The organism is Ruegeria sp. YKSE079, from assembly GCF_059612845.1.
In genome coordinates, this window is the sequence record NZ_JBXWRJ010000027.1 from 1 (window position 1) to 54,051 (window position 54,051).

At 61.4% G+C, this 54,051-nt stretch carries 61 protein-coding genes (1 of these 61 only partly in view); 32 read left to right on the forward strand and 29 right to left on the reverse strand.

Features of this window, described 5'->3' with window-relative positions; translation table 11 throughout:
- The coding region (locus AC2FMY_RS19500) for a DUF2161 domain-containing phosphodiesterase (RefSeq protein WP_496807919.1) at positions 1-640 on the forward strand (640 nt) is incomplete at its 5' end.
- A 229-nt stretch (positions 641-869) separates the two neighbouring features.
- Here the strand turns inward: AC2FMY_RS19500 and AC2FMY_RS19505 are convergent.
- Positions 870-1,259, reverse strand: coding sequence for an antibiotic biosynthesis monooxygenase (locus tag AC2FMY_RS19505; protein WP_496743738.1), 390 nt, complete (start codon positions 1,257-1,259; stop codon positions 870-872).
- Positions 1,260-1,372: 113 nt separating this feature from the next.
- Here AC2FMY_RS19505 and AC2FMY_RS19510 point away from each other — a divergent pair, with 113 nt between their 5' ends.
- The gene (locus AC2FMY_RS19510) at positions 1,373-2,374 is read left to right on the forward strand and encodes an AraC family transcriptional regulator (RefSeq protein WP_496807920.1); all 1,002 of its coding nucleotides are present in this window, start codon (positions 1,373-1,375) and stop codon (positions 2,372-2,374) included.
- Between the two features lie 140 nt (positions 2,375-2,514).
- Here the strand turns inward: AC2FMY_RS19510 and AC2FMY_RS19515 are convergent, their stop codons facing one another.
- Positions 2,515-3,534, reverse strand: a complete 1,020-nt coding sequence (locus AC2FMY_RS19515; RefSeq protein WP_496807921.1) for an alpha/beta fold hydrolase — start codon at positions 3,532-3,534, stop codon at positions 2,515-2,517.
- Positions 3,535-3,682: 148 nt separating this feature from the next.
- Here AC2FMY_RS19515 and AC2FMY_RS19520 point away from each other — a divergent pair, with 148 nt between their 5' ends.
- The 5 genes from AC2FMY_RS19520 to AC2FMY_RS19540 all read left to right on the forward strand — a co-directional run bounded on the left by AC2FMY_RS19520 (position 3,683) and on the right by AC2FMY_RS19540 (position 8,840).
- Complete coding sequence (locus AC2FMY_RS19520; protein WP_170614752.1) at positions 3,683-3,970, forward strand: co-chaperone GroES; 288 nt, start codon at positions 3,683-3,685, stop codon at positions 3,968-3,970.
- A 62-nt stretch (positions 3,971-4,032) separates the two neighbouring features.
- On the forward strand, positions 4,033-5,673 hold the full coding sequence (groL, locus tag AC2FMY_RS19525) for a chaperonin GroEL (protein ID WP_496743744.1): 1,641 nt from the start codon (positions 4,033-4,035) through the stop codon (positions 5,671-5,673).
- Positions 5,674-6,034: 361 nt separating this feature from the next.
- Complete coding sequence (locus AC2FMY_RS19530; RefSeq protein WP_496807922.1) at positions 6,035-6,877, forward strand: DMT family transporter; 843 nt, start codon at positions 6,035-6,037, stop codon at positions 6,875-6,877.
- 38 nt (positions 6,878-6,915) lie between these two features.
- Positions 6,916-7,692: an alpha/beta fold hydrolase gene (locus tag AC2FMY_RS19535; protein ID WP_496807923.1), complete on the forward strand. Its 777-nt coding sequence runs from the start codon at positions 6,916-6,918 to the stop codon at positions 7,690-7,692.
- Complete coding sequence (locus AC2FMY_RS19540) at positions 7,689-8,840, forward strand: alpha-D-ribose 1-methylphosphonate 5-triphosphate diphosphatase (RefSeq protein ID WP_496743750.1); 1,152 nt, start codon at positions 7,689-7,691, stop codon at positions 8,838-8,840. Before AC2FMY_RS19535 ends, AC2FMY_RS19540 begins: the two co-directional genes overlap by 4 nt.
- Positions 8,841-8,883: 43 nt before the next feature.
- Here AC2FMY_RS19540 and AC2FMY_RS19545 read toward each other — a convergent pair whose 3' ends face one another.
- The 4 genes from AC2FMY_RS19545 to AC2FMY_RS19560 all read right to left on the reverse strand — a co-directional run bounded on the left by AC2FMY_RS19545 (position 8,884) and on the right by AC2FMY_RS19560 (position 11,616).
- Positions 8,884-9,951 (reverse strand): 5-(carboxyamino)imidazole ribonucleotide synthase, encoded by a 1,068-nt coding sequence (locus AC2FMY_RS19545; protein ID WP_496743752.1) that lies wholly within the window; start codon positions 9,949-9,951, stop codon positions 8,884-8,886.
- Between the two features lie 2 nt (positions 9,952-9,953).
- Positions 9,954-10,709 carry an NAD(P)-binding domain-containing protein gene (locus tag AC2FMY_RS19550; RefSeq protein WP_496807924.1) on the reverse strand — a complete coding sequence of 252 codons (756 nt, stop codon included), beginning with the start codon at positions 10,707-10,709 and terminating at the stop codon, positions 9,954-9,956.
- Entirely contained in the window at positions 10,706-11,191 is a 486-nt protein-coding gene (gene purE, locus AC2FMY_RS19555) for a 5-(carboxyamino)imidazole ribonucleotide mutase (protein WP_496807925.1), read from the reverse strand. The genes AC2FMY_RS19550 and purE overlap by 4 nt, the downstream gene beginning before the upstream one ends.
- Positions 11,192-11,391: 200 nt before the next feature.
- Positions 11,392-11,616 carry a YdcH family protein gene (locus AC2FMY_RS19560; protein WP_480749514.1) on the reverse strand — a complete coding sequence of 75 codons (225 nt, stop codon included), beginning with the start codon at positions 11,614-11,616 and terminating at the stop codon, positions 11,392-11,394.
- A gap of 165 nt (positions 11,617-11,781) precedes the next feature.
- On the opposite strand from AC2FMY_RS19560, the gene AC2FMY_RS19565 reads away from it, so the two are divergent.
- The 4 genes from AC2FMY_RS19565 to AC2FMY_RS19580 all read left to right on the forward strand — a co-directional run bounded on the left by AC2FMY_RS19565 (position 11,782) and on the right by AC2FMY_RS19580 (position 14,282).
- Positions 11,782-12,195, forward strand: a complete 414-nt coding sequence (locus AC2FMY_RS19565; protein WP_480749513.1) for an Hsp20 family protein — start codon at positions 11,782-11,784, stop codon at positions 12,193-12,195.
- 3 nt (positions 12,196-12,198) lie between these two features.
- Positions 12,199-12,423, forward strand: a complete 225-nt coding sequence (locus AC2FMY_RS19570; protein WP_480749512.1) for a DUF1150 family protein — start codon at positions 12,199-12,201, stop codon at positions 12,421-12,423.
- Positions 12,424-12,534: 111 nt separating this feature from the next.
- A complete protein-coding gene (locus AC2FMY_RS19575) occupies positions 12,535-13,422 on the forward strand; it encodes a PhzF family phenazine biosynthesis protein (RefSeq protein ID WP_496807926.1) in 888 nt (295 codons plus the stop codon).
- Positions 13,422-14,282, forward strand: coding sequence for a glycosyltransferase family 10 domain-containing protein (locus tag AC2FMY_RS19580; RefSeq protein ID WP_496807927.1), 861 nt, complete (start codon positions 13,422-13,424; stop codon positions 14,280-14,282). The genes AC2FMY_RS19575 and AC2FMY_RS19580 overlap by 1 nt, the downstream gene beginning before the upstream one ends.
- Before the next feature lie 177 nt (positions 14,283-14,459).
- Here AC2FMY_RS19580 and AC2FMY_RS19585 read toward each other — a convergent pair whose 3' ends face one another.
- The 3 genes from AC2FMY_RS19585 to trxB all read right to left on the reverse strand — a co-directional run bounded on the left by AC2FMY_RS19585 (position 14,460) and on the right by trxB (position 19,251).
- On the reverse strand, positions 14,460-16,178 hold the full coding sequence (locus AC2FMY_RS19585) for a bifunctional sulfate adenylyltransferase/adenylylsulfate kinase (RefSeq protein WP_480749509.1): 1,719 nt from the start codon (positions 16,176-16,178) through the stop codon (positions 14,460-14,462).
- A 208-nt stretch (positions 16,179-16,386) separates the two neighbouring features.
- Positions 16,387-18,066, reverse strand: coding sequence for an adenylate/guanylate cyclase domain-containing protein (locus AC2FMY_RS19590; RefSeq protein WP_496807928.1), 1,680 nt, complete (start codon positions 18,064-18,066; stop codon positions 16,387-16,389).
- Between the two features lie 243 nt (positions 18,067-18,309).
- Entirely contained in the window at positions 18,310-19,251 is a 942-nt protein-coding gene (gene trxB, locus AC2FMY_RS19595) for a thioredoxin-disulfide reductase (RefSeq protein ID WP_480749507.1), read from the reverse strand.
- Positions 19,252-19,474: 223 nt separating this feature from the next.
- Here trxB and AC2FMY_RS19600 point away from each other — a divergent pair, with 223 nt between their 5' ends.
- Complete coding sequence (locus tag AC2FMY_RS19600; protein ID WP_496743759.1) at positions 19,475-19,975, forward strand: Lrp/AsnC family transcriptional regulator; 501 nt, start codon at positions 19,475-19,477, stop codon at positions 19,973-19,975.
- A 96-nt stretch (positions 19,976-20,071) separates the two neighbouring features.
- Here AC2FMY_RS19600 and AC2FMY_RS19605 read toward each other — a convergent pair whose 3' ends face one another.
- The 4 genes from AC2FMY_RS19605 to lgt form a co-directional block, all read right to left on the reverse strand.
- On the reverse strand, positions 20,072-20,851 hold the full coding sequence (locus AC2FMY_RS19605; RefSeq protein ID WP_480749506.1) for a Hint domain-containing protein: 780 nt from the start codon (positions 20,849-20,851) through the stop codon (positions 20,072-20,074).
- Between the two features lie 727 nt (positions 20,852-21,578).
- The gene (gene pgeF / locus AC2FMY_RS19610) at positions 21,579-22,334 is read right to left on the reverse strand and encodes a peptidoglycan editing factor PgeF (protein WP_480749505.1); all 756 of its coding nucleotides are present in this window, start codon (positions 22,332-22,334) and stop codon (positions 21,579-21,581) included.
- The gene (locus tag AC2FMY_RS19615; RefSeq protein ID WP_496807929.1) at positions 22,331-23,398 is read right to left on the reverse strand and encodes a class I SAM-dependent methyltransferase; all 1,068 of its coding nucleotides are present in this window, start codon (positions 23,396-23,398) and stop codon (positions 22,331-22,333) included. Before AC2FMY_RS19615 ends, pgeF begins: the two co-directional genes overlap by 4 nt.
- Complete coding sequence (gene lgt / locus AC2FMY_RS19620) at positions 23,395-24,282, reverse strand: prolipoprotein diacylglyceryl transferase (RefSeq protein ID WP_496807930.1); 888 nt, start codon at positions 24,280-24,282, stop codon at positions 23,395-23,397. Before lgt ends, AC2FMY_RS19615 begins: the two co-directional genes overlap by 4 nt.
- Before the next feature lie 97 nt (positions 24,283-24,379).
- On the opposite strand from lgt, the gene AC2FMY_RS19625 reads away from it, so the two are divergent.
- From AC2FMY_RS19625 to AC2FMY_RS19645, 5 genes are all read left to right on the forward strand, one after another.
- Positions 24,380-24,628, forward strand: a complete 249-nt coding sequence (locus AC2FMY_RS19625; RefSeq protein WP_480749502.1) for an accessory factor UbiK family protein — start codon at positions 24,380-24,382, stop codon at positions 24,626-24,628.
- A 312-nt stretch (positions 24,629-24,940) separates the two neighbouring features.
- Positions 24,941-25,441 (forward strand): type III secretion system chaperone family protein, encoded by a 501-nt coding sequence (locus AC2FMY_RS19630; RefSeq protein WP_496743764.1) that lies wholly within the window; start codon positions 24,941-24,943, stop codon positions 25,439-25,441.
- Positions 25,442-25,480: 39 nt separating this feature from the next.
- A complete protein-coding gene (gene proC / locus AC2FMY_RS19635) occupies positions 25,481-26,296 on the forward strand; it encodes a pyrroline-5-carboxylate reductase (RefSeq protein WP_496807931.1) in 816 nt (271 codons plus the stop codon).
- A complete protein-coding gene (locus AC2FMY_RS19640) occupies positions 26,289-26,627 on the forward strand; it encodes a tRNA-binding protein (protein WP_496743768.1) in 339 nt (112 codons plus the stop codon). Before proC ends, AC2FMY_RS19640 begins: the two co-directional genes overlap by 8 nt.
- Positions 26,627-27,580, forward strand: a complete 954-nt coding sequence (locus AC2FMY_RS19645) for a 2-hydroxyacid dehydrogenase (protein WP_496807932.1) — start codon at positions 26,627-26,629, stop codon at positions 27,578-27,580. Before AC2FMY_RS19640 ends, AC2FMY_RS19645 begins: the two co-directional genes overlap by 1 nt.
- 98 nt (positions 27,581-27,678) lie before the next feature.
- On the opposite strand, the gene AC2FMY_RS19650 is transcribed toward AC2FMY_RS19645, so the two are convergent.
- Positions 27,679-28,269 carry a thymidine kinase gene (locus AC2FMY_RS19650; protein WP_480749497.1) on the reverse strand — a complete coding sequence of 197 codons (591 nt, stop codon included), beginning with the start codon at positions 28,267-28,269 and terminating at the stop codon, positions 27,679-27,681.
- Positions 28,270-28,647: 378 nt separating this feature from the next.
- Between AC2FMY_RS19650 and AC2FMY_RS19655 the strand changes: the two genes are divergently transcribed.
- Positions 28,648-29,106 (forward strand): hypothetical protein, encoded by a 459-nt coding sequence (locus tag AC2FMY_RS19655; RefSeq protein WP_480749496.1) that lies wholly within the window; start codon positions 28,648-28,650, stop codon positions 29,104-29,106.
- Between the two features lie 128 nt (positions 29,107-29,234).
- Here the strand turns inward: AC2FMY_RS19655 and AC2FMY_RS19660 are convergent, their stop codons facing one another.
- From AC2FMY_RS19660 to carB, 3 genes are all read right to left on the reverse strand, one after another.
- Positions 29,235-29,939 (reverse strand): hypothetical protein, encoded by a 705-nt coding sequence (locus AC2FMY_RS19660; protein ID WP_496807933.1) that lies wholly within the window; start codon positions 29,937-29,939, stop codon positions 29,235-29,237.
- Between the two features lie 116 nt (positions 29,940-30,055).
- A complete protein-coding gene (locus AC2FMY_RS19665) occupies positions 30,056-31,180 on the reverse strand; it encodes a beta-ketoacyl-ACP synthase III (RefSeq protein ID WP_496743784.1) in 1,125 nt (374 codons plus the stop codon).
- A 492-nt stretch (positions 31,181-31,672) separates the two neighbouring features.
- On the reverse strand, positions 31,673-35,017 hold the full coding sequence (gene carB, locus AC2FMY_RS19670; protein WP_480749483.1) for a carbamoyl-phosphate synthase large subunit: 3,345 nt from the start codon (positions 35,015-35,017) through the stop codon (positions 31,673-31,675).
- A 179-nt stretch (positions 35,018-35,196) separates the two neighbouring features.
- Here carB and AC2FMY_RS19675 point away from each other — a divergent pair, with 179 nt between their 5' ends.
- Together AC2FMY_RS19675 and AC2FMY_RS19680 are read left to right on the forward strand one after the other, a co-directional pair.
- A complete protein-coding gene (locus AC2FMY_RS19675) occupies positions 35,197-36,324 on the forward strand; it encodes an aminodeoxychorismate synthase component I (protein WP_496743786.1) in 1,128 nt (375 codons plus the stop codon).
- The gene (locus AC2FMY_RS19680; RefSeq protein ID WP_496743788.1) at positions 36,279-36,926 is read left to right on the forward strand and encodes an aminotransferase class IV family protein; all 648 of its coding nucleotides are present in this window, start codon (positions 36,279-36,281) and stop codon (positions 36,924-36,926) included. Before AC2FMY_RS19675 ends, AC2FMY_RS19680 begins: the two co-directional genes overlap by 46 nt.
- On the opposite strand, the gene AC2FMY_RS19685 is transcribed toward AC2FMY_RS19680, so the two are convergent.
- Entirely contained in the window at positions 36,927-38,129 is a 1,203-nt protein-coding gene (locus AC2FMY_RS19685; RefSeq protein WP_496743795.1) for a class I SAM-dependent methyltransferase, read from the reverse strand.
- 229 nt (positions 38,130-38,358) lie between these two features.
- Here AC2FMY_RS19685 and aspS point away from each other — a divergent pair, with 229 nt between their 5' ends.
- Positions 38,359-40,140: an aspartate--tRNA ligase gene (gene aspS / locus AC2FMY_RS19690; RefSeq protein WP_496807934.1), complete on the forward strand. Its 1,782-nt coding sequence runs from the start codon at positions 38,359-38,361 to the stop codon at positions 40,138-40,140.
- 96 nt (positions 40,141-40,236) lie between these two features.
- On the opposite strand, the gene AC2FMY_RS19695 is transcribed toward aspS, so the two are convergent.
- On the reverse strand, positions 40,237-40,368 hold the full coding sequence (locus AC2FMY_RS19695) for a hypothetical protein (RefSeq protein WP_480749479.1): 132 nt from the start codon (positions 40,366-40,368) through the stop codon (positions 40,237-40,239).
- A gap of 1 nt (position 40,369) precedes the next feature.
- A complete protein-coding gene (locus tag AC2FMY_RS19700) occupies positions 40,370-41,089 on the reverse strand; it encodes a response regulator (RefSeq protein ID WP_496807935.1) in 720 nt (239 codons plus the stop codon).
- 139 nt (positions 41,090-41,228) lie between these two features.
- Between AC2FMY_RS19700 and mce the strand changes: the two genes are divergently transcribed.
- Complete coding sequence (gene mce, locus AC2FMY_RS19705) at positions 41,229-41,633, forward strand: methylmalonyl-CoA epimerase (RefSeq protein ID WP_496748657.1); 405 nt, start codon at positions 41,229-41,231, stop codon at positions 41,631-41,633.
- Positions 41,634-41,657: 24 nt separating this feature from the next.
- Entirely contained in the window at positions 41,658-41,933 is a 276-nt protein-coding gene (locus AC2FMY_RS19710) for a DUF1467 family protein (protein WP_480749476.1), read from the forward strand.
- A gap of 13 nt (positions 41,934-41,946) precedes the next feature.
- Here the strand turns inward: AC2FMY_RS19710 and AC2FMY_RS19715 are convergent, their stop codons facing one another.
- Together AC2FMY_RS19715 and AC2FMY_RS19720 are read right to left on the reverse strand one after the other, a co-directional pair.
- A complete protein-coding gene (locus tag AC2FMY_RS19715) occupies positions 41,947-42,645 on the reverse strand; it encodes an EI24 domain-containing protein (protein ID WP_496748658.1) in 699 nt (232 codons plus the stop codon).
- A complete protein-coding gene (locus AC2FMY_RS19720; RefSeq protein ID WP_496748659.1) occupies positions 42,642-43,220 on the reverse strand; it encodes a nitroreductase family protein in 579 nt (192 codons plus the stop codon). The genes AC2FMY_RS19715 and AC2FMY_RS19720 overlap by 4 nt, the downstream gene beginning before the upstream one ends.
- Positions 43,221-43,438: 218 nt before the next feature.
- Between AC2FMY_RS19720 and AC2FMY_RS19725 the strand changes: the two genes are divergently transcribed.
- The gene (locus tag AC2FMY_RS19725) at positions 43,439-43,714 is read left to right on the forward strand and encodes a DUF167 domain-containing protein (RefSeq protein WP_480749583.1); all 276 of its coding nucleotides are present in this window, start codon (positions 43,439-43,441) and stop codon (positions 43,712-43,714) included.
- Here the strand turns inward: AC2FMY_RS19725 and AC2FMY_RS19730 are convergent.
- Complete coding sequence (locus tag AC2FMY_RS19730) at positions 43,702-43,950, reverse strand: DUF8831 family protein (RefSeq protein ID WP_480749473.1); 249 nt, start codon at positions 43,948-43,950, stop codon at positions 43,702-43,704. The two genes, AC2FMY_RS19725 and AC2FMY_RS19730, sit on opposite strands and share 13 nt — an antisense overlap.
- Positions 43,951-44,072: 122 nt before the next feature.
- Between AC2FMY_RS19730 and AC2FMY_RS19735 the strand changes: the two genes are divergently transcribed.
- The 5 genes from AC2FMY_RS19735 to AC2FMY_RS19755 all read left to right on the forward strand — a co-directional run bounded on the left by AC2FMY_RS19735 (position 44,073) and on the right by AC2FMY_RS19755 (position 46,001).
- On the forward strand, positions 44,073-44,777 hold the full coding sequence (locus AC2FMY_RS19735) for a M48 family metalloprotease (RefSeq protein WP_480749472.1): 705 nt from the start codon (positions 44,073-44,075) through the stop codon (positions 44,775-44,777).
- The gene (locus tag AC2FMY_RS19740; protein WP_496744153.1) at positions 44,774-45,142 is read left to right on the forward strand and encodes a YigZ family protein; all 369 of its coding nucleotides are present in this window, start codon (positions 44,774-44,776) and stop codon (positions 45,140-45,142) included. Before AC2FMY_RS19735 ends, AC2FMY_RS19740 begins: the two co-directional genes overlap by 4 nt.
- 68 nt (positions 45,143-45,210) lie before the next feature.
- Entirely contained in the window at positions 45,211-45,462 is a 252-nt protein-coding gene (locus AC2FMY_RS19745; RefSeq protein WP_480749470.1) for a DUF6455 family protein, read from the forward strand.
- Positions 45,463-45,474: 12 nt separating this feature from the next.
- Positions 45,475-45,744 (forward strand): DUF6455 family protein, encoded by a 270-nt coding sequence (locus AC2FMY_RS19750; protein ID WP_496744155.1) that lies wholly within the window; start codon positions 45,475-45,477, stop codon positions 45,742-45,744.
- Positions 45,744-46,001: a DUF6455 family protein gene (locus AC2FMY_RS19755; RefSeq protein WP_480749468.1), complete on the forward strand. Its 258-nt coding sequence runs from the start codon at positions 45,744-45,746 to the stop codon at positions 45,999-46,001. Before AC2FMY_RS19750 ends, AC2FMY_RS19755 begins: the two co-directional genes overlap by 1 nt.
- Here the strand turns inward: AC2FMY_RS19755 and AC2FMY_RS19760 are convergent, their stop codons facing one another.
- Positions 46,002-46,244, reverse strand: coding sequence for a CDGSH iron-sulfur domain-containing protein (locus AC2FMY_RS19760; protein WP_480749467.1), 243 nt, complete (start codon positions 46,242-46,244; stop codon positions 46,002-46,004).
- Between the two features lie 204 nt (positions 46,245-46,448).
- Here AC2FMY_RS19760 and AC2FMY_RS19765 point away from each other — a divergent pair, with 204 nt between their 5' ends.
- Positions 46,449-46,637, forward strand: a complete 189-nt coding sequence (locus AC2FMY_RS19765) for a hypothetical protein (protein WP_480749466.1) — start codon at positions 46,449-46,451, stop codon at positions 46,635-46,637.
- Between the two features lie 51 nt (positions 46,638-46,688).
- Here the strand turns inward: AC2FMY_RS19765 and AC2FMY_RS19770 are convergent, their stop codons facing one another.
- Positions 46,689-47,522, reverse strand: a complete 834-nt coding sequence (locus tag AC2FMY_RS19770; RefSeq protein ID WP_496807936.1) for a trypsin-like serine peptidase — start codon at positions 47,520-47,522, stop codon at positions 46,689-46,691.
- 70 nt (positions 47,523-47,592) lie between these two features.
- Between AC2FMY_RS19770 and AC2FMY_RS19775 the strand changes: the two genes are divergently transcribed.
- The gene (locus AC2FMY_RS19775) at positions 47,593-47,949 is read left to right on the forward strand and encodes a diacylglycerol kinase (protein ID WP_496744159.1); all 357 of its coding nucleotides are present in this window, start codon (positions 47,593-47,595) and stop codon (positions 47,947-47,949) included.
- Positions 47,950-47,955: 6 nt separating this feature from the next.
- Here the strand turns inward: AC2FMY_RS19775 and AC2FMY_RS19780 are convergent, their stop codons facing one another.
- The 3 genes from AC2FMY_RS19780 to rimO form a co-directional block, all read right to left on the reverse strand.
- Positions 47,956-48,315 carry a hypothetical protein gene (locus AC2FMY_RS19780; RefSeq protein ID WP_496744161.1) on the reverse strand — a complete coding sequence of 120 codons (360 nt, stop codon included), beginning with the start codon at positions 48,313-48,315 and terminating at the stop codon, positions 47,956-47,958.
- Positions 48,316-48,481: 166 nt separating this feature from the next.
- Positions 48,482-49,249, reverse strand: a complete 768-nt coding sequence (locus tag AC2FMY_RS19785) for a hypothetical protein (RefSeq protein ID WP_496744163.1) — start codon at positions 49,247-49,249, stop codon at positions 48,482-48,484.
- Positions 49,250-49,301: 52 nt separating this feature from the next.
- The gene (gene rimO / locus AC2FMY_RS19790) at positions 49,302-50,750 is read right to left on the reverse strand and encodes a 30S ribosomal protein S12 methylthiotransferase RimO (RefSeq protein WP_496744165.1); all 1,449 of its coding nucleotides are present in this window, start codon (positions 50,748-50,750) and stop codon (positions 49,302-49,304) included.
- A gap of 98 nt (positions 50,751-50,848) precedes the next feature.
- On the opposite strand from rimO, the gene AC2FMY_RS19795 reads away from it, so the two are divergent.
- On the forward strand, positions 50,849-52,783 hold the full coding sequence (locus AC2FMY_RS19795; protein WP_496807937.1) for an AsmA family protein: 1,935 nt from the start codon (positions 50,849-50,851) through the stop codon (positions 52,781-52,783).
- A gap of 137 nt (positions 52,784-52,920) precedes the next feature.
- On the opposite strand, the gene AC2FMY_RS19800 is transcribed toward AC2FMY_RS19795, so the two are convergent.
- Positions 52,921-54,051: the 3' portion of a phosphomannomutase/phosphoglucomutase gene (locus AC2FMY_RS19800; protein ID WP_480749459.1), read on the reverse strand. Its footprint extends 366 nt past the window's final position; only the last 1,131 of its 1,497 coding nucleotides appear in the window; the start codon falls outside the window, past its right edge; it ends in the stop codon at positions 52,921-52,923.

A 54,051-nucleotide genomic window follows, 5' to 3' on the forward strand; every position in this document is an offset into this window, starting at 1 on the left:
GGCCTTGCTGGAACGGCAGGGTTACGAGGTGAAGGGCGAGGTTGGCGCCGCCGACGTCGTTGCCTGCCGCGCGGGTGAACCGCCGGTGATCGTCGAGCTGAAACTGCGGTTTTCCCTGTCGCTGTTCCATCAGGCTGTCGCCCGGCTCAGGCTGTCCGAACAGGTTTACGTGGCGGTCGTCCGGCCCAGCGGGAGAACCGCGCGGCGCGCCCTGCGGGACAACCTGAACCTGTGCCGCCGTCTGGGGCTGGGCCTGATCACCGTCCGTCCCGACGGCCGGGCAGAGGTGCATTGCGACCCCGGCCCCTACGCCCCTCGCAAGTCTGCCAAACGCACCGCAGGGCTATTGCGCGAGTTCGACCGGCTGCAGGGCGATCCCAACTCGGGCGGTGCGACCCGTCACGGCATCGTCACGGCCTATCGCCAGGACGCGCTGCGCTGTGCCGCGCATCTGGCCGAGAACGGCGCCGCCAAGGGGGCCGACGTTGCCAGGGCAACCGGGGTCGCCCCGGCGACGCGGATCATGCGCGACAATCACTATGGCTGGTTCGAGAAGGTTGCGACCGGTGTCTACCGCCTGACCGAAGCGGGCCGGGAGGGCCTCCGGCACTGGGCCTATAGTTGGGAGCAAGACAGCTGACCGGCAGCGCAGGCCGGTCTGCAATTTTGGGGCCATGTTGTGAAAAGGCGTTGGTCGGCTTTGAGCCCATTTCTACCGATGCTGCATTTGGTACCAACGTCAGCATTGGCGATCTAAGATTACTGAGGCGCGCGACGTTACTCATCGGTTTTTAGACATGAGTTGCAACGACCATGTCGAAACGTTGTAGCTGGGGGCTGAGTCGCCAGCAAAAAAAGAAGTGGTCAATTCACCTGAGTGGAAACAGCACCGGGATGATGTCTACTTGCGGCTGCGACGCGATGCCATATGCAGCAGGGATACCTTTGAAAATGTCTGTTTCACGAAAGGCCGCCATCGCTTCCTTGCTTTCCCAGATGTAGATGCCGCCATAGGAATTGGGCTCATCAAGTTCGAGGTAGTATTTTTGAACCAGTCCCGGCATCGCCTCGAATAACGGTCGGCGTTCGTTTGCGGCGGCTAGAACGTCTTCACGGGCGAGCGAGCTTTCGAAGCGGACGAATTGAACGACATATCCCAGATTGTCCAGCGGGTAGGCTTCTTGCGCCACCGACGAAGCGGCGGCCACGGATGCGACGACGGCTGCTGCGGGGGCGGTTTTTTTCGAAAGCGTGGTCATATTACTTCTCCTGTGTGAACCGACAATCGTATATTGCTCAAACAGGAAATTTCGATCTCGACCTCACGCGCCAAATTTTTGACAGCGCAGCAACCCGTTGATATCTCTTGCTGATGCAGGAACATCGAAATACGACGGCGACTGTCCGCGCTGTCTTGAAGGCTGCCGAGGAAGTCGGCATTTCCTCCGAGACATTGTTGGATCAGGCTGGCATTCCATCCGACGTGGCCCACGACCCGGATGGCGAAGTGACGTTGGACGTCATGAAAGCTTTTTGGGAGATCGCCTATCGCGAAACCCGCAATCCCTATCTTGCGATGGACGCCGGTATTCGCGCGGTGCACGGTTCATACAAGACGATAGATTATCTGCTGCTGGCCGCCTCAACCCCCGGCGAAGGACTGGCCCGGTTTGTTGAGCATTTCCGGCTCATCAACACATGGCTCAATTTCGAGATTGGTGAAGACGATTTCGGGCATCACTTAGCGCTTAAGCCCATGATCGGGCCTGTGCCTTTTCCCGCTGTTGAGATCACTTTCACCGTGGTCACAGAGCGATTTCGACGGATGCTCGGTCCTGACTGGACACCCCGGAAAGTTGAATTTCTTCATGCACCAGCTGGCGACCCGGCCTTTTATCGCGGATATTTTCGAAGCGAGGTCAGCTTCTCCGGCGAGACAGCGCGGCTTTCTATCCGGGAGCAAGACTGGAACCGTCCACTCGCAACCGGCGATCAGGGTCTGTTTGAGGTGCTTTCGGACCACGCGTCACACCTCAATTCGATGCGTCCGCACCCCGATGATCTGGTAACGCAGGCGCAACAAGAAATCATGCGTGTATTGGGGGATGGAGAACCAGATATCAGCGCTATCGCCCAAGCGCTTGCGGTCAGCACTCGTACATTGCAAAGGCGTCTTGAGGAACGCGATATGACATTCACCCGGCTTGTCGATGAGGTGCGCGAAAATCAGGCTCGGAACCTTGTCTCGTCCGGAAGCATGTCTCTAAGCGAGATCGCTTTTTTCCTTGGTTATTCTGACCAAAGCGCGCTGACACGAGCATTTAAGCGCTGGACCGGCCAGACTCCAAAAAAATTCAGATCGGACCATGCGTAGCTGAGGATATTCAAACTCTGAAAGTGAAAAGCGGACATCGATTTGAATTGGTTGATCGGAAGTTTTGTCCCGCACAACGAACCAAAACGGTTTGGCGACGCGGTCTCTTCTGAACGTGGCTGGCACAGGCGCTTTGGGGCCTATGCCCCAGGCGACTGTCGTGAGATGAAGTCTGCCACCAGGTTCACGATCAGCGGCGACAGGGCGGGGGTGATGATGTGCCCCATGCCGTTGATGGCATGCAACTCGCTGCCGGGAATGCAGGCGGCCACTTCCTCGCCCAATTCCAGGGGAACCAGTTCGTCGTGGGTGCCGTGGATGACGAGACAGGGCAGGGTGACCGCTTGCAGCGCGGTGCGCCGGTCGCATGCGTTGGCGATGGCCAGAACCTGGCGATTCATGCCCTGATCGTCGACACCGCGGGCATAGGCGCGGGCGGCCATGGCGCGAATGTCGTCCTCGGCCATGGGATAGCCGGGGCTGCCCCACAGGCGATGCTCGTCGACCTGATCGTTAAGATACTGCTCCAGCGTGCGGGGCCGCACCAGCAGCTTTTCCGCCAGCGCCAGCATCGCCGCGCCATCTCGGCCCGCGCGTTCGGCGAAAGGGCGGCAGGTCGTCATGACCATTGTGGCGCTCAGCAAACGGTCGGGGTGGTCGATGCACAGCCGCTGCAGGATCGCGCCGCCCATCGAAATGCCGAACACATGCGCGCGGGCAATGCCAAGCGCGTCCATCAGGCCGACGACATCCGCCGCCATGTCGGTGATCCCAAAGGGTTTGGGCAGATCGCCGCCTTGCCGCAGCAGATCCAGAATCGCATCTGCTTCGCCCGGAGCTTCGGGCGCCGGACAGCGCTGGGACAGCCCGACATCGCGGTTGTCGAACAGAATCGTGCGAAAACCCGCGTCGGCAAACCCTCCGATCAGCTCGTCCGGCCAATGAACCAGTTGGCTGCCCTGGCCACGGATCAGGACCAGTGGCGTGCCATCGCCGGGGCCGCATTGTTCGACTTCCAGTGCGATACCATTCGCTTTGATCTGCATTTCGTCCCCCGTCGGCCATATCTCTGCGATCTGCTCTTGAGGCACGGCCATTCCCACCCTATGTGCGGTTGGCGCGAAGTCAAACCCGGAGCCGACGGCGCCTGTGTTCGCCATGTCGAAAAAAAATTCATCCAGCTTGTTGACAGCCGGTTTTTTCCTGCCTAGCTATTCGCCGTTAGCACTCGACGACTATGAGTGATAACGCTCCCGCCATTGAGGCGGGGGGAGGAAAAACAACCTTTGAGCCCAAGGAGCTGCAAAGATGGCATTGAAACCGCTTCATGACCGTGTGCTGGTTCGCCGCGTGGAAAGCGAAGAGAAAACCGCAGGCGGACTGATCATCCCCGACAGTGCAAAAGAAAAGCCCAGCGAAGGCGAAGTCGTCGCGACCGGCGAAGGCGCGCGCAAGGACAGCGGCGAACTGATCGCAATGGCTGTCAAAGCCGGTGACAAGATCCTGTTCGGCAAATGGTCGGGCACCGAGGTCAATGTCGGTGGCGAAGAGCTGCTGATGATGAAGGAAAGCGACATCATGGGGATCATCGAGTAAGGCGCCCGCCTCTCTGATCTTTCAACGCTTCAACACGTATTTATCTCTCAAGGAGAAAGAACATGGCTGCTAAGGACGTCAAGTTTACGACCGATGCCCGCAACAAGATGCTCAAGGGTGTCAACATTCTGGCTGACGCCGTGAAAGTGACCCTGGGCCCCAAAGGCCGCAACGTGGTGCTGGACAAGTCGTTCGGCGCACCGCGCATCACCAAGGACGGTGTTTCGGTTGCCAAGGAAATCGAACTGGAAGACAAGTTCGAAAACATGGGCGCGCAGATGGTGAAAGAAGTCGCCCAGCGCACCAATGACGAAGCCGGCGACGGCACCACCACCGCAACCGTTCTGGCCCAGGCCATCGTCAAGGAAGGCCTCAAGCAGGTTGCTGCCGGTCTGAACCCGATGGACCTCAAGCGCGGCATCGACCTGGCGACCCACAAGGTTGTCGAAGGCATCAAGGCTGCTGCCCGTGACGTCACCGACTCGGACGAAGTCGCTCAGGTCGGCACCATCTCGGCCAACGGCGAAGCCGAAATCGGCCGCCAGATCGCTGACGCGATGCAGAAGGTCGGCAACGAAGGTGTCATCACCGTCGAGGAAAACAAAGGTCTGGAAACCGAGACCGATGTCGTCGAAGGCATGCAGTTTGATCGCGGCTATCTGTCGCCCTACTTCGTGACCAACGCCGACAAGATGGTCGCCGAGCTGGAAGACTGCATGATCCTGCTGCACGAGAAGAAGCTCTCGTCGCTGCAGCCGATGGTTCCGCTGCTCGAGCAGGTGATCCAGTCGCAGAAACCGCTGCTGATCATCGCCGAGGACGTCGAAGGCGAAGCGCTGGCGACCCTGGTGGTCAACAAGCTGCGCGGCGGCCTGAAAATCGCAGCCGTCAAGGCACCGGGCTTCGGCGATCGCCGCAAGGCCATGCTGCAGGACATCGCGATCCTGACCGGCGGCCAGGTGATCTCGGAAGATCTGGGCATGAAGCTCGAGTCCGTGACCATGGACATGCTGGGCACCGCCAAGAAAATCTCGATTTCCAAGGACGAGACCACCATCGTTGACGGCGCTGGCGAGAAGGCCGAGATCGAAGCACGCGTTGCACAGATCCGCACCCAGATCGAAGAAACCACCTCTGACTACGACCGCGAAAAGCTGCAGGAACGTGTTGCCAAACTGGCAGGCGGCGTTGCCGTGATCCGCGTCGGCGGCATGACCGAAGTCGAAGTGAAAGAGCGCAAGGACCGTGTGGACGATGCTCTGAACGCAACCCGCGCGGCCGTTCAGGAAGGCGTTGTCGTGGGCGGCGGTGTCGCTCTGGTTCAGGCCGGCAAGGTTCTGATCGATCTGGAAGGTGCGAACCCCGACCAGACCGCAGGCATCAACATCGTGCGCAAGGCCATCGAAGCGCCGCTGCGCCAGATCGCCGAGAACGCAGGCGTCGACGGCGCCGTGGTTGCAGGCAAGGTGCGCGAGTCGAACGACCCGGCCTTCGGCTTCAACGCGCAGACCGAGGAATATGGCGACATGTTCTCGTTCGGCGTGATCGACCCGGCCAAGGTTGTCCGGACCGCTCTGGAAGACGCCGCATCGGTTGCCGGTCTGCTGATCACCACCGAAGCGATGGTGGCCGACAAGCCGCAGAAAGACGCACCGGCAGGTGGCGGCATGCCCGACATGGGCGGCATGGGCGGCATGATGTAAGCCGGATTTCCGCAAGGAAATTCCGCTTGGGAAGAAAGGCGATTGGCCCTAAGGCCAATCTGCCCGGAACCCGGCCAGATGTTTCGGGGTCGCCTTTGGGCGGCCCCGGTTTCGTTCAAAGGCCCGCTATGCGGGCCTGCCTTCGGCGAGGGTATTTGGGACCGGAAAGAAGCGGCACTTGCGCGAAGGTCATCTGATCGGATCCCGGCCTGAGCGTTGCGCCGCGAAAAGCGGCTGAGCGTTTGGTATTCCGGTATCAGGAGAATATCTGGAGAAAACGCCGATCCATCCCGGGGCGTTCGATACCGAACCGGCAGAAAAGTGAGTATTCAAACGGGCGCGAACGCGCTATGCGGTTGAGATGAAGCTGTTTCTCCTGACCGCTCTGACCATGGTCGCGTTTGCCGCGAACTCGATCCTCAACCGCATGGCCATCGACATCGGCGCCAGCGAGCCGGGCGGATTTGCCGTGGTCCGGGTGCTGGCAGGGGCGGTCACGCTGGCGGTTCTGGTGCATCTGAAGGTCGGCGGGCTGCCCTTGCTCTCGCGCCGACGGATTGTCGGGGCGGGGTCGCTGTCGCTTTACATGATCGGGTTTTCGACCGCCTATCTGACGCTGGATGCCGGGGTCGGGGCGCTGATCCTGTTCGGGGTGGTGCAGATCACCATGTTTGCCGCCACCACCATTTCCGGCACGCCGCCCACGGCGCGGCAGCTGGCCGGCGCGGGCATCGCCTTTGGCGGGCTGGCCTATATCCTGTGGCCAACGGGCGCGGTTCGGGTCGACCCCGGCGGGGCGGCCCTGATGATCGCCGCAGGCGTGGGCTGGGGGGCTTATTCACTGGCCGGGCGCAGCGAGCCGGATGCGCTGGCCGGGACAGGCGCCAATTTCATCATCGCCCTGCCGGTGACGGCCCTCGCCATTCTCGCGCTGGGCGGGGGCTGGGGCATGGCCCTGCCGGGGTATCTGTTGGCGATCCTGTCGGGGGCGGTGACATCCGGGCTGGGTTATGCGTTGTGGTACCGCGTCCTGCCCGGTCTGGCCGCGCCGGTCGCCGCCACCGCACAGCTGAGCGTGCCGGTGATCGCGATACTCGCGGGCGTTCTGCTGCTGGGCGAGACGCTCAGCTGGAAGCTGACCGCCGGCACGGCGCTGGTTCTGGGCGGGATTGCGCTGGCGGTAACCCGGCGTCGCGCGGGCTGAGGCTTTTCCTGCACGCCAAATAGGCTTATCTGGCTGACATGAGGTATCTGCTGCTCCTGTTCCTGTTACTGCTCTGGCCCGCGGCCCTGCGCGCCGATTGCGTCGTGCTGCTGCACGGGCTGGCACGGACCGAGACGTCGTTTGCGGTGATGGAACAGCTCTTGCTGCATCGCGGTTACGATGTGGTGCGCCCGGGATACCCCTCGACCGATCTGCCAATTCCCGAGCTGGCCAACCAGACCCTGCCTACGGCAATGGCCGAATGCGGCGACCAGACAACCCATTTCGTGGCGCATTCGATGGGTGGCATCCTGATCCGGTATTGGCTGAAGGATCACATGCCGGAAAACCTTGGCCGCGTCGTCATGCTTGGGCCGCCCAACCAGGGCAGCGAGCTGGTGGACGAACTTGGCGACTGGGAAGTGTTCGGCCTGCTGAACGGCCCCGCCGGTCTGGCACTGGGAACCGGGCCGGACAGCGTGCCCCGCCAGCTGCCGCCGGTGAATTTCGACCTGGGCGTGATCGCGGGCAGAAACTCGCTGAACCCGCTGTTTTCTTCGTTGATCGAAGGACCCGATGACGGCAAGGTCTCGATCGACAGTACCAGGGTTCAGGGTATGACCGATCATATCGTGCTGCCGGTCACCCATACCTTCATGATGAACAATCCCCGCGTGGTGGCGCAGGTGTTGCATTTCATCGAATTCGGGCGCTTCGGCCCCGAGATTTCGTGGTCCGAGGCTGTGGCCAAGGTGATCGACGACATCTGCGTCGGGCAGGATTGCACCCAGCCCAGGTCGGAGTCGACGCAATGACGGCACTGGATCTGCGGTTACAGGGCGCGCGGGTGCTGCTGCCCGATGAAGGATTGACCGAGGCAGAGCTTGGCATCGCCCAGGGTGTGATCTGCAATGACCCGGTCGGGCGATGTGTTGACCTGTCGGGATACATGATCCTGCCCGGGATCGTCGATCTGCACGGTGACGGGTTCGAACGCCACCTGGCGCCGCGCCGGGGCGCGATGAAACAGACGAACGAAGGCGTGCTGGCCGCCGAGGCCGAACTCGCGGCGAACGGGATCACCACCGCCGTTCTGGCCCAGTTCTACAGTTGGGAGGGCGGGCTGCGCGGGCCGGATTTCGCCGCCCAGGTATTCCGCGCCATCATGCAGGTCCGCGGCGAGGTTGTGACCTGCCTGATCCCGCAATTGCGGTTCGAAACCCATTTGCTGGACGATCATCCCACACTGCCCGACTACGTGGCCGACTGGAACATCCCTTATGTTGTCTTCAACGACCACCTGCCGCATGATCGGCTGGCGCAGGGGCGCAAGCCGCCGCGCCTGACCGGGCAGGCGCTGAAGGCCGGGCGCAGTCCCGAGGCCCATCTGGAACTGATGCAGGGCCTGCATGCGCGCCGCGACGAAGTTCCCGCCGCGCTGGAAACACTTTGCGCCCGCCTGGCGGGGCAGGGGGTGCGGATGGGCAGCCACGACGATGCCACCGCCGAGGGCCGCGGGCAATGGCGTGACCGGGGCGCAAGCATCGCCGAATTTCCGGAAACCCGCGAGGCCGCCGAGGCCGCCAAATCCGCCGGGGACCATGTGATCATGGGCGCGCCCAACGTGGTGCGGGGAGGCTCGCATAACGGCAATGCCAGCGCCGTAGAACTGATTGCGATGGGGCTGTGCGACGCGCTGGCCTCGGATTATCACTATCCCAGCCCGCGCCGCGCGGCGTTGATGCTGGTGGCGACAGGCGTGCTGGATTTCGCCGCTGCCTGGTCGCTGGTCTCGGACGGTCCGGCGCGGGTGTTGGGCCTGGATGACCGGGGCGCTCTGGCACCCGGAAAACGCGCCGATCTGGTTATCCTGGATGCCACCACGCGCCGCGTCGCCGCCACCCTGTCAGGCGGGCGCGTCAGCTATATGTCCGGTGATATTGCTGCACGGTTCCTGCGGTAGGCGAACCGCCATTTCTTCATCTTGAAAAATGCTCCCGCACCCCTCAGCGGGTGATCCGGTTGAAATGGCCCATCTTGCGCCCGGCCTTGACCTCGGCCTTGCCATAAAGGTGGATCGCCACGTCGCGCTCGCGGGCCAGATCCGACACCCGGTCCATATCCGCGCCGATCAGGTTCTCCATCACCACGTCCGAGTGGCGCTGGCCGTCGCCCAGTGGCCAGCCCGCGACGGCGCGGACATGCTGCTCGAACTGGTCCACCGCACAGCCGTTCTGGGTCCAGTGGCCCGAATTGTGCACGCGCGGGGCGATTTCGTTGACGATCAGACCCTGCGGCGTCACGAACAACTCGACCCCCATGACGCCGACGTAATCCAGCGCGTTCAGGATGTTGGCGGCCAGCAGCACCGCATCGGTGCGTTGCGCCGGTGACAGGCGCGCAGGCACCGTGGTGGTGTGCAGGATGCCGTCGCGATGCACGTTCTCGCCCGGATCGAAACAGGCAACCTGGCCATCCAGCCCGCGCGCGGCGATGACCGACACTTCATGGCTGAACTCCACGAACCCTTCCAGGATTGAGGGCGCGCCGGCCATGTCCGCCAGCGCGGCCTCGGCATCCTCGGGCGCACGCAGCCGGGCCTGCCCCTTGCCGTCATAGCCGAAGCGGCGGGTTTTCAGAATGGCCGGTGTACCAATTTCGGCAATCGCCGCCTGCAGATCGTCCAGATCGGCGACATCGGCAAAGGGTGCGGTCAGCAGGCCCAGATCACGCAGAAAGGATTTCTCGATCAGGCGGTCCTGACTGACACGCAGCGCCTCGCGACCGGGACGGATCGGGCGGTGCGCCTCCAGCAGATCCAGCGCTTCGGTCGGGATGTTCTCGAACTCATAGGTGATGACATCGACACTGTCGGCAAACGCCTGCAGCGCCTCCGCGTCATCATAAGGCGCGGTTGTCACCCGGTCGGCCACCTGCCCCGCGGGCGGGTTCTGACCCGGCTCGAAAATATGGGTGGTAAAGCCCAGACGCGCCGCAGCAACCGACAGCATCCGGCCCAACTGACCACCGCCCAGAATTCCGATCGTCGCACCGGGGGCGAGCATTTCCGTCATCGTCAGGTCTCCAGCCGTTTTCCAATCGCGGTCAGCGCAGACCGCAAAGCTTCATGTGCTCCGCCCGATGTCAGTGTATCCGTCATCTGCAGGCTCAAAGTGCCATCAGTTGCCAGGGCATCGCGTTCTTCCGCCAGACGCCCCGCCTTGCCCTTGTCCATCGTCGACAGAAACCCCGACACAAGTTGCGTCGTATAAAACTCCGCCGCATCCGCATCGCCGGTTTCCCGGGCCAGCCACCCTGCACCGGTTGCCATAAGGTCCAGAATTCCCGGAACCATGGCGCAGATTGCGAAATGTGCGTTCAGCGCGACCTCGTCAGCCACTTTCACCACCGGGTTTTCCGGCTCGAACAATTGTGCCAGCAGGTGGTCATTGCCGAACGCGGCCAGCGGGCAGCCTCCGGTCTGCAGGAATCCCAGCGGAATGGTCTGCACGAAATCCGAGGCCGGGGCGCACAGTCTGGCCAGTTGCCCGGCCGGCACCGCCGCCATGACCGAGACAACCTGCTGATCCGCCCGAAAGCTGAGCGGCGCAAGAACCTCCGCCGCCAGATGCGGGCGCAGGCACAGGAATACGATATCGGACCGGTCGATGACGCCTTGAGGCGTATCCACGTCGACCCCAAGCTCTTGCGCCAGCTGTGCGGAAACCGACGCGCTGCGTTCCGTCACCGCGATGTGATGCCCCCTGGCGGCCAGAAACCGCACCATGGGCGCCGCGATATGGCCGGTGCCGATGAAACCGATCCGGCTCATCCCTGCGGTTCTTCCGGGATCGAGGCCGAAAGCGCCGTGCGCCAGTCATCCAGCCGTTTGGCCAGGGCGTCATCCTGCAACGCCAGAATGCCTGCCGCCATCAGCCCGGCATTGGCTCCGCCCGCAGACCCGATCGCCATGGTCGCCACCGGAAAGCCCCTGGGCATCTGCACGATGGAATAAAGCGAGTCGACGCCCGACAGCGCACGGGTCTGAACCGGAACGCCGATCACCGGCACCCGCGTTTTCGACGCCATCATGCCCGGCAGATGCGCCGCCCCGCCCGCGCCTGCGATAATCACCTGCAACCCGCGCTCCACCGCGGTCTTGCCATACTCCCACAAGCGATCCGGGGTGCGGTGCGCCGAGACGATCCTGGTCTCATAAGCCACGCCCAACTCGTCCAGAATGTCGGCGGCTTCCTTCATCGTGGGCCAATCCGACTGGCTGCCCATGATGATCCCTACTTTGATGTCGCCCATGCACCCGGCCCCCATCTGTGGAAAGAGCGCGCACTATAGCCAAATCCGCCTATGTGGCAATGCGCCAAGACAGCCATTTTCATAGAGAATTTCCCGCTGGAGACTTCGGATGGGTGCGATCAGAACGACGCGTCGCCTGATCCGGGCATGGCGTCGTGCCCAATGCGTCCGATCCGGCATTCCGTTCGACGGGGAAAAGTTCAGGCGATGATGTCAGGCGTCAGGCGGTCTTCGATCATCGCAATGATGTCCTTCAGGCGAAGTTTCTGCTTTTTCAACCGCTTGATCGTAAGCTGATCGGCTGTTCCCTTGGCTTCCAGCGCTTCGATGGCTTCATCCAGATCGCGGTGCTGGCGGCGAAAGACCTCCAGTTCCACCTTCAGCACGTCGTCGGATTTCATCGACAGGTCCGTTGGCGCATTCATATGGCGACTCAATTCTTTTTGTTCTGCTTGGTACACACAATAGTGCGTAACAGGGAATCCGCCTAGACCTTGTGGACATCCCGGTTTCTTACCATATTCTAGACAGAGCGGTTGCCAGAACGGGACCGCCCGAACCGTCGCTTTGATGAACAAGGACGAAACAACGTGTCGAAACTTACACTTGGCTCCTATCCGCACCTGTTGGGGTTCGAGCAGTTGGAACGCCTTCTGGAACGCTCGGCCAAGGCCGGCAACGAAGGATATCCGCCCTACAACATCGAACAGACCTCGGATCATTCCTATCGGATCACGCTGGCCGTGGCCGGGTTTGCCGAAGAGGATCTGTCAATCACCATCGAGGATCGCCAACTGGTGATCCGGGGACGGCAACGCGACGACAGCGAGGGGCGCGTGTTCCTGCACCGTGGCATCGCCGCACGTCAGTTTCAGCGCATGTTCGTGCTGGCAGACGGTGTCGAGGTTGGTGAGGCGGTGATGGAAAACGGGCTGCTGCATATCGATCTGACCCGCGCCATTCCCGAAGCGGTGGTGCAGACGATCAACATCAGGAAAGGGTAAGCCATGCACACACCATTCGATTTCAAGGACAAGGACAGCCGGATCGTTTATGTCAAGGCCGTCGACGTGGCCGATCTGCCGGAAGAAGTCCGTATTCAGGCCGGTGATCTCGATCACCTCTATGCGGTTCATGACGCGAACGGTCAGCAACTGGCCCTGGTCGCCAACCGCAAGCTGGCCTTCGTACTGGCCCGCCAGAACGATCTGACGCCGGTGACGGTGCACTAAGACAACGGTCGGCCACGATTTGACGTGACATTCGCCGCCCGGACGGCGAAACATACGGACCGGCCGGGCCCGTACTCCCGCCGAGAATACTGACACAGCGAGAGAGCGGATATGAGCTGGTTCGATTTCGACTGGGTGGACGCCTTTACCGACCTGCCCTTTGGCGGCAACGGATGTGCCGTTGTCCATGGCGGCGCAGGACTGTCCCCGGAAACCTCACAAGCCTTCGTGCGCGAAACCTCTCTGGTCGAGTGCACCTTTACCGGCCCGTCCGAAATTGCAGATATCCGCGTGCGCTATTTCCTGGCCAGCCGTGAAATCCCCTTTGCCGGACATCCCACTATTGCAACCGTCGCGGCCCTGCGGTCTCGCGGGATGATTTCGGGCGATGATCTGACACTTGAAACCGGTGCGGGAATTGTGTCGATCCGACTGACCGATGACGAGATCGAGATGACGCAGGTCGCACCGAAATTCGGCGCGACTATCCCGGCTGAACTCGTGGCCGAAGGGATTGGATTGAACCCCGAGGCGATTGTCTCGCCGCCTCAGATCGTGTCCACCGGCCTGCCGTTCTGCATCACGGTGCTGCGTGACCATCAGGCGTTGCGGGCGGCAAGGCTGAACATCGACGCCCTGCGCCGCATGGCCGAAAGCCAGGGTTATTCCGGCACCGACATGATGGAGCCGTTTCTGGTCACCCTGCAGGGCGCGACCGGGCAGGGTGATACATTTTCCCGTCTTCTGATGGCACCGCCCAGCCCGCCCGAAGACCCGTTCACCGGCTCTGCCACCGGCGCGATGGCGGCCTATCTGTGGAAATACGGGCTGATGCCCAAGGACAGTTTCGTCGCCGAGCAGGGCCATGACATGGGCCGTCCCGGTCGCGCCACCGTCACCCGGGTCGGAGAACCGGACCGGATGACGGGGATCAAGGTGGCCGGATCGGGTTTTGTGCTGATGCGCGGGCAGGTCGATCTGCCCGAAGGTGAGATGTGATGCCAGAGCCTGCGATCGCGCTGTTGCCCTACGGCAATCGGCTTGGCCCCGATCTGGCGGCGCTGCCGCTGTCCGACCTGATCTGGCCGCTGGGATGCCCCGGGCGCCTGACCGGCGCCCGTGTGGGCGATCTGGCCCCGAGCGATCACCTGATCATGTATCCAAATACGATGGCCCATTTCCGGCTGCGCCGGGGAACACGGGCGCAGATCTCGTTGATGATGGGAGAACCGAGTGCGATCCACGCCAAGCACGACCGCCTGCTGCGGTTCACCTGGCGGCGGTTCTTCCGGGTCTTTACCTTTCACGAAGTCTTACTGAACAGCATCCCCAACGCTGTCTTCGTGCCTTATGGCTCGACCATGGTGCCCGACTGGCAGGACCTGAACCCTCTGAAAACCAAATCCTGTTCCCTGATCGCCTCGGCCAAGCGGGACCTGATCGGTCACCAGCTTCGCCACGAGATGATCGACTGGGTCCGCGAAACGGGGCAGGACGTGGATATCATGGGGCGCGGCTACATGCCGTTCGAGCGCAAGTCGGACGGGCTGGCGCCCTATCGGTTTTCGATCGTGATCGAGAACGTACGCGAGACCAACTATGTCTCGGAAAAACTGATCGACGCGATCCTGTGCGATACCGTGCCGATCTATTGGGGCTGTCCCAATATCGAGAGGTTCCTGGACCCGGCAGGCATGATCCTGTGCAAAAGCGCCGACGATATCCGGCAAGCAGTCGAAGCTCTGACAGTGGACGATTACGCGTCCAGATTGCCACTGCTTCAGGCAATCAAGCCCAAAGCGGCGGAACTGGGGGATTTCGAAGGCCGGGTGGCGCGGGCGCTGCGCGATCAGCTCTGATCCTGGCCAACCGTCGCCAAAATGTGCGCCTCCGGCACGCTCCTGATTCTTTCTGGTTTTCAATACCCCGGGGTGAATTGCCCGCAGGGCAAGAGGGGCAGCGCCCTTTCGTAATTCCGACATCCCCAAAAGAATACGGCCCCGCAAAGGGGGCCGTCTTGCAAGTCTGTTGCGAGGTCAGTGCCCGGCGATCAGGCCCATGCTTTCCAGTTTCAACAAAACCTGGTGTGCACAGTTGTCGACATCCACATTTTCGGTTTCGACCCGCAATTCGGGATTTTCCGGCACGTCATAGGGGTCCGAAATTCCGGTGAATTCCTTGATCTTGCCTTCGCGCGCCAGCTTGTAGAGGCCCTTGCGGTCGCGGCGTTCGCATTCTTCGATCGAGGTCGAGACATGGACTTCGCAGAAGGCGCCAAAGGCTTCGATATCTTCACGCACGGCACGGCGGGTCGTCGCATAGGGCGCGATGGGCGCGCAAATGGCGATGCCGCCGTTCTTGGTGATTTCCGAGGCGACATAGCCGATGCGGCGGATGTTGAGATCGCGGTGTTCTTTCGAGAAGCCAAGTTCCGAGCTGAGGTTCTTGCGCACGATATCGCCGTCAAGCAATGTCACCGGACGGCCCCCCATTTCCATCAACTTGACCATGAGCGCGTTGGCGATGGTGGATTTGCCGGATCCCGAAAAACCGGTGAAGAACACCGTGAAGCCCTGCTGCGAGCGCGGTGGCCGGGTCTTGCGCAGCTCGGCAACGACTTCGGGGAAGGAAAACCACTCCGGAATTTCCAGACCTTCCTGCAGGCGGCGGCGCAACTCGGTGCCCGAGATGTTCAGGATGGTGACATTGTCCTTGTCCTTGATCTCGTCATTGGGCTCGTACTGGGCGCGTTCCTGCACATAGACCATGTGTTTGAAATCGACCATCTCGATGCCGATCTCGTCCTGGTATTTGCGGAACAGGTCCTGCGCGTCATAGGGCCCATAGAAATCCTCACCGGCCGAGTTCTTGCCCGGGCCTGCGTGATCGCGGCCGACGATGAAATGGGTGCAGCCGTGATTCTTGCGGATCAGGCCGTGCCAGACCGCCTCGCGCGGGCCGGCCATGCGCATGGCAAGGTTCAGCAGGCTCATCGAGGTGGTCGAGGCCGGATATTTGTCCAGCACCGCCTCATAACAGCGCACGCGGGTGAAGTGATCGACATCGCCGGGTTTGGTCAGCCCGACGACCGGGTGGATCAGCAGGTTGGCCTGCGCTTCCTTGGCGGCGCGGAAGGTCAGTTCCTGATGCGCGCGGTGCAGCGGGTTGCGGGTCTGGAAGGCGACGATACGGCGCCAGCCCACCTTGCGGAAATAGGCCCGCAACTCGTTCGGCGTGTCGCGACGGGCCTTGAAATCATAGTGCACGGGCGGCTGAATGCCGGTGATCGGCCCGCCCAGATAGACCTTTCCGGCCACGTTGTGCAGATAGTTCACCGCCGGGTGTGCGCTGTCGTCGGCGCCGAAAACCTTGGCAGCCTCGTTCGCCTTGTCGGGCGTCCAGCGGTCTGTCACGGTCATGGTCGCCAGGATGACACCTTCCTGATCGCGCAGGGCGATGTCCTGACCCAGTTCGATCTTGTCGGCAAAGTCCTCTTTCACGTCCAGCGTGATGGGCATCGGCCAAAGGGTGCCGTCGGCCAGACGCATGTTCTCGACCACGCCATTGTAGTCTTCTTCCGACAAAAAACCCTTGAGCGGGTTGAAACCGCCATTCATCAGCAGCTCCAGATCGCAGATCTGGCGCGGGCTCAGATCCCAGCTGGTCAGGTCGGCGGCTTCGACTTTCAGCTTCTGGGCGGATTCGTAGGAAACGTACAGTTCGGGAATCGGGGCTAGGTTGCTCAACATCGTCATTTCAATACTCGTGCCACCAGGGTGGGAATTTGCATTTTCCAGCAGTTTCGAGCGGCATTTGCCCGGTTGCACGGGCGGAGTCCAGACGGTCGGCCGCAACAAAGGACGAAGTGTGTCGTTTTTCCGCCAATCAGAACGTCTTTTGCCGGCATTTGTCGATCTGTGGGAAGATTTTCGTCCAGGTGACGGATTGCGGCCCTCAAAAGGGTCATTGTTCCGGAAGCCCCAGCATCGAGGCCAATTCCGAGGCCGATTCAACTGCCAGGGCGGCAAGGGGTTCCGGAACGCCCCGCAACCTGAATTCCTGAAGTGCGAGGGGCGCCACCGCGATGCCCGCGGCCGTCAATACGTTGGCCGAGATCAGCAGCTCGGCGCCCAGCGCCTTGGTCTCGCCTTCCAGACGGCTGGCGGCATTGACGGTGTCACCGATGATGGTGCGGGGCGCATGCCCGGCCGCCCCGATCTCGCCCAGCACGAGGGTGCCGATATGCAGCCCCATCCCGATCCGGATTTCCGGCGCGTCTTCCTGTGCCAGCCGCTGATTGAACTCCTGCAGGGCGCGGCTGACGCCGATTGCCGCCTGAATACCGGCCCGCGCCGAACTGGCGGCGTCACGGGTGTCGAACACCGCCAACAGCCCGTCGCCAAGGTATTTGTCCACCACACCGCCCGCTTTCGTGATTGCGGGCACGATGGCGTCAAAGAACCGGTTCAGCAGGAAAACAACGTCATATGGCAACTGCCCCGTGGTACGGGCGGTAAACCCACGCATATCCAGAAACAACACTGCCAGTTGCCGTTCCTGCCCCTGACTGGCATGCGCGCGGTTGCGCCCACCTTCGGGCCGAAAGACGCGGAATACCGTCGCCGGGTCCATCGGGCGGATCTGGCAGGCCAGCCGCATACCGGGCGGGGCATCGATGGCGGCAAGGCTGCGCGCCTCGACCGTGCCCGGCGGATGCAGCAGGTCGGCGCCTTCCTCGACGATGACCCGGCAGGTGGTGCAGCGCCCCTTGCCGCCGCACAGGGCGGTATGCGGCACCGCGTTGGCAAGCGACATCTCCAGCAGGGTCATGCCTTTTTCCGAGCGGATTTCCGGGCCGTCCACGTATTGAATTCGCACCGAATGTCTGCGTCGCCACATCTTGCGACCCAGATGAAAGGCCAGCGCCGCCGCCAGTGCCGCCCAGAACGCCATAAGGGCGTTATCCTTGACGCTGAACATCGCCTCGAAGGCTTCGGGGCTGGGCCAGTTATAGTGTTCGATATACTGCTCGCGCAGGAACTCATCGGAAAAATCGGCCCAGATCCGCCGCCCTTCGGTCAGCAACCCGGCCAGTGCAAAACAGGGGACAAACACCGCCAATCCGATCAGATAGGGCACCATCCCCGACCACCAGCGGGTCAGCCGCAACCACATGTGCAGGCCGATGCAGCCATGCACCCAGACGATGAGCAGCAGCAGGCTCTGCATCCAGATGGCCGGACCAGGCCACATCAGCGCGATGATATAGCCCATCTCGTCATTGACGTCATAGATTTCATGGGCATAGCGCGTCTGCACAAGATGCGAGATCAGCTGTAGCGGAATCAGTAGGCCAAGAACAATCTGCAGGGCCGAACTGAACGGCATGCGCAATGTCCTGCGCCGCGCAACCGAAACCAGCGCCAGACCGGCATGGATCAGCAGTGCCGCATATAGAACGATGCTCACAAGACCGTGCCGCGACACCATTGTCCGACCGTCCTGAATGTCGTGCAGATAGTCGGTATGGAACAGGCCCAGACCGATGTTGAAAAAATGGAAAAAGGCAAAGGTGAGCAGGATCAGCCCGGTTACGATCCTGAGCCGTGTCGTCCAGTTGCCTCGCCAGAGAACACTTGCCACTTGCGCCTCCGGTTTGCTTTTCGCGCCAGGGTCAACATTGTGAGGCGCAGACCGGGATGGTCAAGCCCCACTCTCGCGATTGTCACCGGGCCAGCCCGTGCCGGGGTTTGCCCGGGGCACCGCCGGGGACGGGCCCACCAAGCTGGCGTGGTCAAGGCCAGGTTGCGAGGGAGGGCAATGAATCATGCCCTGCACGACCGCAGCAGAATTCTCCGGACCGGGCCGGAGAATTCCGGCATCCGTTCAGTCCTGTTCGGCCAGGAACCGTTCGGCATCCAGTGCCGCCATGCAGCCCATACCGGCGCTTGTCACCGCCTGACGATAGACATGGTCGGTCAGATCGCCCGCTGCAAAAACGCCGGGGATCGAGGTTTCGGTGCTGCCCGGTTTGGTCACGACATAGCCGCCCATATGGGTCTCCAGCGTGTCCTTGACCAGCTCGTTTGCGGGCGCATGGCCGATCGCCACGAACACGCCCTTGCAGGGGATTTCGGTGATCTCGTCGGTCTTGACGTTCCGGACCCGAACGCCTTCGACGCCCAGCGGCGCATCGGTGCCGATCACCTCTTCCAGCGTGTGGAACCACAGCGGCACGATCTTTTCGTTCTTCAGCAGCCGGTCCTGCAGGATCTTTTCCGCCCGCAGCTCGTCGCGGCGGTGGATCAGGGTCACCTTGCTGGCGAAATTGGTCAGGAACAGCGCCTCTTCGACGGCGGTGTTGCCGCCCCCGATCACCACGATTTCCTGCCCGCGATAGAAAAAGCCGTCACAAGTTGCGCAGGCCGACACGCCAAAGCCCTTGAACTTGTCCTCGGACGGCAGGCCCAGCCATTTCGCACGCGCGCCGGTGGCCAGAATGACCGCGTCAGCGGTATAGGTGGTGCCGCTGTCGCCCTTGGCGGTAAACGGCCGTTTGGACAGGTCCAGATCGGTGATGATGTCGCCGATGACCTCACATCCCATCGCAGCGGCATGCTCTTGCATCTTGATCATCAGATCGGGGCCCTGAACTTCGGTGAAGCCGGGATAGTTCTCGACCTCGGTTGTCGTGGTCAGCTGGCCGCCGGGCTCGATGCCCTGCACCAGTATGGGTTCCAGCATGGCCCGGCTTGCATAAACGCCGGCGGTATAGCCCGCAGGCCCCGACCCGATGATCAGAACCTTGGTGTGACGTGTCTCGGTCATGGTGCCCCCGTTTTCTGCCCGAATGAACCTGATGGTCTCGAACGAGGGATATAGCGGCGCAGGCCACGCTCTTAAAGCCCCAAGATGATCCGCCCCTGTTCCCGCAGCGCCCTCAGCCGAGGCCAAATATGTCTTTGAGATTAAAGAATGTTGCGCGGGTGCGAAATAATATTGCGCCCAACCGGGGCGCTGCTATAAGAACCGAAAAACCCAGGAGCATTTTATGGTCGCTACACGGCTGGACGAAATTGACCGCAAGATTCTTTCCGAATTGCAGGCGGACGGTCGCATGACCAATGTCGAACTCGCAAAACGTGTGGGAATATCCGCTCCGCCCTGCCTGCGCCGGGTGCGCACCCTGGAAGAGGCCGGGTATATCCGGGGCTATCACGCCGATGTCAACGCCCGTGAACTGGGGTTCGAGGTTCAGGTCTTTGCCATGGTCGGTCTGGACAGCCAGGCCGAGGTCGAACTGCGCGCCTTCGAGGAACGCTGCCGCAACTGGCCGCTGGTCCGGGAATGCCACATGCTGAACGGCGAGGTGGATTTCATCCTGAAATGCGTCTCACCCGATCTCAGCAGCTTTCAGCAATTCCTGACCGGAGAGTTGCTGACCACGCCAAACGTGGCCAGCGTCAAGACGTCGCTTGTCATTCGAGGCGCAAAGGACGAACCCGGCGTTCCGTTTGACGTCCTGGAAGAACGCCTGAACCGAAGCGCCTGATCGCGACCGCGCCCGAAGGCGAGGTCGAAGACGGCAGAAACGCCGCGATGGTCAGTGAGAAAACCCAGCTGAGAAGCAGATGCATGGCGTTTCCCCTCAGGCCGTGATCGCGTCGATTTCGCCGTCACCGGCACGCGGAAATGCCAGGGGGCCGAAATCGCTGAGCGTGTGAATGTGCTCGAACAGGCTCAGGTACAGCTCACGCAATGTCTGACCCAGAATGCGTACGGCATTGATGCCGGGGTGATAGGTCTCGAACTGGATGCCGTCGACATTGATCACCGCGTGTTTCTTCAGGCAGATGTGAAACAGCTCGACCGGGGTGGGCGGAATGGTTTCCACCACGCTCATGCCGTCCACGAATTCCTGCACCGGCGTCAGCATCGGGGACCCGCTGGACAGGTGGCGCAGATGCGCGGGCGTGGCCAGAATGCGCGCCGCCGGCCCGGCAATGACCCCCGACATCGGTTTCTGGATGCCGAACGTGTCGGCCATGAACCGGGTCAACGGATGGGTCCGCCCCCGCGCGTCGGGACGCCCCGGCAGCAAGGTGATGGAGCCTTTCCACAAGACTTCCTGCGAGCCGTCCTGAGTGGCGACGTGATCTCCGGGCAGCAGGTCCTCGATGGCCATCGGCCCCTGATCGGTCTCGATCAGCGATCCGCGCGAAAAGGCGCAGAACGCATCCTCGAACAGCGGCAGGGCCGGTGCGATATGGCGTTTCTGGATGATGTCACCGTTGGCGGCCTTGGCGCAGACCTCGTAACGCCTGAGTTGCGGCCGGTTCTGACCGCGCAGCGCAGCCGGGTCCTGCAGCAGCGCAGATGTTTCAACAGCATTGCGCGCCGCTCGCGTTAACGAATATGGAATAGACATTCGTATTCCGTCCCCTTCATTCCTGCCATATTTTGGGCAGCCCCCTCAGACGGCCTTGAATTGGCATACAGGTTTAATGTCCTGAAACGGTCGCAATAACCGCGCTCGATGCAGCGGCAATGGCCTAAAAAGCGAGCGATTTGATGCTCAACTTTGGTCAAAACGATGACCCCCCAAAACAGAACTCATAACAAGCAGGCAAAAAAGCCCACCACACTCACACGCCCCGGAACACCGCGCACAGTTGCGGTTCAGATCCACATCGGCCCAGGGCGCTTGCCGATACGGACGATCCAAAAGGCCGGCAGCTTGGCCTTCCGGAGATATCTCACACTCACTCACATTCGAGTGATGTTGTCTGAACGACCCGATTTCAGCTTCCAGGGCATTGGCAGCACGTGATCCCTGGCAGTTGCGATCACCGACCTGATAAAGCGTGAACCGGTTTTCATTCTTCCCCTTCCTTCAGCGGGCTTTGCACCCGTCCAGCTTGGATAATTCCAAAATGAAATGGTTTTGCGGCGCCCTTAGGGCCGATCCGGGAAAAAAAGAGGACAAATTTGCGCGTCTTGCGGACTCCTTTCCTGTCTGCGCCAGATTTCGACTGTGCGTGCAACGCACTTAACCGGTTGAGGTCAGGTGCATTTCCACAGCTGATTCACAGGAAATTAGATACAAATTTTTGGGCGGGATCGTGGCGGTTTTGCCTTAATTTGGCCGCAAAGCCTCAAAGTCGTATCGCCGATATCAACCGGCCATAGTCGACTTCGCCCGCATGTGTGGCCCGGCGATAGGAATAAAACCGGTCAGGGTCGGAATAGGTGCAATGCCGGGTCCATTCCGCGGCCCCGATTCCGGCCTGCCGCAGCCGGTGCAGCCCATAGGCGGGCAGGTCGAACAGCATCCGGTCGCCATTGCCGTTGGCAAAGAACCGGGTGTTGTCCATGTCCTCCATCAGGAAATCGTCCAGGAACTCCGGCCCTACCTCATAGGCGTTCTGCGAGATCGTGGGACCGATTGCCGCAACCGTGTTTTCGCGCCGCGCACCCAGCGATTCCATCGCATCCAGCGTGGCCTCCAGCACTCCGCCCAACGCGCCGCGCCATCCGGCATGGGCGGCCCCGATGACACCGGCCTTGTGATCGGCAAACAGCACGGGCTGGCAATCGGCGGTCAGGATGGTCAGCGCCAGCCCGGGCACCGCCGTCACCAGCGCATCGGCCTTGGGCCGTTCGTCCAGCGGCTCTGTCACGATCACCACATCGGCGGAATGCACCTGATACACACCGACCAGATCGGTGGCCGTCACCTTCATGGCGTCCGCCACGCGGGTGCGGTTCAGGGCCACGGCGTCGTTCAGGTCCGTTGATCCGACACCGCAGTTCAGCCCCGAGAATATGCCCGAAGACGCCCCGCCGCGGCGGCTGAAGAAACCGTGGTGTGCCGGGGTCAAAAGGTCTGACGTCAGTATTTCCAGCGTCATGGGTCCAATCCGGGTGGTGGTGAGGATGACGCAGGATAAAGCGCCATTGTCTTGAACAGGTTTCCCATTTCCTCGGGGTGCGTCAACCTGCGATGCGCGGCAATCAGCGCATTCAGGTCATTTTCTGCCTTTCCCTGCGCCAAGGCCTGTGCGCGGGCGGTGATGCCGAGGCGTTCCAGAAACACGCCTTGGGTGGTCAACCGGCTATGCGCGCAACCCGTGGCGCGGGCGGCCTCCGCCAGCACCTCGAAATCCACATGCGCGGTCAGATCCGCCTGTCCCGGATCGGCCAGCGGATCGGCGCGGTCATGCGCGCGCAGGGCCTGAAACGTATCTCCCAGCGACCGCCAGTCGCCATAATCGATTACCAACGCCGCGCCGCCATGGCGCGCTATGCGCCCGGCAACGGCGGCAATAACCGGCGCGGCGGCAGGGCACAGCTCGACCAGATCGCCCTCGCGCGTGTCACCCAGCCGGTAATCCAGCGCGGCCTGTTGCGCCTGCGCGCCCAGACCAAAGGCCAGCCTGCCGTCCCTTTCGCCAACCAGCCGCTCGCGCCAGCCGGCGCCGTCGCGGAGGAACTGCCGCACCGGCAGGGCGTCAAAGAACTCGTTGGCGACCAGAAACAACGGTGCATCCGGCAGGTCTTCGACCTTGTCCAGCCAGCGCGGGCTGGCCTTGGTCAGGGTGTCGGCCTGAACCTGTCGCAGCGCTCGGGACGCTTCCACCAGAACCACGCGGGCCGCCTCGTGAAAGCCGGGAACGCCGCGCGTCGTGCGCAGGATATCGGCCATCAACGTCCCGCGTCCGGGGCCAAGCTCGGCCAGCGTGAAGGGGGCGGGGCTCCCCTGATCCAGCCAGCTTTGCGCCAGCGCCAGCCCCACCAGTTCGCCGAACATCTGGCTGATCTCGGGCGCGGTGGTGAAATCGCCCTCTGCGCCAAGCGGGTCGCGGGTAGAGTAATAGCCGTGCATGGGGTGCAAAAGGCATTCGGCCATGTAATCCGCGACCGTCATCGGCCCATCCTGCCGGATGCGCCCGATCAGTATGTCGCGCAGGCTCATGCCCGCGCCCGCCTGGCCCGCCAGACGAACCACAGGCCAACGGCGATCATCGGCAGCGACAGCACCTGTCCCATTGTCAGGCCATAGCCGCCGACCTGCCACGCCAGCCCCAGCGGATTGCCGTCCGAGACGAATTGCGCATCCGGTTGCCGAAAGAACTCGACGACAAAGCGCGACAGGCCATAGCCCGCCAGAAACACGCCCAGAATCAGGCCCGGTTGCCGGAACCCGCCACGCCGGTAGACCAGCCACAGCAACAACGCGCCCAGCAGCAGCCCTTCCAGCCCCGCTTCGTAAAGCTGCGAGGGGTGGCGCGCGCAAACCCCTTCGACCTCCGGGCAATACTGCGCCATCTCACCGGGAAAGATCACCGCCCAGGGTACATCGCTTGGCCGCCCCCACAATTCGGCATTGACGAAATTCGCCAGCCGCCCCAACAGCAATCCGGGCGGCACCGTGTGGGCGACCAGATCGGCCAGCGGCAGGGTCGGGATCCGGTGTTTTCGGGCAAACAGAAACGCGGCGACGATCACGCCCAGCATGCCGCCATGAAACGCCATGCCGCCTTGCCAGACTTTCAGGATGTCGGCCGGGTTCTGCAGGTAATATCCCGGCTGATAGAACAGGACGAATCCCAGCCGTCCGCCCAGAATGACGCCCAGAATGATCCAGGTCAGCAGGTCCTCCAGCTGCCGTGCGCTCATCAGTGGCGCCTGATCCGGCCACAGGGCGGGACGGCGCAATGCCGTCAGCGCCATGCGCCACGCGATCAGAATACCCGCGATATAGGCCAGCGCATACCAGCGCAGCGCGAACTCCATCCCGAAGATCGAGATCGAGAACAGTTCGGGCGAAAGGTCGGGAAAGGGGATCACTGCCTGCATGTGCGTCTCATTGCCCGTGGTTTGAGGGGCAAGTCAACCTTGAGCCTGCCGCGCTTGTGACCCATATAGAGGACAACCGCGACACGGGAGTAAAGACATGCAGACCCGCAACAAGATTCTTGACGACATTTCCCAACTGATGACCAACGCCATGGGCGTGGCCCAGGGCGCGCGGGAAGAGGCCGAGACCGCGATGAAATCGATGATGGACCGTTGGCTCGCCGACCGCGACTTTGTGACCCGCGAGGAATTCGATGCGGTGCGCGCGATGGCCCAGAAGGCGCGCGAAGAAAACGCCGCGCTGCAAAAGCGCATCGCCGCGCTCGAGGCCAAACAGGGCGACTGATCGCCGCTGACGCCGAAATTTCGGGAATAAACAACCATTCCGAGCAACCCGCCGGGGCTGCGCGGTGAGGTGTATTCTGCCGTTCCGCTTGCTTAATGCAAGAAAAAGCTGCATCAAACGTCGATATTTTGATCGCCGTTGCCGTCTGTCCACAACTTATTGCTGTTATCCCCAAAAATGGGGGTTGTCAGGAAAGCAACCACATCGCACCATATCTTGTACAGACCCAAGGCTGACGCCCGGTTTGTAGAGCAGGCAACTAGCGCTGGGGCGCTGCCAGCCCCAAACCGCTAGAGATCAGTGAGGTGTAACATGGCCCTTTCCGAGCAGTATCTGGAAGAAGACATCCATCCGATCGACATCGTCGAACATCTGGCCGAACATCACGAATGGGATTTCGACCGCATCGGGGACGATCAGATCGCCATGGCGGTCGAAGGCCAGTGGCGCACTTATTCGATCACCCTGGCCTGGTCCGGTTTTGACGAGACGCTGCGCATGGTGTGCTCGTTCGAGATGGAGCCGCCGGAAGAGCGCATTCCGCAGCTCTACGAATTGCTCAACGCAATGAACGATCAATGCTGGGCCGGCGCCTTTACCTATTGGGGCGGGCAAAAGCTGATGGTCTATCGCTATGGTCTGGTTCTTGCGGGCGGCCAGACGGCCAGCCCCGAACAGATCGACACCATGATCACCGCCGCCGTGCTGAGCGCCGAGCGCTATTACCCGGCGATCCAGCTGGTGACCTGGGGCAACCGCAGCTCTGCCGATGCGATGCAAGTCGCCATTGCAGAGGCCTACGGTCGCGCGTAAACCTGCGCCCCGAACCTTAACACGGGGGAGGGGCTTTTCATGGACATGGAACGTGTTGCCGAACAGGGGCTGGTGCTTCTGGGATGCGGCAAGATGGGGTCGGCGATGCTGGCCGGGTGGCTGGAACACGGGCTTCCGGCCGCGTCGGTCTGGGTGATCGATCCGTATCCGTCCGACTGGCTCAAGGCGCAGGGCGTCAACATCAACGCCCCGCTGCCCGAAGCGCCCGCCGTGGTGCTGGTGGCGGTCAAGCCGCAGATGATGGGCGAAGCGCTGCCTGCGATCAAGGCGCTGGGCGGCGGGCGCACCCTGTTCGTCTCGGTCGCCGCCGGAACCTCCATCGCCACATTCGAAAAAGTTCTGGGCACGGCGACGCCCATCATCCGCGCCATGCCCAACACCCCGGCCGCCATCCGTCAGGGCATCACCGCGCTGATCGGCAATGCACACGCCTCCGAGGCCGATATGGACCAGGCCGAAAGCCTGTTGTCGGCGGTGGGCCAGACCGTTCGCCTTGACGACGAATCGCAGATGGATGCCGTTACCGGTGTCAGCGGGTCCGGCCCGGCCTATGTGTTTCACCTGATCGAAACGCTGGCCAAAGCGGGCGAGGCGCATGGCCTGCCGCACGAGCTTGCGATGAAACTGGCCAAATCCACCGTCGCCGGCGCCGGGGCGCTGGCCATGGCAGCCGACGAAGACCCCGCACAGCTGCGCATCAACGTGACCTCGCCCAACGGCACCACACAGGCCGCGCTCGAGGTGCTGATGCACCAGGAAACCGGGTTCCCCGACCTGCTGCACCGCGCGGTCAAGGCCGCAACCAACCGATCCAGGGAGCTCTCGCGTGAGTGAAATATCGTTTGACGACTTTCTGAAAGTGGATGTGCGCGTGGGCGAAATCATCCGTGCCGAACCCTTCCCCGAAGCCCGCAAACCTGCGATCAAGATGTGGATCGATTTCGGTGACGAGATCGGTGAACGCAAGACCTCGGCCCAGATCACCGCGCATTACGATCCGGCCACTCTGGTCGGCAAGCAGGTGATGGCGGTGGTCAACTTTCCCCCACGCCAGATCGGCAAGTTCATGTCCCAGGTTCTGGTGCTGGGCCTGCCGGACGAAAGCGGCGAAATCGTTCTGATCGGCCCCGACGGCAAGGTGCCGCTGGGCGGAAGGATGCACTGATGAAACTCTGGATCGCCCGCCCGATGACGCCAGCGGTCGAGGCGCGGGCGCGCGCCGAATTCGGTGCCGAGATTCGCGACGGCAATACGCCGCTCTCCGGTGACGAGATGCGCCGCGCCCTGACCGATTTCGACGTGGTGGTGCCCACGCTGGGCGATCTGTTCTCGGCCGGGGTCTTTGCCTCGGTGCCGCAACCCCGCTGCAGGCTGCTGGCCAATTTCGGCGTCGGCTACAACCACATCGACACGCAGGCGGCAAAGGCAGCGGGGATTGCCGTGACCAACACGCCGGGCGCCGTTACCGACGCCACCGCCGACATTGCCATGACGTTGCTGCTGTCCACCGCGCGCCGCGCGGGCGAGGGCGAGCGGCTGGTGCGCTCGGGTCAGTGGCAGGGCTGGCACCCGACCCAGATGCTGGGCCATCACGTCACCGGCAAGCGCGTCGGCATCGTCGGCATGGGCCGCATCGGACAGGCCATCGCCCGGCGCTGCCACTTCGGTTTCGGCATGCAGGTGGCCTATGTGGCCCGCAGCCCGAAACAGCTCGATTTCCCGGCTGATGCCGCCGCCGATCTGCCCACATTGGCGGCCTCGGTCGATTTCCTGATCGTCGCGGTCCCCGGCGGTGCCGAGACCCGGCACCTGATCGATGCCGCAATCCTGAAGGCGATGAAACCCACCGGCCTGCTCGTCAACATCGCCCGTGGCGAAGTGGTGGACGAATCCGCCCTGATCGCGGCCCTGCAAACCGGCGAGATCGCTGGCGCCGGGCTGGATGTTTACGAGTTCGAACCAACGGTCCCCGAAGCACTGCGCGCGATGGACAACGTCACCCTGCTGCCGCATCTCGGCACCGCAACCGAAGAGGTGCGCAGCAACATGGGCCACATGGCGCTCGACAATGTCGCCGCCTTCGTCGCAGGCCACGATCTGCCCAACGCGGTGAACTGAACCACATGCGCTCCCGCCCGCCGCAGGCGCATCAGGGATGCGCCACCGCCGGTTGGGCCGGGCAGCCTGCCACGGGCAGGCTGCGGTCTGATCCGTGATCAGGCCGAGGGCAGATCGCCGACCGCCTCGCGCCAGTGCCTGCGGCAGAGCGAGACATAGCTCTCGTTGCCGCCAATCTGCACCTGCGCGCCTTCGGTGATGGCGCGGCCATTTGCATCCTGCCGGATCACCATTGTCGCCTTGCGCCCGCATTTGCAGATCGTGCGCACCTCGCGCATTTCGTCGGCCAGCGCCAGCAGCGTCGCCGAGCCGGGAAACAGCCTGCCCTGGAAATCGACCCGCAGCCCGTAGGCCAGCACCGGCACATCCAGATCATCCACCGCGCGGGCCAGTTGCCAGACCTGATCCTCGGTCAGAAACTGCGCCTCGTCGACAAAAACACAGGCCACCTCGCCCTGTGCCAGCCGCGCCTCGATCATCGCAAACACATCGTCGCCCGGGCCAAAGGTGTCGGCCTCCTCGCAGATCCCGATTCGCGACGCGATTCGCCCGGCGCCCGCGCGCCCGTCGACCGCCGCCGTCATCAGATAGGTCTGCATGCCGCGCTCACGATAGTTGTGCGACGCCTGCAGCAGGACCGTCGACTTGCCGGCATTCATGGTCGAATAGTTGAAGTAGAGCTTGGCCATGCGCCGGGTCTAGACCGCCCGCGCAAAGGGGGCAAGGCGCTGTGGGCCAAAGAGTTATGCGATGATACAACGTTACACGACGCCGCCGCCACGGCAACGGGGCCTGAGCCAACGCTCGTTCGGGGATGGTCAACCCATAACCGCAACGACGACGTCATTGGCCATCATCTGACCGGAAAGGAGCGGGGCGATCAATTTTGCCCCGCCAACACTCACTACCAGCAGGAACTGCCGCCACTCACTCACAAAATCCCTCGTTTGTCTGAGGGATAGCCAAGGTATGACATTTGAATTAATACTCTGAAATGGGAAATTTCCTGACCCTTTCCCCCGGAAACAAAAAAGGGTCGGCAGAGGCAGTTATTCGATGAGGCGAAAATGGCAGATATCTGCGCCTATCTGAAGAAACACACCGAGGCGCTGGTCAAGGATGTCGGGATCGAGGCAGCCTGCGAGATCACCGGCAAATCCAAGGCGACGCTGGGCCGGTACTATTCCGACAATGCCGAACATTCCGACCGCTTCATGCCGGTGGATGCGGTCGCCAAGCTTGAGGCCAAATCCAGCTATCCGCACGTGACCTCGGCGCTGGCGGACCTCAAGAACATCACCCTGTCCTACAACGGCCGCAACTCGGACGAGCCCAGAACCGGCGGCGTGAATTCCGACGTGATCGCGCTCAGCCAGCGCTTTGCCATGCTGATGAGCGAATACCAGGAAGCGATGGAAGACGGCATCATCACCGTGAACGAGGCCAAACGCCTGCTGCGCGAAACCGTGCAACTGCAACAGGTGCTGATCGACATGAAACTGCACCTCGAAGAGGAAAGCACCTGATAGCGGGCCGGTTTGTCGCTTTTGCAGCCGACTGTCGGGGCCGCCCCGTTTCCATCGCGCCTGCCGATAGGTGACGGCTGTGCGGACAAAGCGGGCTTTCGCTGCAGATGCGCCAAGGTCCGCATTCACTAGCCGTGCAATCGAGCATAGAGGCCAGAAGCGAGATTAAGGTCCCAATCATCGCTTGGCGCGTATCGCCATTCCCCCTCTCTCCACTTGCCGTCGATCCATTGTGCGAAGAAGCATCTAACAAAGTCGGGTTTATGGCGGCAAAGAGAGCCAGACAGCCGCTCCTTCGCTTCGTCAGGAATGGTTGTAAGTGCGATGTTCACCTCTTCTGGCGGTGCGGCCTCAAATTCACCCAAATCCCATGCATCGTGACGCACTAGCCAAGGACCAAAATCGTCATTCCATCCAAACAGGTTTTCTGACATGAATTCCATGTATCCGCATTCAGACATAGCTCGGCAAACGTTCTTCAAGGCGTGTGTTGTTGGGGTAACCTCCTCATGGTGCAGCCTTAGATCGTCAACGTAATGAGAATGGCAGGCCAGCCCATCGAGAAGGTGGTCTAGATCGCTACGCTTGTATTGACCAGTCAAGGTAAGTTGATCGTTTTCTGGCTGTCTTACGCGCCAATAGTCGCCTTCAGATGCAAGCACACCTACTCGCCCTAATGCGCTGCAACTTATCTCATAATTGCTTTGTGCCAGATCGTGCAAAAGGTCAGATGCAGGAGAAACGTCTCTGAGATGCGATATCATCTCGCCACGTAGCCACAGGGCAACAGCTTGAAGAAGAAACAGTTCCTTCTCTGAGAGTTCATCGACCATTTGTTTGCCCAATTCTTTACTTAATAAATTGCTAAGCCGACCTTGGTTGATCGTGCAACATCGGTCAATGTGGGCTCAAAGCCGACACCCCCAGACCGGCTCCAACACCCAACCCGTCACCCGTGCCGTCTGACGATCACCGATCCCACCGAATACCCTGCACCGAACGAACAGATCAGGCCGATATCGCCTTCCTGCAAGTCGTCCGAATACTTGGAAAAGGCGATGATCGACCCGGCGGACGAGGTGTTGGCATAGTCCTGCAGGATATTGGGCTGTTCGCCCGGTTCCGGTTCGCGTCCCAACACTTTCTTGCCGATGAAATCGTTCATCGTCTTGTTGGCCTGATGCAGCCACAGCCGTTTCAGGTCGGTGTTCGCGATGCCCTCGGCGGCCATGTGATCGGCGATATGCTGGCTGACCAGCGGCAGCACTTCCTTGAACACTTTGCGCCCGTTCTGCATGAACTGCATGTCGCGCCGGTCCGCGACGCCGTCGGGGCGCGAGCGGCGCAGAAAGCCGTTGTTGTTGCGGATGTTGTTGGAAAACTCGGTGGCGCAGCGGGTGGACAGGATCTCGAAATGCGGCCCGCTGGCCTCGTCTTCGCGTTCGATCAGGGTCGCGGTGGCCACATCGCCAAAGATGAAATGACAATCCCGGTCGCGCCATTCCAGGTGGCCCGAGCAAATCTCGGGGTTGACCACCAGCGCCGCCCGCACCGAGCCCGAGCGCACCATGTCCGCCGCCGCCTGAATGCCAAAGGTCGCCGACGAGCAGGCCACGTTCATGTCGAACCCGAACCCCTTGATCCCCAGCGCGTTCTGTATCTCGATCGCAATCGCCGGATAGGCGCGTTCGTGGTTCGACGCCGCACAGATCACCAGATCCACATCCTCGGCGCTGCGCCCCGCCTGCGCCAGCGCCTTGCGGCAGGCATCCACCGCCATCTCGGTCATGATCCCCGGTTCGTCATCGCTGCGCTGTCGCAGGGTGGGGTGCATGATTTCGGGGTTCAGAACGCCGGCCTTGTCCATCACGTACCGGTTCTCGATTCCCGACGCCTTGACGATGAACTCCTCCGACGAATGCTGCATCGGCTCCACCCGCCCGGCAGCGATGGCCGCGGCATTTCCGGCGTTCTGCCGATCGGCATAGGCGTTGAAGGCTTCGACAAGCTCGGCGTTGGTGATCACGTTCTGGGGCGTATAGACACCGGTTCCGGTAATGGCGGGCGTGTACATGGCGGATCCTGAATGTTTTGGATTGGCTCAAAATGAAGCCGCCTCACGCGCTGATCAAGGGGAAGTGACCCAAGGGAATCCCCCCGGATCAGTGAAAAATTGCTTCATCTCTGAAATGTTTCGGTAACGGCAGGCGCCAGCCCGCCACCCGGCAGTTTTCGATGGCGGCGGCAGCTCCGCCGCCAATCCGGATCGGTGTCGCGGAATGGTACAATTCGGACAAGTGGGGGGTGAAATCGCGTACAAATCGCGCACTTCATCTGTACATCGCTGAAGCCCGGGCGCCTTGACCGCGGCCCGACACAAGTTTCCCCCTCCCGGTTTACGCGGCTCAGATCAGGGGAACAAACGGCACGTCACAGGCCGCAAGCGCCAGAAGGGAGGCGAAGACCACAATGGTACGCATGGCTGATTTTCCTTGTACTGCTCGTTGAAAACAGCATTGTCCCCCGCCAGCCAAAGGTCAACGGGAGAGACAGGAGCCGGCAAGTATCAGCCTTGCAGGCTGCGCACCTCGACATCCCCCTCGGCCTGCGCCTTGATCGCCAGCGCCGCGGCATTGCTGGCGGCGGCGGTGGTGAAATAGGGGATCTTGTCATACAGCGCGATCGAGCGGATGGACTTGCTGTCCTCGACCGCCTGCGCGCCCTCGGTGGTGTTCATCAACAGCTGAACCTGCCCGTCCTTGAGCATGTCGACCACGTCGGGGCGGCCCTCATAGACCTTGTTGACAACGTCGCAAGGTACCCCGTGGCCGTCCAGCCAGCTTTGCGTTCCGCGCGTGGCAACCAGTGTAAAGCCTTGTTCTACCAACACTTTCGCCGCTTCCAGCATCGCCGCTCCCTTGTCGGCATCCTTGATCGAGATAAACGCACGACCCGAGGACGGCAGCACCATGCCCGCCCCCATCTGCGCCTTGAGGAAGGCGCGCGGGAATGAGCGATCCCAGCCCATCACCTCTCCGGTCGAGCGCATTTCCGGACCCAGAATGGTATCGACACCGGGGAATCGGGCAAAGGGCAGCACGGCCTCTTTCACCGAGAACCAGGGCATGTTCGGGTCGGCCAGAGTCATCTGATCGGCGATCTTGGTGTCCTGCCCCTCCTTGTAGGGCGGGCGCATCGGGAAGTTCGACAGCGGCTCTCCCGCCATCACCCGCGCGGCGATCGAGGCGATGGCGCTGTCGGTGGCCTTGGCGACGAAGGGCACGGTGCGCGAGGCGCGGGGGTTCACCTCGATCAGATAGATTTCATCATCCTTGATTGCGAACTGTACGTTCATCAGGCCGACGACATTCAGCGCACGCGCCAGCTTGTTGGTCTGCTCCTTGATCTGCTCGATGATCTCGGGCGAGAGCGAATAGGGGGGCAGCGAGCAGGCGCTGTCGCCCGAATGAACGCCCGCCTCTTCGATATGCTGCATGATGCCGGCGACATGCACCGCCTCGCCATCGCAGAGCGCATCCACATCCAGTTCGACGGCGCCGCTGAGATAGCTGTCGAGCAGCACCGGGCTGTCGCCCGAGACCACCACCGCCTCGGCGATGTAGCGTTTCAGGTGGTCCATGTCGCGAACGATCTCCATCGCGCGACCGCCCAGTACATAGGAGGGGCGAATTACCAGCGGAAAGCCGATTTCATCTGCAATTTCAATAGCCCGCTCGTCGGTTGAGGCAATGCCGTTCTTGGGCTGTTTCAGGCTCAGCTTGTTAACCAGGTCCTGAAACCGCTCGCGGTCTTCGGCCAGGTCGATGGCGTCCGGGGTGGTGCCCAGGATCGGAATGCCCTCGGCCTCCAGCGCGTTGGCCAGTTTCAACGGGGTCTGGCCACCGAACTGGACGATGACACCGTGCAGCGTGCCGTTTTCCTGTTCCTTCGTCAGGATTTCCATCACGTGTTCAAATGTCAGCGGCTCGAAATACAGACGGTCCGAGGTATCATAGTCGGTGGACACCGTCTCGGGGTTGCAGTTGACCATGATGGTTTCATAGCCCGCATCGGTCAGCGCATAGCAGGCGTGACAGCAGCAATAGTCGAACTCGATCCCCTGACCGATCCGGTTCGGGCCGCCACCCAGAATGACCACCTTCTTGCGGTCCGACGGGCGTGCCTCGCATTCGACCTCGCCCATCATCGGGGCCTCGTAGGTCGAATACATATAGGGCGTCTGCGCTTCGAACTCGGCGGCGCAGGTGTCGATGCGCTTGAACACAGCGGTGACCCCGACCTCCTTGCGGGCCTTGCGGACTTCGGCTTCTTTCTTGCCGGTCAACTTGCCGAGGCGGGCATCGGTGAAGCCCAGCATCTTGAGCGCGCGCAACCCGGCCTCGTCGGCGGGCAGTCCTGCCTCGCGCACCTCGCGTTCGGCGTCCACGATCTCGCGAATGCGGGCCAGGAACCAGGGATCGAACTTGGTCACCGCCTGAATCTCGTCATCCGAAAGCCCGTGCCGCATCGCCTGCGCAATGGTGCGCATCCGGTCGGGGGTCTGTTGGCTGATGGCCTTGATAACGGCGGCCTTGTCGGTCACTTCCTCCCAAGGGCCCACACTCAGACCGGGAATGGAAACTTCGTCGAACCCGGTCAGGCCCGATTCCATCGAGGCCAGCGCCTTTTGCAGCGATTCGTGGATCGTCCGTCCAATGGACATCGCTTCGCCCACCGACTTCATGGCCGTGGTCAGGAACGGTTCCGCACCGGGGAATTTCTCGAAGGCGAATTTCGGAATTTTGGTGACGACATAATCGATGGTCGGCTCGAAGCTGGCGGGCGTGACCTTGGTGATGTCGTTGTCCAACTCATCGAGCGTGTATCCGACGGCCAGCTTGGCGGCGATCTTGGCAATCGGGAAACCCGTGGCCTTGGACGCCAATGCCGAAGAGCGAGACACGCGCGGGTTCATCTCGATCACGACCATCCGGCCGTCTTCGGGGTTGATCGCCCATTGTACGTTCGATCCGCCGGTTTCCACACCGATCTCGCGCAGCACGGCGATCGAGCCGTTGCGCATGATCTGGTATTCCTTGTCGGTCAGCGTCAGGGCAGGGGCCACGGTGATCGAGTCACCGGTGTGCACGCCCATTGGATCGACGTTTTCGATGGAACAGACGATGATGGCGTTGTCGGCGGTGTCGCGCACCACCTCCATCTCGTATTCCTTCCAGCCCAGCAGGCTTTCGTCGACGAGGATCTGGTTGACCGGCGAGGCATCCATGCCCGAGCGGCAATAATGTATGTAATCCTCACGGTTATAGGCGACGCCGCCGCCGGTTCCGCCCAGGGTAAAGGCCGGGCGGATGATGGCGGGAAGGCCGATGTCTTCCAACTCGTCCAGTGCCATCTGAACGCCAGCATCCAGGTCGGCTGTGCCGTTGGGTTTCTTCGGCGCGGTGACGATGGTGGCGCGGGGATTTTCCAGCCCCAGCCGGTCCATCGCCTCGCGGAACAGCTTGCGGTCTTCGGCCATCTCGATGGCCTCTCGCTTGGCGCCAATCATCTCGACGCCGAACTTTTTCAGCACGCCCATCTCTTCCAGCGCCAGTGAGGTGTTGAGACCCGTCTGCCCGCCCATCGTGGGCAACAGCGCGTCGGGGCGTTCCTTTTCGATTATCTTGGCGACGACTTCGGGCGTGATCGGTTCGATATAGGTGGCGTCGGCCAGTTCCGGATCGGTCATGATCGTGGCCGGGTTCGAGTTCACCAGGATGACCCGGTACCCTTCCTCGCGCAGCGCCTTGCAGGCCTGTGCCCCGGAGTAGTCGAACTCGCAGGCTTGCCCAATGACGATGGGGCCCGCCCCGATGATCATGATCGACTGGATGTCGGTTCTCTTCGGCATGGCCAGGTTCCTTCGGTTTTTCGCGAGTCGGCAGGCGCCCACCAAGCGCCCAAATTGTCGTGGGTTATAGGGACCGCGCGAAAAGGTGCAAGGGGGATCGGAATCTGATGCGCATTTGCCGCTTTCCCCCCTTTCGCCTGTCCCCGAAACCTCTATATCGCAGCCCACGGCAAATGGGGATGCACTTGCATATTCGTTTCGATCAGGGTCCGGCCGGTCCGGGAACGTGTTTCGACCGCCCGTCGCGCGTGATCCGCGCCGACGAACCCGCCGATGTGCCTGCAGCCCTCGCCGCTGTTGATGCCGCCCGGGCGCAGGGGGCGTGGCTGGCGGGATATGCCAGTTATGAGCTGGGCTACACACTGGAGCCGCGGCTCGCCGCGCGCATGCCGGTTGGCCGGCGGCTGCCGCTGATCTGCTTTGGTGTCTATGGTGCGCCCGGCCAATGCTCTGTAACCACAGGGGCAGGGGGGATCACCCGGTTTGCGCCGCGCTGGAACGAAGATCGGTACGGGGATGCGTTCCGCGCGGTTCACGACGCCATCGGCGCAGGTGACATCTATCAGGCGAACCTGACTTTTCCGGTCGATCTTGACCTCGAAGGGCCTGCTGTCGCGCTATATGCGGCATTGGCGCATCTCCAGCCCGTGGGACATGGCACGTTTGTCCGGCAGGAGGGATTGCCCGACCTGCTGTCGCGTTCGCCCGAGCTGTTCTTTCGCACTGATGCTCGCGGAATGATTGAAACCCGCCCCATGAAAGGCACCCAGCCGCGCAGCGCCGATCCGGCCGAGGACGCCCGCCGCCGCAACTTTTTGATCAGCGACGAAAAGAACCGGGCCGAGAACCTGATGATCGTGGACCTCTTGCGCAACGATATCAGCCGGGTGGCGGTGCCGGGGACAGTCAAGGTGCCCGAACTGTTCAGGGTCGAAACCTATGCCACCGTGCATCAGATGGTATCGCTTGTGCGGGCGCAGTTGCGCGCCGATGCCCGTTTGTCTGACATACTGAAGGCTCTCTTCCCCTGCGGTTCGATCACCGGCGCGCCAAAGATCCGCGCGATGGAAATTCTGAGCGATCTGGAACCCTGGCCGCGCGACATCTATTGCGGCACCATCGGCTGGGCCGCACCTGACGGCCGGTCCGAATTCAACGTGGCGATCCGCACGCTGATGGCCGAGGGGAACCGGGCCACGCTGAACGTTGGTGGCGGCGTCGTCTGGGACAGTACCGCAGCATCGGAATACGAGGAGGCGTTATGGAAAGCGCGCTTTGCCCGCCAACTGAGCCTGATTTCCGCCTGATCGAAACATTGGGTTATCGCTCCGGTGAAGGGTTCGCACGCCTTGATCGTCACTTTGCGCGAATGGCGCGGTCGGCGCAGGCCTTGAACATTCCATTTGACCGCTCGGCAGCAGAACTGCGGTTGCAGGCGGTGGCGGGCGACGATCCGCTGCGCTGCCGTCTGACTTTGGAGGCAGACGGTCAGTTTGGCCTGACCACCGGTGCCCTGACCGAAACCCCATCTGTCTGGCGCGTGGCGGTCGCCCCAGAGCGGCTGGACTCCGGGAATTTTTGGCTGCGGCACAAGACCACCCGGCGCGCGCTTTACGATGAGGTTCGCGCAAATCTGCGCGACGGGATCGATGAGATGATCTTTCTCAACGAACGTGGGGAAGTCTGCGAAGGTACCATCACCAATATCTTCGCGATCATGGCTGATGGCAAAATGCTGACTCCGGCGCTTTCCGCTGGTCTTTTGCCGGGAATTCTGCGTGAAGAACTGCTTGTAAAACGAGAGGTGTCCGAAGCTATACTAACTTTGAACGACTTAAGAGAAGCTCAGAGTATTCTTGCTGGCAATTCCCTGCGAGGGTTGATCAGGGTGGAAATGGCAACCTCCTGATCACTCGGCGGCGTCCCGCAGCCGATCGCGGCCAGGGTAGAGGTAGTCACGGGTGAGAGGCACCGCATCGCGCCGATGGCCAAGCTGGAACTGGAACACGGTCTGGTCCCGCTCTTCGAAAACCAGGATACAGATGGTCAGGTAAAAGCGCCACATGCGGACGAACCGCTCGTCATACATCGCGCGGACCTGATCGATATTGGCTTCGAACCGGTCCCTCCAGCAGCGCAGCGTTTTGGCGTAGTGCAGGCGCAGGCTTTCGATATCCAGGTTCCACAGGCCTGCCCGACCAATCGGCACCACCAGTTCCGACAGGGACGGTACATATCCGCCGGGGAAGATGTACTTGTTCAGCCACGGCGACTGGTTGGTCGGCGGTCCATTGCGCCCGATGGTATGGATCAACGCCACACCGTCAGGTTTCAGCAAATCGGCGACCTTGCCGAAATAGGTGTCATAGTGGGGCACGCCCACATGCTCCAGCATGCCGACCGAAACGATCCGGTCGAACTGTCCGGTCAACTCGCGATAGTCCATCAGGCGGATATCGATATGGTCCTGCATCCCGGCCTCGACCGCGCGCGCCCTGGCAGCGTCATGCTGGTTTTGCGACAGGGTCAGGCCGGTGACATGGGCGCCATGGTCCCGGGCCAAGGTCAATGCCAGCCCGCCCCAGCCGCACCCGATGTCAAGAACCCGGTGACCGGGTTCAAGGCACAGCTTGCGCGCGATATGCGCCTTTTTCGCGGCCTGAGCCTGATCCAGCGTCAGGTCCGGCGTGTCGAAATAGGCGCAGCTGTACTGCATGTCCGGGTCCAGCATCAGCCGGTAGAAATCGTCGGACAGGTCGTAGTGATGCGCCACGTTGCGTCGCGCCAGACGCAGCGTATTGCGTTGCAGGATCGGTCGCAGCAAAAACTTTGCCCGTTCGAGCCAATGATAGAATCTCGGAAGATTGCCCGCCGACAAATTGCGAATCGCAACCCTCAATACATCGTCCAGACTGCTGTCTTCGGTGGTCAGCGTGCCCTCCATCACCCCTTCGCCAAAGCCAAGCTCGGGGTTCTGGCACAATCGCCGCATCAGGTCCGGGGCATGGATCCGGAAATGGGGGCACGGGTGCGTTCCGTCACCATAGACCTCGCTGGACCCGTCTGGAAACGTCACCCGCAATGCGCCCTGAGTGACGAACCTGTTCAACACACGATCTAAAATTCTTTGCCACATCATCCTACTCTTCCCCGCTCGATGGGTGAGCGTTCTGAAACAGAAGACAAGAAATCCATATCACAGCATTGGAAATATGCACCAATTTCGTGATTTCCACCTCTTTTGGGTGACTTCCCGGTCACGATGGCGCGCGACCCTTGACTTCCCGGGCCTATCGCGGTGTATCGGCGCGACGAATTCTCCGCCCGAAGGGATATGACCGATGCACGCCTATCGCAGCCACACCTGCGCCGAACTGACTGCCGCCAATGTCGGTGACACCGTCCGCCTGTCGGGCTGGGTTCACCGCGTGCGCGACCACGGGGGCGTTTTGTTCATAGACCTGCGCGACCATTTCGGCGTAACGCAGGTTCTGTGCGACGGCGACAGCGCCGCCTTTGCCGAACTGGAAAAGGTTCGGTCCGAGTGGTGCATCCGTATCGACGGCACCGTCAAGGCGCGCGATGCGGATTTGGTGAACCCGAAGCTACCCACTGGCGAGATCGAGGTGTACGTGCGCGAATTGGAAGTGCTGGGTGCGGCGTCGGAACTGCCGCTGATGGTGTTCGGCGATCAGGAATATCCCGAGGAAACCCGCCTGCGCTATCGCTATCTGGACCTGCGCCGCGAGGCGATGCAGCGCAACATGACGCTGCGGTCCGACGTGGTCGCCTCGATGCGCCGCAGCATGTGGGATAGGGATTTCCGCGAATACCAGACCCCGATCATCACCGCGTCAAGCCCCGAGGGCGCACGCGACTTTCTGGTTCCCTCGCGTCTGCATCCCGGCAAGTTCTATGCGTTGCCGCAAGCACCGCAGCAGTTCAAGCAGCTGATCATGGTGTCAGGATTTGACCGCTATTTCCAGATCGCGCCCTGTTTTCGCGACGAAGATCCGCGCGCCGACCGCTCGCCCACCGATTTCTATCAGCTCGACCTCGAGATGTCCTTTGTCGAGCAGCAGGACGTGTTTGATACCATCGCGCCTGTACTGGCCGGTGTGTTCGAAGAATTCAGCGAGGGCCGCAAGGTGGATGCGTGGCGGGACTGGCCGCAGATTTCCTATCGCGATGCCGCGCTGTGGTACGGCACCGACAAGCCAGACCTGCGTAACCCGATCAAGATGCAGGACTGTTCCGAGCATTTCCGTGGCTCGGGTTTTGCCATCTTCGCCAAGTTGCTGGAGCAGGACGGCACCGAAATTCGAGCCATTCCCGCGCCCACTGGTGGCAGCCGCAAGTTCTGCGACCGCATGAATGCCTTTGCCCAGAAAGAAGGGCTGCCGGGGATGGGGTATATCTTCTGGCGCGATCAGGGGGAGGGCATGGAGGCCGCAGGCCCGCTGGCCAAGAATATCGGCCCCGAGCGCACTGAGGCGATCCGCCAGCAACTGGGTCTGGGCGTCGGCGACGCGGCGTTCTTCCTGGGCGGCAAGCCAAAAGCCTTTGAAAAGGTCGCTGGCAAGGCGCGTGATGTCATCGGCGAGGAACTTGGCCTGACCGAGAAAAACCGCTTTGCATTCGCCTGGATCGTCGATTTCCCGATCTACGAGCAGGACGAGGAAACCGGCAAGATCGATTTCGAGCACAACCCCTTCTCGATGCCGCAGGGGGGTATGGACGCGCTGATGGGCGATCCGCTCAAGGTGCTGGGCTATCAGTACGACCTGTCCTGCAACGGATACGAAATCCTGTCGGGCGCGATCCGGAACCACAAGCCCGAGATCATGTTCAAGGCCTTCGAGATTGCCGGATACGGCGAGGACGAGGTGCGCAAGCGGTTCGGCGGCATGGTCAACGCCTTCCAGTACGGCGCCCCCCCGCATGGCGGCTGCGCAGCAGGTATCGACCGTATCGTGATGCTGTTGGCCGATACAGTGAACATCCGCGAGGTCATCATGTTCCCGATGAACCAACGCGCCGAAGACCTGATGATGTCGGCCCCTTCGGATCCGACGTCGGATCAGTTGATGGAGCTGGGCCTGCGCGTTATCCCGCAGGATTGACACCCGAAACGCCGCCTCAAAAGGGCGGCGTCTTACTTTGAGGGACGCAATACCACACAGGGCATCGGTCTGCCTTTGGCGCCGTTGCTTGGTGTGCTAGGGAAATATCCCGCTTTCTTCTACCTCGCCGCGCTGACGATTGCGCCGGATGTCTTGTGCTGCTGCCCGTACATGCCGGTAGAGCACCAGATAGACTGCGCCAAACAGAACCAGACTGCTTGCTGCCACCTCAGATTGCCTCGCGTCGTTCCAGCCGGGTCTGCACCATCCCGGCAAGCTGCGCGGCGCAAGTGGCATAGGGCCGCCCGCGCGAGCGCGCCCGCGCTACATCCTGCGCGGCACGGGCCAGCGGCAGATCGTCCGCGGCGCGGGCGACCCCGCTGACAAATTGCGCAGCATAGTCGAGCGCCTTGGTGTCGCTGGCATCTGCCAGTATGTCCGCGATATGGGCCATGTCGTCCCGATATGCCATCAGGTCAGGGCAGATCACCTCATCCTGAATTACCTGCAGCCCAGCCGGGCGGCGATCTTCGGGCAAGTGTGACAGGATTCTTGTCTGAAACGCCGCCAGCGAGGTCAGAGGCTTGCTCAGAAACCCGTCCGCCCCAGCGGCAATCGCCAGGCCTTCGGCAAAATCGTCTCCGGATATGCCTAGAATCACTGCGACGCGCGGGGTGGTTTGCGCCATCTCCTCGATCAGGTTCAAGCCCGAACCGTCGGGCAGGCCGATATCGACGATCAGGACTGAGGGGCGATAGACCTGCAGGTGGCGGCGCGCCGATGTCAGGCAATCCGCACGTCGGATGCGGGCGCCGCTGCGCAGGCACATCAGTCGCAACGCCTCACTCGTGTATCGGCTGTCCTCGACCACCAGAACCGTCAACCCCAAAAGCGGCCGTCTGTTACCGACGGTCAGGTGCGGGACGGCAAAGGGATCCGAATCATCCATGGCGAGGCTCCTTTCAAACAGACGTCCCGACGCTAGGCAAAGGCGGCTAACACAGGGTTAATGGGCGCTTTGGCGCACTTGCCCTAGGTCGCCGCAGCCCCCATAACCGCCACAACCCGATGGATCGAGGAGGACAAGAATGATCGGTCGTTTGAATCATGTCGCCATTGCCGTGCCGGATCTGGAAGCCGCATCGGCGCAATACCGTACTGCGCTTGGCGCCAAGGTCGGCACGCCGCAGGACGAACCCGATCATGGCGTCACTGTCGTGTTCATCGAGCTGCCCAACACCAAGATCGAGCTGCTTTATCCGCTGGGCGAGGACAGCCCGATCAAAGGCTTTCTGGAAAAGAACCCCTCGGGCGGTATTCACCACGTCTGTTATGAGGTCGAGGACATCATCTCCGCCCGCGACCACCTCAAGGAGACCGGTGCGCGGGTGCTGGGATCGGGCGAGCCCAAGATCGGCGCCCACGGCAAGCCTGTACTGTTCCTGCACCCCAAGGATTTCAACGGCTGCCTGGTCGAACTGGAACAGGTCTGAGCCAGCCGCTTCGGAGGTTTCTACATGACGATCACCGCTGGCCTGGTTCTGTTTGCCGTCATCTGGTTCATGACGTTTCTCATCGTCCTGCCGATCCGTATCCGGACACAGGGCGATCTGGGCGATATTGTCCCCGGCACCCATGCGGGCGCGCCCGAGGAACATCACCTGAAGAAAAAGGCTTGGATCACCACCGGAATCACGATCGTTCTGTGGGTGATCATCGCCGGGATCATAATTTCCGGCGTGATCTCGGTGCGGGATTTCGACTGGATGAACCGGTTGCCGCCGGTCGAATGAAAACCGTGGGCGGCTACCTTTGGGACGCCGCCACACCATGATAGATGTGGGTAAAGGTTGCCGCGCCAAGGATCGGGATCAACAGGTTGATCAGCGGCACTGACAGCGGAATGGCCATCAGTGTTCCTGCGATCCAGATGGTCGCCATGTGCTGCGACCTGAGCTTGCGCGCCCCTTCCCGCCCCAGTCGCCGCATCGCCGCCAGCGTGAAATATTCCCGCCCCAGCAGAAACCCGTTCATGCCCCAGAAAATGAACGGCGCAAGCGGTGTGAACAGGGCATAAAGGATAAGCGCCAGCAAGTTTGCGACGATCAGCACGCCCAGAAAGCTCACCGTGTCGGTCAAGGCGTCGGTGAATGGAACCCCCGGCACCGCAGGCAGTCCGGGATAGTGCCTGTCCTCGACCGCCTGCGCCACTTCGTCGAGAAACATCGAGGTAATGGCCGAGGCCACCGGCACCATCAGGAACACCGACAGCACCATCATCAGCAAAAATGACGAAACGCTCGCCAGATCGTTGAGCCACGTCACCTCGCCCAAAATCGGCACGGTCACGTGCTCACCGATCAGAGTGTTGATCAGCCACAGGAACCCGGCATAGGCCCCGATCAGCAAGGCAAATGTCAGCCCGACGCCCAGCAGCAGTACCTTGCGGAATCGCGGATCGCCCAATTGCCCCAGCGCCATGAAAAACGAGTTGATGATGATCATTCCGATACCCATTCCGTGATGGCCGCAACATCGGGGCGGGGGCGTTCGGGTGGGGCTGCGCTTTCGGTGGCGATATGAACAAGGCCGGCAATGCGCTCGTTCTCGGCCAGCCCCAGCGCCTGTTGGCGGAATTCAGAGTCATGCGACGGCCAGCCCGACAACCAGTTCGCCCCCCAGCCAGCCGCCAGCGCCGCGTTGAGCAGCGACAGGCAAACCGCCCCTGTTGAATAGCTTTGCTCGATGGACGGCACCTTGTCCGATGGCTTCTGTACCTCGATCACGGCCACGGCAAGAAGGCCCTGATCAAACTGGCTGCGCGCCTTGGTGATATCTTCGGGCGACTTGCCCAGGGCCTTGCCGCGCTGTTCGACCAAACCCGCGAGCCGGGCCATCGCCCCTTTCTCTATAACCACAAAGCGCCATGGCTCCAGCTTTCCGTGATCGGGGCTACGGGCGGCTGCATTCAGCAGCGGTCGCAACTGCTCGCGTGTGGGTGCCGGGGCAATCAGAGTCTTGGCTGGGCGCGATCGGCGCGTCAGCAGAAAATCAAGGGCTGCAGGGTTTTTCAGCGTCATATGTGAAGCCTTTTTACATAAGCCCCCTGTATCTCGGTCAGGCAGGGCCGGGTTTCAAGGTTAAAAGTGCAGGGCTGGCGACATTCCTTGGTGCGGCTGGCTTGCGTTTGGTCAAAGTGCCTGCAAAATCCAGCGGGCACCATGGTCAAAGGCTTCGGGCACATTCAGTGTGCATGGGTGCCCGAGCCCAAAGCTCAGAGGAAAGGCAATTGACCGCGATGGCCAAACCGAAGCTCAAGGATCTGCCCGACCTGTCGCATTTGGCGACGCCGGGCGCCGAATTTGCCATCCGGGCAACGCCCAATGCCGCGCGCGACCGGGTGTTCTGGGAAGGTGGCACATTGCGCATATCAGTGACCTCGCCGCCCGAGGACGGCAAGGCCAACGCCGCGATTCGCGCATTGCTGGCCGCGGCTATGGGAATCGCCCCGTCGCATCTTACGCTCAAGCGCGGTCAGACCGCACGCGACAAGGTCTTTGCCTATGATCCCTGAGGAGGCGTTTCGCGGATCTGGTATACGCCCTCGGGCAAATCCAGCGCCGCCGCGAGATCGCGCACCTGTTCCGGTGACAGGGTGATCTTTTGCATCTGCTCGGTACGCGGGTCGAATTGTTCCAGCGTCACGCATTCCGCGAAATTGTTGATGACCACGTCCTCCTGCAAGGGGGCGGGGCCTTCGTCGACCAGGGTAATGACGGTTGAGTCGAATTCATGCTCGATACTAAACATGCCTGCAGACTGCCGATGGTGCGCAGGTTATGCAACCCGCCGATGCCGAATATCCGGTCTGGAACACGGTTGGGACGCAGGATAATGTGCCGTTCCGATGCATTGACTCGAAAGGCTTGCTCATGCGGCAGTTCGCCCTGCTTATGGTTTTTGTTCTCGCTGGTTGCGATGTGCCGCAGCCGGTTGCCGTGCCGCCACAACAACCCAGCCGGGTGACGCTGAACGCGCAGGCCGCACCGCGGGATTTTTACGCGGTCAGACAGGCAGTAGGAACCCAGGCGCGCGCCGAATGCCTGCGGCGGACCAGCGGCGCGAATTGCGATTTTCAGATCGGGATTGATCCCAACACGCGCGCTCAGGCCAACGCGTATCAAACTCTTGATAAGCAAGGCAGACCTGTGATCATTTTCACGCAGGCCCTGATCAACTCGGCGCGCAATGGCGATGAACTGGCCTTTGTCATGGGCCATGAAGCCGCGCATCACATCAGGGGCCACATCGCCCGCCAGAACCAGAACGCGGCGGCCGGCGCCCTTATCTTTGGGCAGCTTGCGGGCATAACTGGTGGCGGTTCGGCCTCGATCGAAGCGGCGCAACAGCTGGGGGCCGTAGTGGGCGCGCGCAGCTACTCAAAAGAGTTTGAGCTGGAGGCCGATCAGCTGGGCACAATCATCACCTACAATGCCGGATACAATCCGCTGATCGGGGTTTACTTCTTTGATCGCATTCCCGATCCCGGCGACCGGTTCCTCGGTACACATCCGCCGAATGCGCAGCGCGTCGATATCGTGCGCCGGACCGCCGCGCAGGTGGGTCTGGTGCAGTGACCAGGGTTACGCGGCTGGGCGTCATTCTGACCGATCGCGGCTCGAAATACGCTGTATCGGGTGCCGACGTCTCCAGCCGCGACGATGTGGACGCGGTGCTGGACGAATTGAAAGCCGACCGTGTCTACGCCAAGGCCACCCACAATACTTGGGCTGCGGTGCTTCCGTCCGGGGCGCTCAAGGCGGATGACGGCGAATCCGGCGCGGGTATGGTGATCTTGCGGATGATGGAACGGGCGGAACTTGAAAACCACGTGATCATCGTGACGCGCTGGTATGGCGGCAAAAAGCTGGGCGGCGACCGGTTCCGCCGGGTTCAGGACGCCACCCGCGCCTATCTGGATCACGTCGGATCCGAACCTTGACCTGTATCAAGGGCGATAACTGCGTCAGCGTCTAATCTCCGTGCCACGCGCGACAGAAAGGACACGCCATGTCTGATCGAGACAAGTTCCGAAAACATGCCGAATTGGTGGACAGGATGGCCGCCGTGCAGGGCATCGACCTGCAGGAAGCCGCCATTCAGGGCAAGTTGAGCATCGACGACATTTCTGACGTCGTCCTGCGGTGCAGCGACTGCCCCAATCCAGAACACTGCACGAAACTGCTGGCCGAGTTGAGCCAGTTGGACCACGTGCCGGAATATTGTCGCAACAAGGACCTGTTCAAGGATCTGAAATCCTGACCCCGGATGCCAATGCCCAAGCTCGGAAAAATCATGACCCATCTTCGCCTCGTTATGCGGATGGGACGGGCGACGGGAACCGATATCGTCGAGGCGCATAACGAAGGACGGCTCAGTCAAGCGGATTGGGCGGCAATGGTCACAACCTGCCGTGCCTGCGAATCAGTGGGCCGGTGTCAGCACTTGCTGGACGAACACGATCAGCTGGACGGTGCCCCGGAAACCTGCCCCAACCGCACCCGGTTATGGGCGCTGAGGCAGCAGCAGACAGAGGAAGAATGATGGCCCAGATTCCGCTTGGCGACATCGAGAAACATTTTTGGCTCACCCGATCCGTGGCGCGCTGCATGGGGCTGTCTCTGTCCGAGGCTATGGCAGAGGGCCGCATGAGCGAACAGGGCTACGCCGAACTGGTCACGCGCTGCCGCGCCGCCCACTGTCAGGCCGCATGCGAGCACTGGCTGGCCGCGCAACAATGCCGGGCGCAAGCGGCTCCCGATTTTTGCGCCAATGCCGAAACTCTCGACAATTTGCGGTGATCAGAGCTTGGAGTGCGAGCCGTCACACAGCGGCTTCTTTCCAGAATGCTTGCACCCGCAGAAGAACACTTTCTTGTCGGCCTCGGCTGTAAATTTCACCGGCGAAAAGCCTGTGTCCTTGTGCGACCCATCGCAAAACGGCTGTTTCTTGGACCGCCCGCAGGCGCACCAGAAATAGGTTTTGCCTTCGGTAACTTCGATCGGAAAAGGCCCTTTTTGTGCAATCTGGGGCGCGTCTGACATGTGGCTCTCCCTGCTGGCTGACACCTCATGTTGAGAATAGCGGGCGTTTTGGGAATTGGTAGGGGGTGTCGACGGCAACCTTCCGCCAGCGCCGGGGGCGCAAAGAATCCCGTGATTGCAATGTGGTAATGCCGCTCCTATCCTGATCGCACGCCCAAAGCGCTTTTGGGAATAAAAGTTGTCGACAAAAAAGGATTGAAGGACATGAAACTGAAACTCGCGGCCCTTTGTGCAATCACCGTCGTTCTGACCGCCTGCTCGCAGCAGGAAGAGCCGACACCGGTCTATGTCCAGCCTAGCTATGACAAGTATGGCGCACCCAGCTGCTCGGCAGGTTATCAGCTGGCAACCACCGAAGCTGGTGAAACCGTCTGCGCACCTGTAACGCAATAACTTCCCAAGTGGGCGGTCCATAAGGGCCGCCCCTTTTCACGCCCGAAACGCCTAGTTGGCGGTGGCGCGTTTCAGCGCATCCGCTATCTGCGCCGTCGGAACGCCGATGCTGACGGGGGGATCATTCGCGGCGACGCCGGACAAAACCCCGATCACCATCATCTCCCCGTCTATCTCGACCAGCAGGGGCGCACCGGAATCCCCGGACATCGCCGCACATCTCTGCAACAGAAGGCTGTCCTGCGACCGTGGTTCACCGCAGTTCCACTCGACGCTCAGCACGTGCGGCCTGAGACCGGCATAACCTGCCATCAGAAATCCACCTACCGCCAGGCTGCTCTGCTTCTGTTCCTCTATGCCCAGAACCCCCGTTCGCGCGCCTATCGGGTCTTTCAGCACCAGCAGGGCCCAGTCCGAGGCCAGCGGAACCTTGAACGCGCGGCTGGTGGTGTCGATGACCGATGGCAGGACGAACCGTTCGACCTCGCTCACCGCCAGAGCCTCGCCGCGCTGATATCCGGCAGCAAAGCGAATGCTTTGCGGCGGTATCCACGTCTTTCGCGCGTGGTTGAACAGACAATGCGCCGCCGTCAGCACGACACGCTCGGCCACCAACGTGCCGGTGCAATGGCTGCGCACCTGAATGCTGGCGAAATTTACCCGCCCGATGGCACGCCATGGCGGTTGGGCGGCATCGACCACCTGACGCCCACGGATCGCCTCGCATCCCTGATCCAGTTTGTCCCCTGCCTGACAGATCGCATCCAGCCCGGGCCGGAACAGCCCTTCGGCCCGCGCCACCGGTGGCAAAAAGCTTGCCGCTAGTCCTAGCGCAGCAAAAGTAAACAGTCGTCGGATCGCCATGCCGGCAGCTTCGCCACGCACGGATGCAAATGGCAACCCCGCCCGTTGCATCCAAAGCCCTCTCGCGCCAAAGTGACCGCGCGGAGGGTCGATGCGGCAATTCATTGAACATACGAAAAACCGGACAGTCTGGAGCTGGTACGGCCTGGTCGCCACATGGCGCAGCGAATACTCCTTTCGTTCATGGATCTGGGCCAACCTGATCTCGGCGGCGCTGGCGTTCTATTTGCCGATCACTACCGGTGAACGCGCGCTGATCCTGGCGCTGGGTGTTCTGGTTCTGGCCGCCGAGCTGTTCAACACGGCGATCGAACGGGCGGTGGATCACACGTCGACCGATCACCACGAACTGGCGGGGCAGGCCAAAGACGCCGCCAGCGCCGGCGTTGCCCTGACCGCGATTGCTGCGGGCGTGGCCTGGGCGGTTGTGCTGCTGGGGCTGCTATAGGCCCGCTCAGAACCCGTAATAGCGATAGCCCCGGTTGAAACTGTGACTGCGGGCCGGACGGTGTACCGGTGCGTAATACGGATAATACCCATACACGCGGCGCTTGGCGCCTTGGTAACGGCGCGGCGCATACGGTTTACTGTGATGTACGTTCGGCTTGCGCACATGCGGTTTGGGCTGCGGTGCGATGTAATAGCGGTGCACCCGGTGCTTGCTGCGGTCCTGCAGGCTGAGCGCGACGGCCCCCAGCGCAATGAACCCCGCGATAGAGTCGTCACTGTCATGGGCCGAAGCCGGGCTGGCGAGAAGGTTTGCCACCAAAGCCACCACCGCGCCGGTCGCCGCAAGTAATGCTGGTTTGAACATGAAAGCCTCCTTTTTCAGGGTCGGCGGACCACGTCAAGGATGGGGGGAGTCGGACCGAAAGGCCAATGAATTCGGGTCACGGTTTGGGGAAAGGCACAGAAGGCAAGAATAGAGAAATGCATCTCACGGACGCTATTTGGCTTCACTGTCGATTTTCACAAGAGCATCAAATGAGTGTCAATCGCCCTAAAAACCCTTTGCGAGGCGTACAACTGTCTGACGGATTGACAAAGAATCTCTCGGGGTGATCGAGGCGAAAAAAATCCATTCGTCTAGGCGACCAATTGAATACTTCCTGCTCTTCGTGAGTTTCGATGATAAGCAAGCCATGAAAGTACCATTTCGAATTCAACTTGTAACCCGTTTTTGTTGTGTAGAATGACAGGGCACGGAGTTGGGCAAAGGTACTCACATCGGAATCGATGCCATGCGCGGCGATACAATATGGGTTTCCACCAGACAATAGAATGGCTTTTACGGAGGTGACGCCGACCATCGTGACAGACCAAATCGACACAACTACCGGAAGCAAGAAAACCTTCCAAGCGTATGTTTCCAATTCACGCCCTTTGCGCTTTTGTGACAGAAGCAAAACTGAGGCGACGATAGCGGTGGTTATTGAAAGGTTGTAAATGAGCGCCAAGTTCGATCCTGCGCCGGAAAAAACTGCCAAAGCGCTGCCAAGAGAAGTCCCGACCAACCCGATCAAAAACGCTCCGCTTGAGGCAACAGCATTTGGAAAGCGCCAACCGGTCACGGCACAAATTTGAGCTAGAAAAAGTGGAACCAGAGGGGCGCAGGATAGTCCCCAATACAGGAGGTAAGCCCACGGTGCACTCCGGGGAGAGTCCACTTCCGGCAAGCTAGTTGGCAGCTGAACAAAACCCAGTGTTATCAATAAGCTGTAAAAAAGGAATTTTCGTTCAAATCTCATGCTTCTTTGCCAAAGGAAAGGATCAGGGCAAGGCAAATGTATCTACGGTGTTTTAATTACCTTGTGGATGCGGGGATTCAATATGCGGGTCAAGGTCAAGGATCGATTTAGAACGCGACAGCCGTCCCCACAAATCATACTCCCCGGCTTCGTCCACCTCGACCGTCACGATATCCCCCGGCTTCAACCCCTCGAAGCCTTCATCGATGAACAGGTTTCCGTCGATCTCGGGCGCGTCGGCCTTGGTGCGGCAGGTGGCGGCCTCGGCGTCGACCTCGTCCACGATCACCTCGATGGTCTGGCCCATCTTGGCCGCCAGCTTGGCCTCGGAAATCGCCTGCGCCTTTTCCATGAACCGCTCCCAGCGTTCCTGCTTGACCACGGCAGGCACGTGATCCGGCAGGTCATTTGACCGCGCGCCGTCCACGTTTTCGTACTGAAAACAACCCACACGGTCCAACTGAGCCTCTTCCATCCAGTCCAGCAGGGTCTGGAACTCGGCCTCGGTCTCGCCCGGATAACCCACGATGAAGGTCGAGCGCAGGGTGACGTCGGGACACACCGAGCGCCACGCGGCGATCTCGTCCAGCGTTTTCGCCGCCGCTGCGGGTCGCGCCATGCGTTTCAACACATCCGGGTGCGCGTGTTGGAACGGAATATCCAGATAGGGCAGCACGTTGCAACCCGCATCCGCCATCAAAGGGATCAACTCGCGCACATGCGGGTAGGGATAGACATAGTGCAACCGCACCCAGGCATCGAACTGTCCAAGTTCTCGCGCCAGATCGGTGATGTGGCTGCGCACCTCACGGTCCTTCCACGGGTTCACGTCATACTTGCGGTCCAGCCCATAGGCCGAGGTGTCCTGTGATATCACCAGCAATTCGCGCACGCCGTTCTCGACCAGCTTTTCAGCCTCGCGCAACACCGCATGGGCCGGCCGGCTGGCCAGACGCCCACGCATGTCGGGAATGATGCAGAACTTGCACCTGTGATTGCAGCCTTCGGAAATCTTGAGATAGCTGTAATGGCGCGGGGTCAGCTTGACGCCGCTCGCGGGCAGCAGATCGACAAACGGATTGGGATCGGGCGGCACGGCGGCATGCACCGCGTCCAGCACCTGTTCATACTGGTGCGGCCCGGTGACCGCCAGAATACGCGGATGATGCTCGCGGATATAGTCCGGCTCGGCCCCCAGGCAGCCGGTCACGATCACCTTGCCGTTTTCCACCAGTGCCTCACCGATCGCCTCCAGGCTTTCCGCCTTGGCGCTGTCGAGAAACCCGCAGGTGTTCACGATCACGGCATCGGCCCCTGCATAGTCTGGGGAAATGCCGTAACCTTCGGCGCGCAGCCGCGTCAGAATGCGCTCGCTGTCCACCAAAGCCTTGGGGCAGCCCAGCGAGACCATGCCGATTGTCGGCTGTCCCGCGCGGGGGGCGTCGGTGATCCGGGCGGCGGGCGCCAGGTCGGGGCGGAGGTTTGGCGGGTTCGTGCTCATGGCCGCGCGTATAGAGGTGAAGTGACCCCCATGCAATTGTTGCGCGCGGCCCACCGGCGCGTCATATGCTTTGCATAAGCAAAAAATGGAGCAGGGATATGCGCTGGTTGTGGCGGATCGTTTTCATCCTGATTGCAGTGGCCGGGCTGGTGATCGGCGCGCTGCTGCTGATGCCGGGAGACAAGCTGGGCAAGATCGTCTCCGATCAGATCAAGGCGCAGACCGGTCGCGATCTGACGCTGAGCAGTGATGTCGCTATATCCTTTTGGCCGGTGCTGGGCATCGAGACCGGCCCCGTGACGTTTGCCAATGCCGATTGGGCCGGTCCTGACCCGATGCTCAGCGCCAGCGCGCTGTCCGTCGGGGTCGATGCGGCTTCGTTGTTGTCCGGGCAGATCAAGATCAAGCAGATCGTGGCCAAGGATCCGGTCCTGCGGCTTGAATTCGCGGAGGGGCGGGGCAATTGGCAGTTCGGCCCGGCGCCCAGCCGAACGTCCGAGGGTGGCTCTGGCGCGCCCGATACTTCGGTTGCCCGTCAGGCGGTGACGCTGGACCAGCTTCGTCTCACCAACGCGTGGCTGGTCTATGTCGAGGATGGTGCGGCCCGCTTTGACTTCAACATGGTGGACCTGACCGCCATCTGGCCATCTGCAGAAGCGCCGCTGAGCGTGCAGGCCAGCAGGGGCGGCGTCGAAGCGGACCTGGAAATCGCGGATCTCCCGGCTTTTGGCACAGGTGCCGCGACCGCATTGAAGAGCGTTGTGACAGCACCGGGCGGCAACGCCACTTTTTCCGGATCGGCCAACATTGCTGGCGAGGTATCCGGGACGATCCGGATCAATACCTCGGACAGTACAAGGTTTCTGGCGGCACTTGGTCGGCCCGATACGCGCCTCCCCAAGGGGCTGGGGCAAGCGGTAGATGTCATCGCTCAGGCGACCTATACCCAGGATGGCCGACTGGCCCTGCGCGACCTCAACGTCAGTCTCGACCAGAACAGTTTTGCCGGCGAGGCCGATATCCTTCTCGGTGACCTGCCGCAGGTTACCGCAAGGCTCCGCACCGGCCATCTCGATCTGACGCAGATCGGCTCCGCCGGTCAGCACGCTGGCGGATCGGCAGGTGGTGGCGCGAATGGATGGTCGAAATCTACCATCGACGCATCCCCTCTGGCCTTGGCGAACGGCACGCTCCGACTCGACGCCGAGGCGATTTCGGTTTTGGACTTGAAGATGGGGCAAAGCAGTGTGGCACTGACACTCGATCGCTCGCGCGCCGTATTGAAGATGGACCCGGTCACGTTGTTTTCCGGCAAACTGACCGGCGAACTTGTTGCCAACAACCGTAACGGTCTGTCGGTCGCAGGCAAGTTGGCGGGTCGGGACATCGACGCGCAACAGGCTCTGTCAACCCTGGGCGGTATCAATCGCCTGTCGGGGTTGGCATCGACGGAGCTGGAATTTTTGGGCGAGGGCCAAAGTGAAGATCAGATCATGCGCTCGCTTTCCGGAAACGGGCGCATCGATATGGGGCGCGGGGTCATTTCAGGGATAGATCTGGACCGCTTGATGACATCCGGAACCGGGTCGGGGGGCACCACCGTATTCAACAGCCTGACGGCCAGTTACACCATTGACCAAGGAAACCTGTTCAACCGGGATCTGTTGCTGCAACTGGACAATTTTCGCGCCGATGGCGAAGGACGCGTCGGATTGGGCATGCGGGATCTTGACTATCTTTTCACCCCGGTTGCCCTGCGCGCCAATGCCGGAGAGGGGCTTGCAATTCCGGTTCGGATCGTGGGTCCCTGGGCCAACCCCGAGATCCGGCCGGATCTGAGCCAGGTGATCGAGGCCGCGACTGGCAAGAATATCAAGGATGTCGAAACACAGGCAAAGGACCAACTGCGCCAAAAGCTGAGCGAGGAACTCGACACTACCGTGACCGAAGACCAGAACATCGAGGAGTTGATCAAGGACCGGCTGGAGAACGAAACTAAAAAAGGCCTGCTCAAGCTGCTGGGTGTGGACTAGGGTGTGCTGTCTCCGTCGCGGCAGGCCACGCCCCCCCCCCCCGGGGGGTTGTTCGAACCAGAAAGAAACAGGAGGCGTCCTTGCTTCTTTCCGGTGTCAAATACCCCGGAGCGCGAAGCGGAGCCTCGCAGAAAGTTTCAGATCTTCTGATCGTACTCGCCGACGCCGGGTTCCGTGCGGATCACCGCATCGATGTCGGCAAAGATCGAGCGCATCTCATCCTCGCTTTCGCTGCTTTCGCACACGACCACAAGGTTGGGTGTGTTGGATGACGCTCGCACCAGTCCCCAACTGCCATTATCCAGGATCACGCGCGCGCCGTTGACGGTAACCACTTCCTTGATTGCACGCCCGGCAAAGGTTTCGCCAGCGCCATGCTTGGCGACCAGCTTGTCCACCAGCCGGTTGAGAATTTCGTATTTTTCGGTATCCGACGCATAGGGCGACATTGTGGGGGTCGACCACGTCTTGGGCAGCGCCTTTCGCAGATCCGACATGGATTTGCCGGGGTTGCGGTCAAGCATCTTGCAGATCTCGACCGCCACGCGCATGCCGCAGTCATAACCACGCCCCACCGGCTCCGCCAGAAAGTAGTGCCCCGATTTTTCGAACCCGGCCAGCGCGCCGATCTCTTTCACGCGCCGTTTCATGTGGCTGTGGCCGGTTTTCCAGTAATCCGCCGTCACGCCGTTTTTGCGCAGCTCGGGGTCCGAGGCGAACAGGCCGGTCGATTTCACGTCCGCCACAAAGGTCGCACCTGGATGCAGCTTTGACAGGTCGCGCGCCATGATCACGCCCACCTTATCGGCGAATATCTCTTCGCCCTCGTCGTCCACCACACCGCAACGGTCGCCGTCTCCGTCAAAGCCCAACGCCAGATCGGCGCCCGACGCTTTCACCGTGGCTGCCATGTCATGCAGCATCTCCATCGCTTCGGGATTGGGATTGTAGTGCGGAAACGTGTAATCCAGCCGGTTGTGGCTGGGCACCACCTCGACCCCCATCCGCTGGAAGATTTCGGGCGCAAAAGCCGATGCCGTGCCGTTGCCCGTGGCACAGACCACCTTGAGCGGACGCGACATGCGGAAATCGCCAACCAGATCGTCAATATAAGCCTCTTTCACGCCATCCACGAACTCATAGGACCCGCCCGAACGCGCCATGCCTTCGCCGTTCAGCACGATGTCGCGCAACTCGGTCATCTCGTCAGGGCCGTGGGTCAGGGGACGGTCAAAACCCATCTTCACCCCGGTCCAGCCGTTGGGGTT

Excerpts from the sequence above, each read along its gene's own strand:
- AC2FMY_RS19505 (WP_496743738.1), bottom strand. The coding sequence starts at position 1,259 with ATGACCACGCTTTCGAAAAAAACCGCCCCCGCAGCAGCCGTCGTCGCA.
- AC2FMY_RS19510 (WP_496807920.1), top strand. The coding sequence starts at position 1,373 with ATGCAGGAACATCGAAATACGACGGCGACTGTCCGCGCTGTCTTGAAG.
- AC2FMY_RS19515 (WP_496807921.1), bottom strand. The coding sequence starts at position 3,534 with ATGGCGAACACAGGCGCCGTCGGCTCCGGGTTTGACTTCGCGCCAACC.
- AC2FMY_RS19520 (WP_170614752.1), top strand. The coding sequence starts at position 3,683 with ATGGCATTGAAACCGCTTCATGACCGTGTGCTGGTTCGCCGCGTGGAA.
- groL (WP_496743744.1), top strand. The coding sequence starts at position 4,033 with ATGGCTGCTAAGGACGTCAAGTTTACGACCGATGCCCGCAACAAGATG.
- AC2FMY_RS19530 (WP_496807922.1), top strand. The coding sequence starts at position 6,035 with ATGAAGCTGTTTCTCCTGACCGCTCTGACCATGGTCGCGTTTGCCGCG.
- AC2FMY_RS19535 (WP_496807923.1), top strand. The coding sequence starts at position 6,916 with ATGAGGTATCTGCTGCTCCTGTTCCTGTTACTGCTCTGGCCCGCGGCC.
- AC2FMY_RS19540 (WP_496743750.1), top strand. The coding sequence starts at position 7,689 with ATGACGGCACTGGATCTGCGGTTACAGGGCGCGCGGGTGCTGCTGCCC.
- AC2FMY_RS19545 (WP_496743752.1), bottom strand. The coding sequence starts at position 9,951 with ATGACGGAAATGCTCGCCCCCGGTGCGACGATCGGAATTCTGGGCGGT.
- AC2FMY_RS19550 (WP_496807924.1), bottom strand. The coding sequence starts at position 10,709 with ATGAGCCGGATCGGTTTCATCGGCACCGGCCATATCGCGGCGCCCATG.
- purE (WP_496807925.1), bottom strand. The coding sequence starts at position 11,191 with ATGGGCGACATCAAAGTAGGGATCATCATGGGCAGCCAGTCGGATTGG.
- AC2FMY_RS19560 (WP_480749514.1), bottom strand. The coding sequence starts at position 11,616 with ATGAATGCGCCAACGGACCTGTCGATGAAATCCGACGACGTGCTGAAG.
- AC2FMY_RS19570 (WP_480749512.1), top strand. The coding sequence starts at position 12,199 with ATGCACACACCATTCGATTTCAAGGACAAGGACAGCCGGATCGTTTAT.
- AC2FMY_RS19575 (WP_496807926.1), top strand. The coding sequence starts at position 12,535 with ATGAGCTGGTTCGATTTCGACTGGGTGGACGCCTTTACCGACCTGCCC.
- AC2FMY_RS19580 (WP_496807927.1), top strand. The coding sequence starts at position 13,422 with ATGCCAGAGCCTGCGATCGCGCTGTTGCCCTACGGCAATCGGCTTGGC.
- AC2FMY_RS19585 (WP_480749509.1), bottom strand. The coding sequence starts at position 16,178 with ATGACGATGTTGAGCAACCTAGCCCCGATTCCCGAACTGTACGTTTCC.
- trxB (WP_480749507.1), bottom strand. The coding sequence starts at position 19,251 with ATGACCGAGACACGTCACACCAAGGTTCTGATCATCGGGTCGGGGCCT.
- AC2FMY_RS19600 (WP_496743759.1), top strand. The coding sequence starts at position 19,475 with ATGGTCGCTACACGGCTGGACGAAATTGACCGCAAGATTCTTTCCGAA.
- AC2FMY_RS19605 (WP_480749506.1), bottom strand. The coding sequence starts at position 20,851 with ATGTCTATTCCATATTCGTTAACGCGAGCGGCGCGCAATGCTGTTGAA.
- pgeF (WP_480749505.1), bottom strand. The coding sequence starts at position 22,334 with ATGACGCTGGAAATACTGACGTCAGACCTTTTGACCCCGGCACACCAC.
- AC2FMY_RS19615 (WP_496807929.1), bottom strand. The coding sequence starts at position 23,398 with ATGAGCCTGCGCGACATACTGATCGGGCGCATCCGGCAGGATGGGCCG.
- lgt (WP_496807930.1), bottom strand. The coding sequence starts at position 24,282 with ATGCAGGCAGTGATCCCCTTTCCCGACCTTTCGCCCGAACTGTTCTCG.
- AC2FMY_RS19625 (WP_480749502.1), top strand. The coding sequence starts at position 24,380 with ATGCAGACCCGCAACAAGATTCTTGACGACATTTCCCAACTGATGACC.
- AC2FMY_RS19630 (WP_496743764.1), top strand. The coding sequence starts at position 24,941 with ATGGCCCTTTCCGAGCAGTATCTGGAAGAAGACATCCATCCGATCGAC.
- proC (WP_496807931.1), top strand. The coding sequence starts at position 25,481 with ATGGACATGGAACGTGTTGCCGAACAGGGGCTGGTGCTTCTGGGATGC.
- AC2FMY_RS19645 (WP_496807932.1), top strand. The coding sequence starts at position 26,627 with ATGAAACTCTGGATCGCCCGCCCGATGACGCCAGCGGTCGAGGCGCGG.
- AC2FMY_RS19650 (WP_480749497.1), bottom strand. The coding sequence starts at position 28,269 with ATGGCCAAGCTCTACTTCAACTATTCGACCATGAATGCCGGCAAGTCG.
- AC2FMY_RS19655 (WP_480749496.1), top strand. The coding sequence starts at position 28,648 with ATGGCAGATATCTGCGCCTATCTGAAGAAACACACCGAGGCGCTGGTC.
- AC2FMY_RS19660 (WP_496807933.1), bottom strand. The coding sequence starts at position 29,939 with ATGGTCGATGAACTCTCAGAGAAGGAACTGTTTCTTCTTCAAGCTGTT.
- AC2FMY_RS19665 (WP_496743784.1), bottom strand. The coding sequence starts at position 31,180 with ATGTACACGCCCGCCATTACCGGAACCGGTGTCTATACGCCCCAGAAC.
- carB (WP_480749483.1), bottom strand. The coding sequence starts at position 35,017 with ATGCCGAAGAGAACCGACATCCAGTCGATCATGATCATCGGGGCGGGC.
- AC2FMY_RS19675 (WP_496743786.1), top strand. The coding sequence starts at position 35,197 with ATGCACTTGCATATTCGTTTCGATCAGGGTCCGGCCGGTCCGGGAACG.
- AC2FMY_RS19680 (WP_496743788.1), top strand. The coding sequence starts at position 36,279 with ATGGAAAGCGCGCTTTGCCCGCCAACTGAGCCTGATTTCCGCCTGATC.
- aspS (WP_496807934.1), top strand. The coding sequence starts at position 38,359 with ATGCACGCCTATCGCAGCCACACCTGCGCCGAACTGACTGCCGCCAAT.
- AC2FMY_RS19700 (WP_496807935.1), bottom strand. The coding sequence starts at position 41,089 with ATGGATGATTCGGATCCCTTTGCCGTCCCGCACCTGACCGTCGGTAAC.
- mce (WP_496748657.1), top strand. The coding sequence starts at position 41,229 with ATGATCGGTCGTTTGAATCATGTCGCCATTGCCGTGCCGGATCTGGAA.
- AC2FMY_RS19710 (WP_480749476.1), top strand. The coding sequence starts at position 41,658 with ATGACGATCACCGCTGGCCTGGTTCTGTTTGCCGTCATCTGGTTCATG.
- AC2FMY_RS19715 (WP_496748658.1), bottom strand. The coding sequence starts at position 42,645 with ATGATCATCATCAACTCGTTTTTCATGGCGCTGGGGCAATTGGGCGAT.
- AC2FMY_RS19720 (WP_496748659.1), bottom strand. The coding sequence starts at position 43,220 with ATGACGCTGAAAAACCCTGCAGCCCTTGATTTTCTGCTGACGCGCCGA.
- AC2FMY_RS19725 (WP_480749583.1), top strand. The coding sequence starts at position 43,439 with ATGGCCAAACCGAAGCTCAAGGATCTGCCCGACCTGTCGCATTTGGCG.
- AC2FMY_RS19730 (WP_480749473.1), bottom strand. The coding sequence starts at position 43,950 with ATGTTTAGTATCGAGCATGAATTCGACTCAACCGTCATTACCCTGGTC.
- AC2FMY_RS19735 (WP_480749472.1), top strand. The coding sequence starts at position 44,073 with ATGCGGCAGTTCGCCCTGCTTATGGTTTTTGTTCTCGCTGGTTGCGAT.
- AC2FMY_RS19745 (WP_480749470.1), top strand. The coding sequence starts at position 45,211 with ATGTCTGATCGAGACAAGTTCCGAAAACATGCCGAATTGGTGGACAGG.
- AC2FMY_RS19750 (WP_496744155.1), top strand. The coding sequence starts at position 45,475 with ATGCCCAAGCTCGGAAAAATCATGACCCATCTTCGCCTCGTTATGCGG.
- AC2FMY_RS19755 (WP_480749468.1), top strand. The coding sequence starts at position 45,744 with ATGGCCCAGATTCCGCTTGGCGACATCGAGAAACATTTTTGGCTCACC.
- AC2FMY_RS19760 (WP_480749467.1), bottom strand. The coding sequence starts at position 46,244 with ATGTCAGACGCGCCCCAGATTGCACAAAAAGGGCCTTTTCCGATCGAA.
- AC2FMY_RS19765 (WP_480749466.1), top strand. The coding sequence starts at position 46,449 with ATGAAACTGAAACTCGCGGCCCTTTGTGCAATCACCGTCGTTCTGACC.
- AC2FMY_RS19775 (WP_496744159.1), top strand. The coding sequence starts at position 47,593 with ATGCGGCAATTCATTGAACATACGAAAAACCGGACAGTCTGGAGCTGG.
- AC2FMY_RS19780 (WP_496744161.1), bottom strand. The coding sequence starts at position 48,315 with ATGTTCAAACCAGCATTACTTGCGGCGACCGGCGCGGTGGTGGCTTTG.
- AC2FMY_RS19785 (WP_496744163.1), bottom strand. The coding sequence starts at position 49,249 with ATGAGATTTGAACGAAAATTCCTTTTTTACAGCTTATTGATAACACTG.
- rimO (WP_496744165.1), bottom strand. The coding sequence starts at position 50,750 with ATGAGCACGAACCCGCCAAACCTCCGCCCCGACCTGGCGCCCGCCGCC.
- AC2FMY_RS19795 (WP_496807937.1), top strand. The coding sequence starts at position 50,849 with ATGCGCTGGTTGTGGCGGATCGTTTTCATCCTGATTGCAGTGGCCGGG.